The following is a 55,557-nucleotide window of genomic DNA, read 5'->3' as shown; positions in this document are numbered from 1 at the left end:
AGACCGTCGACGTCGCCCTCGAGCGACTCGACGAGGCCTTCCTCGTGGTGCGACGCGGCACCTCCGTCGCGACGCTCGACGCCGTCGGCGATCGCCTCGACGACGATCCCGCCCTGGCCCTCGACGTGCTGACCGCCGAGCGACCGCCGGTCGTGCTCGAGACCGTCCTCGACCAGGCCCGTGACGAAGCCGACGCGCGCTCGGCCGAACGCCTGTACGCGGTGGTAATCGAGGTGGCCGAGATCCTGCGCGCCCTCGAGCAGTCGCCGGCGCGCGAGCTCGCCAAGGGCGGGTTGGCCCTGCCCGAGACGAGGCGCCTGGCCGAGGCGGCCCGCATCGACGTCGACGACGTGGCGACCGTGCTCGCCATCGCCGTGCGGGCCGGGCTCGCGGCCCCGAGCCCGGACGGCTGGGTGGTGGCCGCGGACGCGACCGACTGGCTCCGCGCCTCCTGGCCCGACCGGTGGCAGACGCTGACGCGGGCATGGCTCGGCTCGTTGCCGAGCGAGATCCTCACGGTGCTCGAGCAGCGCGTCGACACGTCGTGGGGCCTGCCGTTGCGCGAGTTCTCCGACTGGTCGTACCCGGCCGGCGGCAGCTGGATCACCGAGCGCATCGCCGCCTTCTCACGCAGCGCCGAGGTGCTCGGCCTGACCTCGGACGACACCCCGACGTCGGCTGCCGTCGCCCTGTTCCGCGAGGGGCCCGCCGCCGCCCGCGCCCGCGTGGCCGCCCTGCTGCCCGACGCGGTCGAGCAGGTGTACCTGCAGCACGACCTCAGCGTCGTCTCGCCCGGCCCGCTCTCGCCCGCGATCGACGCCCGGCTGCGGGTCATCGCGGTCGTCGAGAGCGCGGGCCTCGCGGCCACCTACCGCATCACCGAGGGCGGACTGCAGCGCGCGCTGAGCGAGGGCGAGACGGCCGAGACCCTGCGGGACTTCCTCGGCGGCATCTCGTCGACGGGCATCCCCCAGCCGCTCGACTACCTGATCCAGCAGAGCGCCGAACGGCACGGCCGGTACCGGGTCCGCGCCGTCGTCCCCGGCCGCGCCCCGGCGGGGGCACCGGGTGACGCCTTGTCGCTCGTCGTCGCCGACGACCGTGCGAGCCTCGACACCCTCGAGGTCGACCAGTCGCTGTCGCCCCTCGGCCTCACCCGCGTCGACGCCACGACCGTCGCGAGCCGGTTCGAACGCGACACCGTCTTCTGGTCGCTGAGCGACGAGCGCTACCCGGTCGTCGTGGTCGACGACGGCGGCGACGAGGTCGCACCCCCGTCGCGCCGCCGGCCGCGTCGCCCGACCCCGGTCGAGACGCGCGACCCGCTGCGCGAGCTGGTCACCCGATTGCACACCGACGACGCCGCCGGCGACGAGTCGACCGACCGCGCCTGGATCGCCCGCCAGCTCGACGCCGCCGTGAAGGGCCGCCTGACCGTCACGGTGACGGTCGCGATGCCCGACGGCAGCACGACCACGCTCGACATGGAGCCCACGGGCATCGGCGGCGGACGCGTCCGGGGCCGCGACAAGAAGTCCGACGTCGAGCGCACGCTGCCGCTCAAGAACGTGGTGGCGGTCGCGAGTCGCGACTGACGCGGGCGGCCCCGTCGGCCGACCCGCGCCTCCTCGTCCCGGCGGGGCGGTGCCCCGCTGTGAGCGACGGCAGGAGGCGCGCCTAGACTCGTCCCTCATGACCGGACCCCTGATCGTGCAGAGCGATCGCACCGTCCTGCTCGAGGTCGCGCACGAGCAGGCGGAGGACGCGCGGCACGACCTGAGCGTCTTCGCCGAGCTCGAACGCGCGCCCGAACACGTGCACACCTACCGCATCACCCGACTCGGTCTCTGGAACGCCCGGGCCGCCGGGCACACCGCAGACGACATGCTCGGCACGCTCGAGAAGTACAGCAAGTTCCCCGTGCCGCAGAGCGTCAGCGTCGACATCGCCGAGACGGTGGCGCGCTACGGTCGCATCGTCATCGAGCGCGACGGCGACCAGTTGCTGCTGCGCGGCACCGACAGCTCGGTGCTGAGCGAGGTGACCCGTGCCAAGAAGGTCGGCGAGCTGCTCGGCGTCAAGCGGGCCGACGACCTGTGGGAGCTCCTGCCCTGGGCGCGAGGCGAGGTCAAGCAGCAGCTCGTCAAGCTCGGCTGGCCCGCCGAGGACCACGCCGGCTACACGCCCGGCACCCCGCACGCCATCGACCTCGACGAGAGCGACTGGCACCTGCGCGACTACCAGCAGAAGGCCATCGACAACTTCTTCGAGGGCGGCTCGGGCGTCGTCGTGCTGCCCTGCGGGGCGGGCAAGACCCTGGTCGGCGCCGGGGCCATGGCCGCCGCCGGCACCACGACGCTGATCCTCGTCACCAACACGGTCTCGGCGCGGCAGTGGCGCGACGAGCTGCTGAAGCGCACCTCGCTGACCGAGGACGAGATCGGCGAGTACTCGGGCTCGGTGAAAGAGGTCAAGCCCGTCACCATCGCGACCTACCAGATCCTCACCGCCCGTCGCGGTGGCAAGTACACGCACCTCTCGCTGCTCGACGCGCTCGACTGGGGGCTCGTGGTCTACGACGAGGTGCACCTGCTGCCCGCGCCCGTCTTCAAGCTCACGGCCGAGCTGCAGGCCCGCCGCCGGCTCGGCCTCACCGCGACCCTCGTGCGTGAGGACGGCCGCGAGAGCGACGTCTTCAGCCTGATCGGGCCCAAGCGCTTCGACGCCCCGTGGAAGGAGATCGAGGCCCAGGGCTTCATCTCGCCCGCCTCGTGCTACGAGGTGCGGGTCGACCTGCCGCAGGAGGCGCGGCTCGAGTACGCCGCGTCACCCGACGACGAGCGCTACCGGCTGGCCGCGACGGCCCCGGCGAAGCTCGACGTGGTCAAGCACCTCGTGGCGCGGCACGACGGCGAGCAGATCCTCGTGATCGGCCAGTACCTCGACCAGCTCGACGAGCTCGCCGCGGTGCTCGACGCCCCGACGCTCACCGGCAGCACCCCCGTCGACGAGCGCGAGCGCCTCTACCAGCGGTTCCGCGAGGGCGACCTCAAGGTGCTCGTCGTCTCGAAGGTCGCGAACTTCTCGGTCGACCTGCCCGAGGCGACCGTCGCGATCCAGGTCAGCGGCTCGTACGGTTCGCGGCAAGAAGAGGCTCAGCGCCTCGGCCGTCTGCTGCGGCCCAAGAAGTCCGGGCTGCCGGCGTCGTTCTACACGCTCGTCAGCCGCGACACGGTCGACCAGGACTTCGCCCAGAACCGCCAGCGCTTTCTGGCCGAACAGGGCTACAGCTACACGATCCTCGACTCGCCGGTGGTCGCCGCGTGAGCGACGAACAGGGCGCCGACCTGCCCCTGGGCGACGACGAGCTGTGGCGCGACTCCCTGCGTCGGGTCTTCGCCGCCGACCAGGCGCCGTTCGCCACCTTCGGCCCCCTCGTGGCCTCGCTCGACCACGACGCCATGGAGTTCCGCGGCCAGGTCGCCCGCTTCGCCGAGTGGGACCCGTCGGTGGTCGTCTCGGTCGCGCGCACGTACGAGGTGCAGGGCGGGCTGCACGCGGGCGCGACCCTCAGCGTCGTGACCTGGAGCCCCGACCCCGAGGTCATCGAGCGCAGCGACCTGCTCGCCGGCTCACCCGTGAAGGACCACCTCTTCGCCGGCCTGACCGCGATCGGCGCCACCGACGACGCCTCCGAGGCGCAGGTCGTCGCGGCCTCGGTCGAGGAGTTCCCCGGCTGGCAGATCACCCGCGCCTCGGGCTACACCGCCGTGCTCGAACGGCGCGAGGGCGTCGACTTCACGCTGGCCGTGCCCGACGAGTTGCTCGAGCTCACGACGCGCGTCGCGCTGGTGCCCAACGTCGAGTGGGCCGGCCCCGACGCCTGAGCCGCTCGGCCGCCGATCGTCTCGGCCACCTGAGGGCTGCCGTTCCGACGGCTCGCGGCGGACGTGCCTCGTGCTCACAGGAAACACCGAGGAGGCGCGCAGATACTTGGGCGCATGAGTGACGGCCCCAAGATCCTGATCGTCGACGACGAGCCCAACATCCGCGACCTGTTGACCACGAGCCTGCGTTTCGCGGGCTTCGCCGTCCGAGCGGTCGGCAACGGTGCCCAGGCCATCTCGGCCGTCCTCGAAGAAGAACCCGACCTGATCATCCTCGACGTGATGCTGCCCGACATGAACGGGTTCGGCGTCACCAAGCGACTGCGGTCGTCGGGCTACACCTCGCCGATCCTCTTCCTCACGGCGAAGGACGACACCGAAGACAAGATCACCGGCCTCACGGTCGGCGGCGACGACTACGTCACCAAGCCGTTCAGCCTCGACGAGATCGTCGCCCGCATCAAGGCGATCCTGCGCCGCACGATGAACGAGGACGAAGACGCGATCATCCGCGCCGGCGAGCTCACCATGGACCAAGACACGCACGAGGTCACCATCGGCGAGACGGCCATCGAGCTCAGCCCCACCGAGTTCAAGCTGCTGCGCTACCTCATGCTGAACCCGAACCGGGTGCTGTCGAAAGCCCAGATCCTCGACCACGTGTGGGAGTACGACTTCAACGGCGACGCCGGCATCGTCGAGAGCTACATCTCGTACCTGCGGCGCAAGCTCGACCAGTTCTCGACCGAACCGATCATCCAGACGAAGCGCGGCTTCGGCTACATGCTCAAGGCCTCCAAGGCCTGAGCGGCCGCTCGTCCGACGGGCGCCGACACGACGATGCCCGACCGCCCCGTGCGGTCGGGCATCGTCGTGTCGACCCCCAGCCGGCTCCGCTAACGTCTGACCCCATGCACGCACGCCTCTCGCAGTGGTGGAACGAGATCTCCATCCGCACCAAGATCACCGGCATCACGGTGACCCTGGTCACCCTCGGCCTCGTCGTCGCCGGCCTCGGCACGATGACCGTGCTCAGCACGTACCTGATGGGTCAGGTCGACACGTCGCTCGAGAACTCGGCCCGCAACCTGAACGGCGCGCTGATCGACTCGTCCGACTCCCGGTCGTGCACGGTCAACTTCGGCGGGTTGACGAGCAGCTACGTGGCGATCCTCGACGACGAGGGCGACCTCATCTGCGACACCCGCAGCCAGCTGTCGAGCTCGACGGACGCCCCCGTGCTGACCGGTCTCGGCATCTCGGGCGCCCCGATGGACGAGGCGTTCATCCGGTACAGCACGAGCCGCGACAACGAGTGGCGCCTCTACGCCCACCCCACCCAGCTGCAGTCGACCGACGCCCAGGGCACCGTGTCGCTCGTCCCGGCGACGATCGTCGCCGGCACCAACCTGGCCAGCACCAACGCCACCATCGGCCGCTTCGGCGGCATCTTCCTGGGCTTCGGGCTCTCGGTGGTCGTCCTGGGGGCCGCGCTCACGCGCCTCCTCGTCACGTCGACCTTCGCCCCGCTGCGCGACGTCGAGGCCACGGCCGCCCGCTTCGCCGACGGCGACTTCACCCAGCGCCTCGACTCGACCACGCCGAACACCGAGGTGGGTCGCCTCAACCGGTCGCTCAACACGATGCTCAGTCGCATCGACAGCGCCTTCGACGACCGGGCCAAGACGATCGACCAGATGCGACGCTTCGTCGGCGACGCGAGCCACGAGCTGCGCACGCCGCTCGTGTCGTTGCGCGGGTACGCCGAGCTCTACCGCATGGGTGCGCTCACCAAGCCGGAAGACGTCGCCCAGGCGATGGACCGCATCGAGAAGGAGGCGATCCGCATGGGGGTGCTCGTGCAAGACCTCCTCGCCCTGGCCCGCCTCGACGAGTCGAAGCCGCTCGAGCTCGGCCCGGTCGACCTCGTGCAGCTCGCCCGCGACTCCGCCCTCGACACGATGGCGTCGAACCCCGACCGCGACATCGACGTGATCGTGCTCGAGCCGGTCGCCCCGCCGCTCGAGGCACCGGTCGACGGGGACGACGCGACCGTCGACGGGCGCCTCCCCCAGGCCGCTCCCCCGGCCGCGACCACGCCGTCCGCGCCGGGCGCGACGCTCGGAGCAGCCGCACCCGGGGCGACGGGGCCGATCTCGTTCGCGGGCGCGACCCTCGCGCGCCTCCGGAGCCTGCGGGCCCGGGCGGTGCGCAACGGCGACACGGTCACGGCCGCCGAGCTGCAGGACGAGGTGCAGCGGTTCGAGGCACCCGCGATCGTGCACGGCGAAGAGAACAAGATCCGCCAGGTGATCACCAACCTGATGGGCAACGCGATGCGTTTCACCGAGCACGACAGCCCGATCGAGCTGGTCGTGCAGTCCGACCCGTCGCGCGGCGTCGCCACCGTCGCCATCGTCGACCACGGCGAGGGCATCCCGCCGCAGATCCGCGAGAAGATCTTCCAGCGGTTCTGGCGCGCCGACTCGTCGCGTACCCGCGACACCGGCGGCAGCGGCCTCGGGCTCGCCATCGTGTCGGGCATCGTGGCCGCCCACGGCGGCTCGGTCGACGTCGGCGACACCCCCGGCGGCGGAGCGACCTTCCGCGTCGCCCTGCCCCTCATGCCCGCCGACGTCGCCACGCCCGCCGAGCCGGTCGCCGCCGGCACCACCGCCTGACCGCGAGCCGGCTCGCCACACGGCGGCCGTGGCTCGCCGCACGGCGGCCGTGGCTCGCCGCACGGCGGCCGTGGCTCGCTGCACGGCACCTCGCGGCTCGGCCGGCCCCGCCCCATCGCCCCACCCCCTCGAGCGGCGCACAACCTCTGCCTAGGCAAATCGCTCACCGCCGAACGCGAGGGTGCACCGGGCGGACAGAGCGCCACACCCGAGCCACCCCCTCCAGCGGCGCACAACCCCTGCCTAGGCAAATCGCCCACCGCCGAACGCGAGGGTGGCCCGAGCGGACAGAGCGCCACACCCGAGCCACCCCCTCAAGCGGCGCACAACCCCTGCCTAGGCAAATCGCCCACCGCCGAACGCGAGGGTGCACCGGGCGGACAGAGCGCCACACCCGAGCCACCCCGCGACACCGCACACCCGGGCCACCCCGCGCACCCGGGCCACCCCGCGACACCGCGCACCGGGAACGCCGAAGGGCGGCTCCCCCCGAGGGGGAACCGCCCTTGTGCGTGTGCCCGGCGCCAGCCGGACGGTGCGGACTAGAAGTCCATGCCACCCGAGGGGTCGCCGGCCGGGGCCGGGTTGCGCTCGGGCTTGTCGGCGACGACGGCCTCGGTCGTGAGGAACAGACCGGCGATCGACGCGGCGTTCTGCAGAGCCGAACGCGTGACCTTGGCGGGGTCGATGATGCCGGCGGCCAGCATGTCGACGTACTCGCCGGTCGCGGCGTTGAGGCCCCAACCGATGTCGAGCCCGCGGACCTTGTCGGCCACGACGCCGGGCTCCATGCCCGCGTTGAAGGCGATCTGCTTCAGCGGAGCGTCGATCGCGACGCGGACGATGTTCGCGCCCGTCGCCTCGTCGCCCTCGAGCTGCAGGTTCGCCAGGGCGGTCTTGCCGGCCTGGATGAGGGCGACGCCACCACCGGCGACGATGCCCTCTTCGACGGCAGCCTTCGCGTTGCGGACGGCGTCCTCGATGCGGTGCTTGCGCTCTTTCAGCTCGACCTCGGTCGCGGCACCCGCCTTGATGACGGCGACGCCACCGGCGAGCTTCGCGAGGCGCTCCTGGAGCTTCTCGCGGTCGTAGTCGCTGTCGGTCGCCTCGATCTCGCTGCGGATCTGACGGACGCGTCCGGCGATCTGCTCGTCGTCGCCGGCACCCTCGACGATGGTCGTCTCGTCCTTGGTGATGATGACCTTGCGGGCACGGCCGAGCAGGTCGAGCGTGGCGTTCTCGAGCTTGAGACCGACCTCTTCGGCGATGACCTGACCACCGGTGAGGATCGCGATGTCTTGCAGCTGCGCCTTGCGACGGTCGCCGAAGCCGGGGGCCTTGACGGCGACCGACTTGAAGATGCCGCGGATCTTGTTGACGACCAGCGTGGCCAGGGCCTCGCCGTCGACGTCTTCGGCGATGATCAGCAGCTGCTTGCCCGACTGGATGACCTTGTCGACGATCGGCAGCAGGTCTTTGATGTTCGAGATCTTCGAGTTGACGATGAGCACGTAGGCGTCTTCGAAGACGGCCTCCTGGCGCTCGGGGTCGGTGACGAAGTACTGCGACAGGTAGCCCTTGTCGAAGCGCATGCCCTCGGTGAGCTCGAGCTCGGTGCCGAAGGTGTTGCTCTCTTCGACGGTGACGACGCCCTCTTTGCCGACCTTGTCGATGGCCTCGGCGATGAGCGCGCCGATGGTGGGGTCGGCGGCCGAGATCGACGCCGTGGCGGCGATCTGCTCTTTGGTCTCGATGTCTTTCGCGTCGGCGAGCAGCTGGTCGGAGACGGCCTGGGCGGCCTTCTCGATGCCGCGCTTCAGCGAGATGGGGTCGGCGCCGGCCGCGACGTTGCGCAGGCCTTCGCGGACGAGGGCCTGGGCCAGCACCGTTGCGGTGGTCGTGCCGTCACCGGCGACGTCGTCGGTCTTCTTCGCGACCTCTTTGACGAGCTCGGCACCGATCTTCTCGAACGGGTCGTCGAGCTCGATCTCTTTGGCGATGGAGACGCCGTCGTTCGTGATGGTGGGAGCGCCCCACTTCTTCTCGAGCACGACGTTGCGACCACGCGGGCCGAGCGTGACCTTCACCGCGTCGGCCAGGATGTTCAGGCCACGCTCGAGGCCACGACGGGCCTCTTCGTCAAAAGCAATGATCTTAGCCATGTGTGTTTTTCGTCCCTCCCGGACGTCATGAAGCAGAAGCATTGGCACTCACGTGTCGCGAGTGCCAGCAACGATTCTGGCACTCGCCCGATGAGAGTGCAAGTGACGTCCCCGCGCCCGTGGACGCGAGCACGCCGCCACGGCGGACCGTGACGGCGTGCTCGGCGGGCGTCGACGCGTCGGGGCGCGTCGACCGGGTTCAGGCGAGTCGGACGGACTCCGCCTGAGGCCCCTTGTCGCCCGTGCCGACCTCGAAGACGACGGCCTGGCCCTCTTCGAGGACCTTGTACCCGCTCATGTCGATGGCCGAGTAGTGCACGAAGACGTCCTGGCCGCCCTCCTCGACGGTGATGAAGCCGTAGCCCTTCTCCGCGTTGAACCACTTGACGGTCCCGTGTGCCATGGTGTCGCTCCCCTTGCTGTGTACGTACGGCGCGTGCGGTGCCGCCGAGCCGGGTCGTCGACGCAGTGACCTGCGCACCCGGACGGGGCAGCGTCACTCGTGCAGAACACCAGGTCGGCGAGCCGTGAGGGTCGACCAGTTCCCGATGCTAGCGGCGAGAAAAGCCTGAGAACACGGGTGATCCGAGAAACACCCGCCGAAAGCGAGGATTTAACCGGTGATTAAACACGGGCGTAACACGGGAGGCGCGGTGAGGGCCCGACGGGACCCGCGCCTCCTCGGTGGGGACGCCTCGGCGGCCCCTCGTCAGGCGCTGTAGTCGGCGCCGAGGACGATAGTGACCGAGGCCCCGGGGAAGGCGTCGGTCAGCTCGACGTCCGAGATGCCGAGCTGCTGGGCGAGCCCGAGCGCCACGGCCTCGTCGGCGGCCGACGAGTAGTAGACGGTCGAGGTCGAGACGCGCTCGCTGGCGTTGCCCTGCGTGCCGACGACCCAGCCCTCGGTCTCGAGGCGGTCCGACGCGGCACCGGCGAGGCCCGCCGTGGCCGTGCCGTTCAGCACCGTGACGGTGGTGACCTCGGGGTCGACCTGCGACGGGTCGGTGAGCGGGGCGACCGACTCGCTGGCCGACGGCGTGGGCGTCGACGTGGCCGTGTCGGTCTCGGCGGCCCCGGCCTCGGCCGTACTCGACGACGACGGGTTGACGAACTGGAAGCTGTCGTTCGCGACGCCGAGGTAGATGACGCCGGCCCCCACCAGCACGCCGGTCGCCAGGGCGGCCCAGGCGAAGGCGACCCAGCCGCTGCCCGGGCGCTTCTCGGCACGGTGCGCGCCGACGCGATCGAGGTCGGCGGGGACGTCGTCGAACCGGTCTCGGTCGAAAGCAGGCATGCGTGGTTCTCTCGTGGATCAGTGGGTCGGACCGAACGAACGGGTCGCTCGGGCGTCGTGGCGGGCGGCTCGCAGTCGCTGCAGGCGGCCGACGAGCATGGGTGCGTAGGCCAGTGCATCTGGTCGGTCTATGAGCGAGTTGAGCAACTGCTGGTAGCGGATGACCCCGAGGCCGAGGTCGCGACGGATCGCGGCCTCTCGCGCACCGGGTGCCGCCGGGGCACGCTGCTCGAAGTCGAGCACGGCGCGGTCGCGCTCGGACAGCGCACTCGCGCGCACGTCGTCACCCGTCGCGTTCTCGTCCATCGGCACGGCCCTCCCCTCGGTTCCGGGTCATCCTACGGGCGGGCCCGCGGCCGATCGCGGAGGCCGGGCGCGTGGTCCGGCATCCGGTGGCACGCCCCGGCGGCGGGGGTCACGACACGAGGTGCAGGCGCGTCCCGTGTGCGTCGCCGACGCCGATCGCCCGTCTGTCCAGGGCCAGCGCGGCGAAGGCGTCCTCGGCCGGCACGCCCGGCGGCACGTCGGCGACGACGTCGGTGAGCAGGTCGCGCCGTTCGTACGAGATCCACCGCGCGCCCAGGCGGCCGACCTCGTCGACGAAGGCCTGGCGTCGCCGACCCGGCAGGTAGACGAGCGTGCCCGTCGACACGACGACGAGCGTCGCCCCGTCCGGTGCCTCGGCGGCGAGGTCGGCGAGACCGTCGACGGCGTCCGCCGCGACGAGCCGAGGAGGCGCGGTGCGGGCGAGCGCGACCGCCCGCGTCAGCAGCTCGTGCCGGTCGCCGCGCTCGGGCGGCAACAGGGTCTCGAGCCACGCCACCTGGTCGCGGTCGCGCACGTCGACGGGGTCGAGGTCGAGCCCCGCGCGCCAGACGACCTCGGGCAGCGGCCCGTCGGGCAGCGGGGCCGCGTCGACCCCTCCGTCGATCCCCGCGTCGACGTCGACGTCGAGCTGCACCGGGCTCGACGGGTCACCCCAGACGTGGTCGCCGGCGCGGTAGCCGTACCGGTCGACGCCGAGGCAGAGGCCGGCCGAGGCGCCGACCTCGAGCAACGCGACGGGCCCGGGCACCCGGGCCAGCGCGATCGACAGCGGGGCGCAGCGCCGCACGTCGTTGGTCTGGGTGAGCCGGCGGCCGAGTTCGGCCACGACCTCGTCGGAGTGGGCGAGCAGCCAGGGGCGCAGCGCCGACCAGGGCCCGGTCGGCGCACCCAGCCATCGGCAGACCGCGAGGACGAGCACGGGCTGGCGCCGCGCCTCCTCGGCCCGGTCGACGACGGCGAGCGCCGCCGGGTCGCCGGCGATGCCGCGGGCCAGGGCGGCCTGCGAGGGCGAGCCGTCACGGTCGAAGGCGAGGGCCGCGGCCACGAACCGCTCGGAGGTGCTCACGCCACGAGTCTGCACGCCGCGAGCCTGGCAGCCCGGTGGACGCCGGGAATCGAGCGGCGGCGGATCGTGTTGGATGAGGAGTCCCGACAAGCGAGGAGATCATCGTGGCGTACAAGATCGAGAAGACCGACGAGCAGTGGCGCGAGGAGCTCGACGCCGACCAGTACTCCGTCCTGCGTGAGGCCGCCACCGAGCGCCCGTGGACGGGCGAGCTGCTCGACGAGAGCCGCGCCGGCACCTACGCCTGTGCCGCCTGCGGCGCCGAGCTGTTCAAGAGCGGCACCAAGTTCGACAGCGGCTGCGGCTGGCCCAGCTTCTACGAGTCGGTGAACCCCGACGCCGTGCAGCTGATCGACGACAACAGCCTCGGCATGACCCGCACCGAGGTGCGTTGCGCGAACTGCGGCTCGCACCTGGGCCACGTGTTCCCCGACGGTTTCGGCACGCCCACCGGCGACCGCTACTGCATGAACAGCATCTCGCTCGACTTCAAGGCCGCCGAGTAGTGAGCACGGTCGCCGACGCCGCCCGGCGTCGTCGGTCGCGGTCGAAGGTCACCGACGTCGCGCCGACGCACGAGCAGCTGCTCGACGCCGTGCGGTCGGCGGCGACGGTGGCCGACCACTCCGAGCTCCGCCCCTGGCGCCTGCTCGAGTTCCGGGGTGACGACCGGTCGATCGTCGGCCGGTCGCTCGCCGACGCGAGCGGGGCCGAGGGCCACGCCCGCGACAAGCTGACGCAGAAGGCGTTCCGGGCGCCGCTGATCATCGCGGTCGTGGTCTCGCCCCGCGAGAGCCGCAAGGTGCCGTACTGGGAGCAAGAGTCCGTCGCGTCGGGCGTCGCACATCTGCTGTCGCTCGTGCTCGACGACGCGGGGTGGGGCGTGTTCTGGCGCACCGGCGTGTGGACCCGCACGCCCGAGGTGGCCGCGGCGCACGGCCTGCGTGACGGCGAGCAGCTGCTGGGCTGGCTCTACGTGGGCGGTCGCGACGACGACGAGGGCAAGCCGCGCAAGCTGCTCGACCCCGAACGGTTCGTCAGCACGCCGTAGTCGACGGGTGACCCCGGGTCGACGCGCGCCGGTTCGTCGGCGCCCCGGGCCGGGGCGCCGACGCGGTCACCAGGTCTTGTGGCTGTTGCCGATCACCGTGATGGGCAGCCAGAACGACCCGGTCATCAGCACGATGCCCGCGAAGAAGACGAACGCGTTGGGCTCGCCGGTGCCGAACGAGTAGGCGAACAGGGCGAAGCTGACGAAGAGCAGGGCGAGCGAACCGATCGCGGTCAAGATCGTGGACAAGGGGGCTCCTCAGGTCGGTGCGTCGGACGGGCGCGGTGCGCTCGGTCCACTTCACCACTTCTCGCCCCCGAAGCGCCAATCCTGCACCGGCCGCACCCTTCCCACCAGGGCAGGAGGCGCGGGCTGGGTAAGATGGGCGAGCCTCGCCGGCCTGGCGCAATTGGTAGCGCATCCGACTTGTAATCGGAAGGTTACGGGTTCAAGTCCCGTGGCCGGCTCTCTTTCCTTCTCGTCCTCGCAGCCCTGGTCAAGTCTCGTCCCGCCGAGCCGGTCGGCGTCAGCCCTCGAGGGCGACGAGCAGGTGACGCAGGCCGTCCGCGACGGCCGCGCGCGCCTCCTCGGGCAGGGCGGCCAGCATCGCCCGTTCGTCGGCGAGCTGGACCTCGAGCACGCGGTCGATCAGCCGTCGGCCGGTGGCGGTCGGCGCGACGAAGTAGCCCCGGTGGTCGTCGGGGTTCGGTGAACGGTCGACGAGGCCGGCCGCGAGCAGGCCCTTCACACGTTTCGTGACGGCCGGCGGCGACAGCAGCGTCTCGTCGGCGAGCTGCGTCGGGGTGGTCGGGGCGTCCCGCCGGGTGAGGGCCGCGAGCAGGTCGAAGTCGGCGCGCCCGAGCCCGTACTCGGCGAGCAGGTCGTCGCTGCGCCGCTGCACGATGCGGGCGAGCCGGTTGACCCGGCCGATGACGGGGATGGCCGAGACGTCGAGGTCGGGTCGCAGCTCGCGCCACCGGTCGTGGACGTCGTCCATCGCGTCGCGCGGGTCGTGGTCGCTCATGCCCTTGAGGCTAGCGATGGTTCACGGGTAAAGTGAAGAGAGATCATTCACCCGTGAAGCAGTTCGACGACGAGCGCCCACGCCGCGTCGACCGGAGGAACACCCCATCACGACCACCACCCCCACCCACCGCCTGCTGCCGCACCCACGCGACCTGGTGCGCCTCGGTCCGCACGACGGCGCCCACCGCCCGGCGGCGCGCGTCGCCGTCTCGGTGCTCGTGCCGATGGTCGTGCTCGCGCTGATCGGCCACGTCGAGTGGACGCCCTACGCGGTGTTCGGGGCCTTCGCCTCAGCGTTCGGCCGCGGTCTGCCGCGCTTCCAGCGCCTCGAGATGCAGCTCGAGGCAGGGCTCGGCCTGGTCGCCTGCGTCGTGCTGGGCACGGCCCTCGCGGCGTCGGGCGCCTCGGTGTGGGTGGCCGTCGTCGCGATCGGCCTCGTGGCCGGCCTCGCGTCGGCCGTGTCGGACCTGCGTCGGTGGAGTCCGCCCGGCCCGCTCTTCTTCGTCTTCGGCCTGGGCGTCACGGCGTTCGTCCCGGCGACCGCCTCGACCGTCGCCGTGGCCGGGGTCGTCGCCCCGGCGAGCCTCGCGGTCGCACTGCTCGCCTCGCTCGCGGGCGTCCTGCTGCCCGCCGGCCGTCGGGCGGTCGCCACCGCCGACGGACGCCGCTGGAGGCGCGGGCCGAGACCCCTGGACGGCCGGCGGACGCTCGTCCACGCGGCCGTCTGCCTCGTCGCCTCGATCGCGGCCGGGCTGCTCAGCGTCGCGCTCGGCGTGCAGAGCCCGTATTGGGCGATGGTCTCGGCCGTGGTGCCCGTGGTGGGGACCGCGACCGCGGGCCAGCTCGTGCGGGCCGGCCACCGCCTCCTCGGCACCCTCGTCGGGGTGGGCCTCGCCGCCCTGCTGCTCGCCTGGCAGCCCGGCGTCGCGGCCCTGATCGTCGCCTTCGGGGTGCTGCAGTTCGCGACCGAGCTGCTGATCGTGCGCAACTACGGGCTCGCACTCGTGTTCATCACGCCGATGGCACTCGGCATGCGCGCCCTCGGCGGCACGCCGGTCGACGTGGGCGCCCTCGTGGCGGCCCGGACAGCCGACACCGCCATCGGGGTGGGCGTGGTCGTCGTCGTGCTGCTCGCGACGCACCGGCTGCGGCGACCCCGGCCGGAGGCGACGGCCTGACCGCTGCCGGCGGTGCGGATCGGCCGCGGGTCAGACCTGGCGGGCCCTCGCGCGTCGGCCGTCCTTGCTCCACCAGACCAGGTCGGCGACGCCCTGCCCGATCAGCAGCAGGGCCACGACCAGGATGATCACGGTGAGCGCCTGGACCGGCACCCCCGAGGCGATGTTGAGCACCTGCACGACGAGGCCGAACACGCCGATCAGCACCTCGAACACGGCGGGCACCACGGCGCCCGTCTTCGTCAGGGTGAACCAGGGTCGCCGCAGGTCGCTCATGCACCCGAGGGTACAAGGTGCGCGGGCTACGATCGCCGGGACCCGACCTGCCGAGGAGGCACCGTGCGACGACGCGACGTGCACGTCGACCCCGACGTGCCGAACTGGCTGCTGACCAAGCGCGGCGGCATCGTGCTGCCCGCCGTCACGGTGTTCTGCGCGCTCGTCGTGATCGCGAGCATCGTCGCCGCCCTGACGGTCGGCGGCGGCAGCGTCACCGTCGTCACGGTGGTCGTCGTGCTGGCCGGGCTGGGGGCCGTCACCTGGGCCGTCGCCGACCTCGTCTGGTGGTCCCGAGACGACCGGCGTCGCATCATCGCGCTGCCCCGCGACCCCGAGGCCTGACGCCGCACCCGCCCGCCGCATGCCGTTCGCGGCATGGACGTGCCCCGTCAACCTGGCAACCACCCAGCGTCCGTCGCCGTAAACTGACGGGTGCACCAGACCGGTGCCCACGACGTTCGGCTCCGCTCGCGACCCCGCGCGCGCGTGCAGCCCCACCCCGCCACAACTCGACAGGGAGTTCCGTTGAACGGAAACGCTACGACCCGGCACAGCAACGTCGCGTTGCTGTCGGTCACCAGCACGATGGCCGACCGGGTCACGACCTCCGAGAGCATCGACGAGAAGCTCCTGCCCGTGCTCAAGCGCCTCAAGCTGCCGACCGGCCTGCTGCAGCGCGTCGCCGGCGTGTACGAGCGCCGCAACTGGAGCACCGAGCAGAGCTTCGACTCGGCGGCCATCGACGCCGGCAAGCGCGCCATGGCCGAGGCCGGCATCCGCCCCGACCAGGTCGGCCTGCTGATCAACACCTCGGTCACGCGTCCGCACCTCGAGCCCTCGGTCGCGGTCCGCCTGCACCACGGCCTCGGCCTGCCCTCGTCGGCCACGAACTTCGACATCGCCAACGCCTGCCTCGGCTTCGTCAACGGCATGACGCTCGCGGCACAGCTGATCGACGCCGGCCAGGTCGACTACGCCGTCATCATCGACGGCGAGGACGCCGACGACGTCCAGGTCAACACGATCGACCGCCTGCTCACCAAGGGCTACGGCCGCGACGACTTCATGAGCGAGTTCGCCAGCCTGACCCTCGGCTCGGGTGCCGCCGCCGCCGTCATCGGCCGGGCGGACCTGCACCCCGAGGGCCACCGCATCGTCGGCGGGGTGACGCGCGCCGCCACGGAGAACTACGACCTGTGCGTCGGCAGCGTCGACGGCATGTTCACCGATGCCAAGGCCCTGCTCAAGCGCGGCATGGAGCTCGTCGTCTCGGCCTGGAAAGAAGCGAAGCGCGACTGGAACTGGCAGCGCATGGACCGCTACATCATGCACCAGGTCAGCGACGTGCACACCGGCGCCTTCGTCAAGGCCGCGGGCATCGACAAGAAGCTCGTCCCGCTGACCTACCCCACGCTCGGCAACGTCGGCCCGGCGTCGATCCCGATCACGCTGGTCGAAGAGAGCAAGACCCTCAGCAAGGGCGACCGCGTGCTGCTGATGGGCGTCGGCTCGGGCATCAACACCGCGATGATGGAGCTCGCCTGGTGAGTCGGCTCCCGCGGTCCGCCTCCGCCACGGCGCCGGCGTCACGTCCCCCCGCGGGTCTCGACGGGCTCGACCCGTCGTGGTCGCGCCTCGTCGACGTGCCGTACGGGCTCGGCTCGCACCGCGCCTCCCGCACCTGGCACGTCCTCGACAACGGCGACGCGCTGGCGGCCCTGGGTGCCGAACCCGTCGGCACGATCCTCTGCGTGCACGGCAACCCCACCTGGTCGTACCTGTGGCGCCGACTCGTCGCCCGCACGGTCGAGGCCGCCGCCGCCGGCGGGCCCGCCTGGCGGGTCGTCGCCGTCGACCAGCTCGACATGGGGTTCTCGGAGCGCACCGGCTCACCGCAGACCCTGGCCCGTCGCGTGGCCGACCTGGGCGACCTGACGGACGCCCTCGGGGTCACCGGGCCCGTCGTGACCCTCGGCCACGACTGGGGCGGCGTCGTCTCGTCGGGCTGGGCGGTCGACCACCCCGGGCAGCTCGCCGGGCTGATGCTGCTGAACACCGCGATCCACCAGCCCGAGGGCGAGAAGATCCCTGCGCCCCTGCGCCTCACCCTCGCACGCGGCGTACTGGGCCGGGCGACCGTCGGCACGACCGGATTCCTCGACGTCACCCTCGGCCTCGCCCACCCGCCGCTCTCGGCCGAGGTGAGGGCGGGCTTCCGGGCGCCGTACCGCCAGGCCGACCGGCGCGGGGGCATCGGCGGCTTCGTGGCCGACATCCCCGTCGACGACGAGCACGTCAGCAGCCCCGAGCTGGACCGCATCGCCGAGGGCCTGCGCAAACTCACCGTGCCGGCCCTGATGCTCTGGGGCCCGCGCGACCCGATCTTCTCCGACCGGTACCTCGACGACCTCGTCGACCGGCTGCCGCACGCCGACGTCCACCGCTTCGAGGGCGCGGGTCACCTCGTCGCCGAGGACGTCGACTACGCCGGTGCCGTGCTCACCTGGCTCGGCGACCGCCTGCCCGACGGCACGGCCGGCACCGGCGCCGGCGACGCCGACACCGCCGACACCCCCCGAGCCCAGGAGGCGCGGGTCGCCTCCCCGCAGGACCGCCCGCTCTGGTCGCACCTCGACTCCCTTGCCGACAGCCCGGCCACCGCGCTCGTCGAGATGGCCCCCGCGGGTGCCGAGGGCCCCCGCTCGGTCAGCTGGAGCCTGCTGGCCCGCCGCGTCCGCGAGATCGCCCTCGGCCTGCGCAAGCACGGCGTGCGGCCGGGTGACCGGGTCTCGCTGCTCGTGCAGCCCGGTGCCGATCTGACCGCCGTGCTCTACGCCTGCGTCCGCGTCGGCGCCGTCGTGGTCGTGGCCGACGCCGGCCTGGGCGTCCGCGGCCTGACCCGTGCGGTCCGCGGCGCCTGGCCCGACCACGTCATCGGGCAGGTGCCCGGCTTGACCGCGGCGACCGCCCTCGGCTGGCCCGGCCGAAAGATCTCGACCACGACGTTGTCACCGGTCGCCGCGAAGGCCCTCGGCGTCGAGGCCTCGCTGCCCGAGATCGCCGCCCTGGGCCGACGGGCCCACGACGCCCTCGCCGACCTGCCCGAGGCGCCGACGTCGGACGCCGAGGCCGCGATCCTGTTCACCTCGGGCTCGACCGGCCCCGCCAAGGGCGTCGTCTACCGTCACGGCCAGCTGACCGCCCTGCGCGACGCCCTGGCCGAGCAGTACGGCGTGGGGCCGGGCACCGGACTCGTCGCCGGCTTCGCGCCGTTCGCCCTGCTCGGGCCCGCCCTCGGAGCGACGAGCGTCACGCCCGACATGGACGTCACGAAGCCCCGCACCCTGACGGCCCGGGCGGTGGCCGCCGCGACCGCGGCCGTCGACGCCACCGTCGTCTTCCTCTCCCCCGCCGCGCTCGCCAACGTCGTCGCGACCGCCGACGGCCTCGACGCCACCGACCGCCGTGCCCTGGCCGGCGTCGAGACGTTCCTGTCGGCCGGCGCGCCCGTCTCCGAGACGCTGCTGGCGGCTGCCGGCGACCTCATGCCGAACGCGACGCCCCACACGCCGTACGGCATGACCGAGGGCCTGCTGCTGACCGACGTCACGCTCGAGGGCGTGCGTGCGGCGACCGCCGACCGCGAAGCCGCCGTCGCCGCGGGTGCGCCCGACGCGGGCGGCGTCTGCGTCGGGCTGCCCGGGGCGACCACGACGGTCCGCATCGCTCCTCTCGACGAGGCGGGCCGCGCCTCCTCGGCCTTCGTCGACGACGTCGGCGTGACCGGCGAGATCGTCGTCTCGGCCCCGCACGTCGAGGACCACTACGACCGGCTCTGGCTGACGCACCGCGCGAGCCGCCTCGGCTCGACCGCCGAGACCCGCTGGCACCGCACCGGCGACGTCGGGCACCTCGACGCGCAGGGACGCCTCTGGGTCGAGGGCCGTCTGCCCCACGTGATCACGACGCCCACGGGCGTCCTGACGCCGGTGGCGTCCGAACAGGCCGTGGAGGCGCTGGCCGGCATCGCCCGCGCCGCCGTCGTCGGCGTCGGCCCGGCCGGCACGCAGCAGGTCGTCGTCGTCGCCGAGGCCGTCCCCCCGGCTCGTCTCCCGGGGCTGGTCTCCGCAGCCCTGGCGGCCTCGGTCCGTTCGGCCGTCGCCGGCGCGTCGGGACGACCCGTGGCCGCCGTGCTCGTCGTGCCGCAGCTGCCGACGGACGTCCGGCACAACAGCAAGATCGACCGCACCGGCCTCGCCGGCTGGGCCACGTCCGTGCTGTCGGGCGGACGGATGCGCCGCCCGTGACCCGCGGCGTCGCCCCCACCCGGGCGGGTTCGGCGGACGCGGGCCGCCGGGGGCGACCGACGACGACGAACGCGCCCGCCCCCGAGCGCGGGGAGCAGCCGTGAGGGTGCTGGTCACCGGGGCGAGCGGCCTGCTCGGCGGCGCCGTGGCCCGGGCCGTCGCCGCCGCAGGGCACGAGGTCACGACCCTCCAGCGGCGCCCGTCGGGTGTGCCCGGGGCCCGCGACGTCCTCGGCTCGATGACGAACGCGAAGGCGGTCGCTGCCGGCGTCCGCGACCAGGACGCCGTCGTCCACCTCGCGGCCAAGGTGTCGCTCACCGGTGACGCGGCCGAGTTCGAGGCCGTCAACGTGGGGGGCACGCGCTCCCTCGTCGAGGCGATGCGCGCCTCCTCGGCGTCACGCCTGGTGTTCGTGTCGTCGCCCTCGGTGGCACACGCCGGCTCGTCGATCGTCGGCGACGACGCCCTGCCCGCCTCGCCCGGTCACGCCCGCGGCGACTACGCCCGCACCAAGGCCGCGGCCGAGCGCGTCGCCCTCGCGGCGGCCGACGCCGACCTGCACGTCGTCGCCGTGCGCCCGCACCTCGTCTGGGGCCCGGGCGACACGCAGCTCGTCGAGCGCATCGTCGACCGGGCCCGCTCGGGCCGCCTGCCCCTGCTCGGCCACGGCGCCGCCCTGATCGACTCGACCTACGTCGACAACGCGGCGTCCGGAATCGCCGCCGCCCTCGAGCGCATCGACGAGGTCAGCGGTCGGGCGTACGTGATCAGCAACGGCGAGCCCCGCACCGTCGCCGACCTGATGGCCGGCATCTGCGCGGCGGCCGGGGTGCCCGCCCCGCGCCTCCGGGTGCCCGCCGCGGCCGCCCGTGCCGCGGGGTCACTCGTCGAACGGGTCTGGGCCGTGCGCCCGGGCGCCGACGAGCCGCCGATGACGAGGTTCCTCGCCGAGCAGCTGTCGACCGCCCACTGGTTCGACCAGCGGCGCACGCAGCGCGACCTGCACTGGGCGCCGGCCGTGAGCGTCGACGAGGGCCTGCGGCGCCTCGCCGCCTGGTACGCCGCGGGGCAGCCCTCGGTCTGAGGCCCGTACACCGCGGATGCGCTCGGGTCGGCGGGCGGAGGCAGCGTCCCCCGTTCTCTGTGCCAGGGCACACCTCCCGCCGCGCGAAGGCGGCCTACCGTCACCCGGGTAACGGCAGCGGACCGGCACGATCCGGTCGGCCGCCGTCGCGAATCGACTCGACGGAAGGACCACCCCCATGAAGGCAGTCGTCTGGCACGGCATCGGCGACATCCGACTCGACGAGGTCGCCGACCCCACGATCGTCGACCCCACCGACGCGGTCGTCCGCATCACCCGCAGTGCGATCTGCGGCACCGACCTGCACTTCGTGCGCGGCACCATGGCCCCGATGGCCGAGGGCACGATCCTCGGTCACGAGGCCGTCGGCGTCGTCACGGCGGTCGGCGACGACGTGCGCGGCTTCAGCGCCGGCGACCGCGTCGTCATCAACTCGACCGTCTCGTGCGGCACCTGCCGGTACTGCCGTCAGGGGCAGACGGCCCAGTGCGACGTCGCGAACCCCAACGGCCCCGACGCCGGCACCTGCTTCTTCGGCGGCCCGGCCTCGACAGGCCCGGTGAACGGCCTGCAGGCCGAGGCGGTGCGCGTGCCCTTCGCCCAGAACACGATGCACCGCCTGCCCGACACGGTGAGCGACGAGCAGGCGATCCTGCTGAGCGACATCTTTCCCACCGGCTGGTTCGGCGCCCAGCTGGCCGGGGTCACCCGCGGTGACGTGGTCGCCGTCTTCGGTGCCGGCGTGGTCGGCCAGTTCGCGATCGCCTCGGCCTTCAAGCAGGGTGCGAGCCGGGTCATCGTCGTCGACCGCGAGGAGACGCGCCTCGCGCAGGCCCTCGCCCAGAACGCCGAGATCGTCGACTTCGACGAGGAGGATCCGGTCGAGACCATCAAGCGCCTCACCGCCGGAGCCGGAGTCGACGCCGTCATCGACGCGGTCGGCGTCGACGCGCAGCACGCGAGCCACGGCCCGGCAGCACCCGATGCCGACACGGCCGCCGAGTTCGCCGCCGAGGTCGAGCAGGTCGCCCCCGACGCGAACCCGCAGGGCGACCAGTGGGTGCCCGGCAACGCCCCGACGCAGGCCCTGCGCTGGGCCGTCGAGGTCGTCGCGAAGTACGGCCGCATCGGCGTCATCGGCGTCTACTCGCCGACCGTCACGTCGTTCCCGTTCGGCGAGGCGATGCTGAAGAACCTCACCGTCCGCATGGGCAACTGCGACCACCACTCGGTGACGCCGCCCCTGATCGACCTGGTCGCGTCGGGCCAGTTCGACCCGACGGCCTTCATCACCGAACACGAGGGCATCGGCTCGGCGATCGAGGCCTACGAGGCGTTCGACCGCCGCGAACCCGGCTGGACCAAGGTCGAGGTCGTCGCCGGCTGAGTCGCCCCGGAACACACCTCGTCGCACCGCACCGGGTGTCGTGCACCGCACCTCGTCTCGACGCGGTGTGGTGCACGACACGCGGTGCGGTGTCGCAGGGGCGGGTCAGATGACGTCGGCGCTCCACGGGTCGGGGTTGCCGAACCGGTGCGCCGTGATGGCGACGGCCTGCTCGCGCAGGAACGGCAGCAGCTCGAGGCGGCCGGTCGGCGTCACGGGGGCCGCGAACACGGCGACCGCCGGGTCGCCGCCGAGGGCGTCGGCGAGGGCCGAGGAGGCGCGGGTCGCGTCGCCCGCGCCCGTCACCAACCGCACGCGCTCGGTCGACAGCCGGCCCGCGCGCACCCGGGCGTGCCAGGCCGCGTCGTCCTCGTGCACCACGTCGGAGGCCGCGAGGCCGAGCGCCCGGACGAGCGCGACGGGCAGCTCGATCGACGACGACACCGTGAGCGGGGCGCCCGAGCGGAGGCCGGCGAGCAGCACACGGACCAGGTCGGCCGGTGCGGCGCCGTCGGCGGCGCGGACCGTCACCGGCAGCGCGCGGTAGCGCAGCAGGTCGCGCTCGAGGCCGAGGTCGCTCACGTCGCGGGCGACGCCGAACTCGGTCGCCCAGAAGTGTTCGTCGCCGGCGGCAGCGGCACGCAGGTCGTCGGAGGCCGACGCACCCGACGCCCCGAGCAGCGGCGACGCGGCCTCGAGGGCGGCCAGGGCCTCGCGACCCGGGCGCGCCTCCTGCGGCTCGGTCAGCGCGGTGGGTCGCCACGACCCGAGGTGCACGAGGTAGTTCGGGCCACCGGCCTTGGCGCCCGCGCCGACCGACGACTTCTTCCAGCCGCCGAACGGCTGGCGCCGCACGATCGCGCCGGTGATGCCCCGGTTGACGTAGAGGTTGCCCGCCTCGACGCGGTCGAGCCAGGTGGACAGCTCGGCGGGGTCGAGGGTGTGCAGTCCGGCCGTCAGCCCGTAGTCGGTCGCGTTCTGCAACTCGATCGCCTCGTCGAGGGTCGTCGCGGTCATGATGCCGAGGACGGGGCCGAAGTACTCGGTCAGGTGGAACTCGCTGCCCGCGGCGACGCCGGCGCGGACGCCGGGCGACCAGAGACGGCCCGTGTCGTCGAGCTGCTTCGGTTCGACCAGCCAGGTCTCACCCGCTCCGAGGGAGGTCAACGCCCGCTCGAGCTTGCCGTGGGCCGGTTCGACGATGGGGCCCATCTGCGTCGTCGGGTCGGAGGGCAGGCCGACGCGCAGGGTGGAGGCGGCGTCGACGAGCTGACGGCGGAAGCGCTCCGACGTCGCGACCGAGCCGACGAGGATCACCAGGCTCGCCGCCGAGCACTTCTGCCCCGCGTGGCCGAACGCCGACTTGATGACGTCGGAGGCGGCCAGGTCGAGGTCGGCACTCGGGGTGACGACGATCGCGTTCTTGCCACTGGTCTCGGCGAGCAGGGGCAGGTCGGTGCGCCAGCTGGTGAAGAGCGCGGCGGTCTCGAAGGCACCGGTGAGGATCACGCGGTCGACCGAGGGGTGCGAGACCAGGTGGCGCCCGAGGTCGCCCTCGTCGACGTCGACCAGCTTGAGCACCTCACGGGGCACGCCGGCGTCCCAGAGGGCCTGCACCATGACGGCGCCGCTCCGCTTCGCCTGGCCGGCCGGCTTGATCACGACGCTGCTGCCCGCGGCGAGCGCCGCGAGGGTCGAGCCGGCCGGGATCGCGAGGGGGAAGTTCCAGGGCGGGGTGATCAGGGTGAGTCGCTCGGGCACGAACGTCGCGCCGTCGACCCGGTCGAGCTCTTCGGCGAGGTGCGCGTACCAGTTGGCGAAGTCGATCGCCTCGCTGACCTCGACGTCGCCCTCGGCGACCGTCTTGCCGGTCTCGCTCGCCGCGACCTCCATCAGGTCGGCGCGTCGGGCCGACAGCGTGGCCGCGGCCTCGCGCAGGACGACCGCCCGGCCCGCGCCTCCCCGGGCCGCCCAGTCGGTGGACGCCGCCACGGCGTCCGCGACGATGGCGTCGAGGGCGGCGACGTCGGTGATGCGGGCGGACTCGATCAGCTCGACGCCGAGGCGCGAGTCGGCCGAGCGCGCGGCGATCTCGCGGCCCCAGGCCCGGTTGTCGGCGAGGGCGGGGTCGGTGTCGGGCTCGTTGTCGAAGCCGCTGCCGGCCGGGCGCGGCTGCAGCGCCTGGGCCGCGTCGAGGCGGCTCTGCACGCGGTGCGGCGCCGGGGCGTCGCCGTCGACGTCGGCGAGCGACGCGAGGAACCGCCCCTTCTCGCGCTCGAACATGGCCTCGTTCGAGGCGAGCTCGAACACGGCCGACATGAAGTTCTCGCTCGAGGCGTTCTCTTCGAGGCGACGGATCAGGTAGCTGATGGCGACGTCGAACTCGCGGGGGTGCACGACGGGCGTGTAGAGCAGCAGCCCGCCGACGTCGGCCTTGACGAGCTCGGCCTGCCCCTCGGCCATGCCCAGCAGCATCTCGAACTCGACCCGGTCGCCCACGCCGCGGGCCTCGGCCAGCAGGTGCGCGAAGGCGATGTCGAACAGGTTGTGGCCGGCGACCCCGACGCGCACGGCCCGGGTGCGCTCGGGCGTGAACGCCCAGGCCAGCACCCGCTTGTAGTTCGTGTCGCTGCCCTGCTTGGTGTCGTAGGTCGCGAGGGGCCACTCGTGCACCGTGGCGTCGACGGTCTCCATCGCGAGGTTCGCCCCCTTGACGATGCGCACCTTGATCGGGGCGCCGCCGGCGTCGACGCGCTCGGTCGCCCAGGTGGTGAGGTGCTGCAGCGCGCCGAGGGCGTCGGGCAGGTAGGTCTGCAGCACGATGCCGGCCTCGAGGCCCTTCAGCTGCGGCTGGTCGAGGAGGCGCGTGAAGACCGCGATCGTGAGGTCGAGGTCGCGGTACTCCTCCATGTCGAGGTTGATGAACTTGGGCTTCGGCGACTCGGCGGCGAGCTCGTAGAGCGGGGTGAGCTTCTCGACCACGCGCTCGACGGTCTCGTCGAAGGCCCACATCGAGAGCTGGCTGACGATGGACGACACCTTGATCGACACGTAGTCGACGTCGTCTCGGGCGAGCAGGGCCCGGGTGCCGGCGAGACGGTGCTCGGCCTCGGCGTCGCCCAGCACGGCCTCGCCGAGCAGGTTGAGGTTCAGCCGCGTCTCGGCCTTCTTGATCTTCGCGATGGCGGCACCGAGCTTGGCCGGCCGGGCGTCGGCGACGAGGTGGCCGACCATGCCGCGCAGCACGCGACGGGCGATCGGCACGACGACGCCGGGCAGCACGGGGGCCATGACGCCGCCGAGGCGCACGGCGCTGCGCATGTGCCACGGCAGGAAGGCCGGGGCCTGCTTCGCCAGCACCGACAGGTTGCGGGCGGCGACGCCGAGGTCTTCGGGGCGGACGACCCGGTCGACGAACCCGATCGTGAAGGCGAGCCCGGACTCGTCCTTCAGCACCTGGGCGAGCAGGTGGGCCGAGCCGGTGCTCGGGGCGCTCGACGCCTCGTGCGCCCAGCGGCGGGCCAGGGCGACGGCGTCGTCGCCGATGCCGACGGGCAGGAGCTGTTCAGCGGTGGACGGCCCCGCCGTCTCGTCGATGGTGGTCATGGGATGAATGTAGGACGGAACTTGCCACCCGGCAAGGTTTGACGCGAGAACGTGACGTGCGCCGCGCCTCCTCGTCGCCTTCCCGTCGTCACGGGCTCGACAGGCACTGGCGGCGGCGGCTGCGGAGCGCTACCTTGGGCGCGTTCAGGTGACGCACAGCGCTCACCAAGACCGACCCGTCTGCCGACGGGCGGGCGACCCTCACCACCGGGAGCACGCATGGCGATGATCGAAGCACGCGGCCTGACGAAGACCTACCGGTCGAAGTCCGGGCCGGTCCGGGCGTTGACCGGCCTCGACCTGACCGTGCCCGAGGGCACCGTCAAGGCGCTGCTCGGGCCGAACGGCGCCGGCAAGACGACCGGGGTGAAGATGCTCACCACCCTCGAGCGACCCGACTCGGGCACGGCCACGATCGCCGGGCTCGACGTCGTCGACGACGCCCAGGCGGTCCGCCGGTCCATCGGCGTCTCGGGGCAGTACGCCGCGGTCGACGAGAACCTCACCGGCTTCGAGAACCTCGACATGATCGGTCGCCTCTACCACCTGGGCAGCCGGGTCAGCCGCGACCGGGCCCGCGAGCTCATCGACCTCTTCGACCTGACCGCCGCGGGCGACCGCCCGGTGAAGGGCTTCTCGGGTGGCATGCGGCGACGCATCGACCTCGCCGGCGCGCTCGTCACGAACCCGCGCGTGCTGTTCCTCGACGAGCCGACCACGGGACTCGACCCGCGCAGCCGGCTCGCCCTCTGGGACATCATCACGGGGCTCGTCGACGGCGGCACGACGGTGCTGCTGACCACGCAGTACCTCGAGGAGGCCGACCGGCTGGCCGACGACATCTCGGTCATCGACGGCGGGGCCGTGATCGCCGAGGGGACGGCCGACCAGCTCAAGGCGCAGGTCGGCGGCCACCGCCTGGTCGTCGCCCTCGTCGACGAGGCCCGCGCCGACCAGGCCGTCGAGGTGCTGCGACGACACGGCGACTCCGACCCGAGCGTCGGCGCCGACGGCCGTCAGCTCGAGGTCGCGGTCACCGACGGCCCGACCGCCCTGCAGCGCACGTTGGCCGACCTCGGTGCGGCCGGCATCGAACTGCACGACGCCGGCATGCGGCGCCCCACACTCGACGACGTCTTCCTGCAGCTCACCGGTCACCGTGCGGCCGACGACGACGCGGGCGACGACGCCGACTCCCCCGGCGACGACGCGGGCGGCGGCCGAGGCCGCGGACGACGTGGCACGAAGAAGAACGAGGCACGCGCATGACCACCACCGGCACCACCGCCGCCCTCACCCAGACCCTGCGCCCGTCGACCGACACCGGCGTCGGCACCTGGGCGTCGGACGGCTGGACCGTCACCAAGCGCAACCTGATCAAGGTCAAGCGCTCGCCCGACATGCTGATCTTCGCCGTGCTGCAGCCGATCATGTTCGTGCTGCTGTTCAGCCAGGTCTACGGCGGCGCCATCGCCGTCGAGGGCACCGACTACACGCAGTTCTTGATGGCCGGCATCTTCGCGCAGACCGTGGTCTTCGGCTCGACCTTCTCGGGAGCGGCCATGGCGCAAGACCTGAAAGAGGGCATCATCGACCGGTTCCGCACCCTGCCGATGAGCCCGTCGGCCGTGCTGATCGGTCGCACGAACAGCGACCTGGTGCTCAACACGATCTCGATGGTGATCATGATGCTGACCGGCCTCGCGGTCGGCTGGCGGGTGAACGCGTCACCGGCGTCGTTCGTCGGTGGCGTCGCCCTGCTGCTGCTGTTCAGCTACTCGTTCAGCTGGGTGATGGCGCTGCTCGGCATGAGCGTCAAGACGCCCGAGACCATCAACAACGCGTCGTTCATGATCCTGTTCCCGTTGACGTTCGTCTCGAACGCCTTCGTGCCGAGCGACACCCTGCCGACCGTGCTGCGGGTCTTCGCCGAGTGGAACCCGGTGTCGTCGCTCGTGCAGGCCGCCCGCACCTCGTTCGGCAACCTGGGCGACACCCCGGTGCCCGACATCTGGACGATGCAGCACCCCTACGCGACCGTCCTGCTCGGCATCGCGGTCATGCTCGTCGTCTTCGTGCCGCTCTGCATCCGGAAGTTCCAGCGCATCAGCGCGAAGTGACCGGCCGCGGCCGGTCGAGCACCCGGGAGGCGCGGGTCAGCCCGCGCGCCCGGCCGCGTCCCGCACGGCGGCGTCGAGTTCGCTCGTCGGCACCGTGAGGACGCTGCCGATCACGAGCCGCATCAGTGCGGGCACGTCCACGGCGTCGCGCTCGTACAACCACTGCAGTTGCAGGCCGTCCTGCACGGCCAGCACGACGCGGGCCGCGGACTCGGCGGTGAAGCCGTCGCGCAACCAGCCCCGGGCCTGGGCGAGCCCGAGGTAGGCCGAGGTCGACGAGACGATGCGCTCGTAGTAGTCGGCGTAGTAGTGGTGCGCCGGGTGGTCGGGCGACGTGGCCTCGGCCGACGCCGTGATGAAGAGCGAGATCACCACGGGCACGTCGACGTTGTACTCGGCGAGCGCCACGAGCTCGTCGACGCGCATGCCCCCGTCGTCCTCGAAGTGCCGACGCAGGCGTTCGTCGCGTCGCCGCAGCACGGCCATCAGCAGTTCGTCCTTGGTCGGGAAGTAGTGCATCAGCGACTGGTGCGAGACGCCGCAGCGTCGGGCGATCTCGCGGAGCGTCGCCCCGTGGAACCCGACCTTGCCGAAGACGGGCAGGGCCGCGTCGAGGATCGCCTCACGCTTGGCGATGCCCTTGCGATACCGGCCGGGCTCGCGCACGACGCCGACCGGGTCGGCGTCGCTCACGTCGGCGCGGGTCGCGTCGGGCTCGGAGGCGTCCATCGGGGTCAGCCTAGGTCGTCCGGTCCGCCCGTGACGACGCCTCGGGACGCGGCGTCGACGCACGGGGCGTCGGCATAGAGTTCAGCGGTGCCGTGGTCGCTGCTGAGAACGCCTGCCTTCCGGGCCCTCTGGGTCGGGCGGCTGTTCTCGTGGCTGGGCAGCGGGCTCGCCCCCCTCGCGATCGTCTTCGCGGCGGTCGACCTCGGCGCCGACGCCGTCGACCTCGGCCTGGTGGTCGTCGCCCGCTCGGTGCCGAACATCGTGCTCGTGCTGGTCGGCGGCGCCCTCGCCGACCGGTTCTCGAAGCGCCTCGTGGCGATCGTGTCGTCGTGGGTGTCGGCCGGGTCGCTCGTCGCGGCGGCCGCGCTCATGCTCACGCAGTCCGAGACGCTCGTCAGCCTCGCCGCCGTCGGGGCGGTCAACGGGGCAGCGGCGGCGTTCTTCGGTCCGGCCACCAGTGTCCTGCTCCGTGAGACGGTGCCCGACGACCGGCTGCGCGACGCGACCGTCCTCAGCCGCATCGGCATGAACGTCGGCCTCGTCGTCGGCACGGCGGTGGGCGGCGCCGTGGTGGGCACCGCGGGCTCGGGCGTCGCCCTGGCCGTCGGGGCCGGGGTCTTCGCGGTCGCGGCCGTCGTGTTCGTGGGGCTGCCCCGGGGCGGTGCCCGCGCCTCCGGAGGCACCACGGTGCTGAGCGACCTCGGCAGCGGGCTCGGCTTCGTATGGCGCACCCGCTGGTTGGCCTCGACGGCGGCGCTCGCGTTCACGTTCCAGTTCGCGTTCGCTGGCGGGGTGCAGGTCGTCGGGCCACTGGTCGCCGACCAATCGTTCGGGCGCCTGCTCTGGGGCTTCGCCGGGGCGGTGCAGACGCTCGGCCTGATCGCGGGTGCGTTCTGGGCCGGTGCCCTGCGCGGTCGCCTGCGGCTCTGGGCCGCCTGCCTCGGTGCGGCGGCGCTGGCCCTGCCGCTCGTGCTGCTGTCGTTCGCCTACGGCACCGACCCGGTGGTCTTCGACCCGCTGCACTGGTTCTTCTGGATCGCCCTCGGGCTCTTCGCCGCGAGCGTCGGCCTCGAGATCTTCACCGTGCCGCTCGACGTGGTCGTGCAGCGGCAGGTGCCGGGCGCCTACCTCGGCCGGGTGTTCTCGTGCCTGACGCTGGCGTCGCTCGCCGGCGTGCCGGTCGGTGAGGTGACGGTGGGCCCGCTCACCGAGCTGATCGGCACGCCGGCGACGCTCGCCGCCCTGGCCGGACTCGTCGTCGCCGTCGCGGTCGCCGTGGCGCTCAGCTCACGGGTGCGTCGGGTCGACACCGGCCAGGAGGCGCGGGTCAGCTGAACTCGCCGCGCTCGATCGCCTCGGCGTACTTGCGCACGTCCGGGCCCGGCTCGTAGTCGATGAAGCGGTCCTTGACGGCCTCGTTGATCGCCTTGAAGGACTCCTCCCACGACTCGCCCGAGTGGGCGGCCGCGGCGTCGCGGACGGCATCGCGCAACACGTTGTCGGCGTCGGTCAGGATCTTGTCGCGCGCCTCGTCGTTCCAGCGCACGTCGTTCAGGTCGGCCATGGTGTTCTCCTCGTCGGGGTGTGGCGGGGTGGGGCTGGGCAGGTGGAACCGGGGATGGTGGGTGCTGCTACTTCTTCGAGCTGAGCTACTTCTTCGGGCTCAGCGACGAGCCCTTGTGCGCCGCCTTCGCGCCGCTCTTGTCGCTCTCGACGACGAAGTACGGCTCGTCGTCCGACGCCTTGAACTTCTGCCCGTCGAGCTGGAACTCCTTCACGCGCTTCTCCACGACCGTGCCGTGGGTCTCGCCCTGAGGGGTGTTCCAGGTGACGTGGTCTCCCTTGCTGAACGACATCGCGCCTCCTTGGTGTGTCGGTCCTCCCCGCGGCGTCCGATGCCCCGCGGTGGTGGCGTGGACGGTACGCCGCCGCGGCCGACGACCCACCCAGCGACGCGGGGTACAGCGCCGGGGCGGGCTCAGCCGGCCAGGGCGGCGAGTGCGGCGGCGAGCCGACGCGCTCGGGTCTCGGCGGTCTTCGCCGCACCGATCGGTTCGACGAGGGCGCGCTGACGGCTGTACGACAGGGACGCGTAGGAGGCGCGGGCCGCGTCGTCCGCGTCGAGCGCCTCGCGCAGGTCGGCCGGCACCTCGACCACCCGCGGCTCGGTGTCGAGGGTCAGCGTGACCTCGACCTCCTGCCCGCCGACGACGCCGGACGCCGCCCGGTGCTCGGCACTGACCGGGATCAAGAACCGCCCGCCCATGCTCGCGACCGTGCTGCGGTAGGTGTGGCCCCCGACCGTGACGACGACCGCGGGCTTCTTCCCCGACGCCAACGACTCGACGACCTCGGGCGGCACGACGATGCCCGTCGCGTTCGTGCGGGCCTCGGCGATGGTCGTGCGGAACGTCACGGGTTCGGTCATGCCCGGATGCTAGCGAGCCGCCGCGCACGGCACCACCGCTCCGCGTTTCGTGCACCGCACCGCAACTAGTCGCGGTGCGGTGCACGAAACGCGGTGCGGTGCGGTGCGGTGCGGCAGCGCGGTGCGGCGGTGCGGTGCGGCAGCGTCGCGGGTCAGACCGAGAAACCGCCGTCGGCCTTGATCAGTTGGCCCGAGATCCAGCGGCCGGGGGGCGACAGCAAGAACCGCACGACCTGGCCGATGTCGGCGGGCGTCCCGAGTCGCCCGGTCGGCTGCTGCTCGGTGCCGCTGGCGCGGATCTCGTCGTCCATCCACCCGGTGTCGATCGGGCCGGGGTTCAGCGCGTTCGACGAGACGCCCAGGTGACCGAGCTCGCGGGCCGCCGCGATCACGAGCCTGTCGAGGGCCCCCTTGCTCGAGCCGTACGGCAGGTTGTGCACGACGTGGTCGCTGGTCAGGGCGACCACCCGGGCGCCGTCGTCGAGCCGGTCGACCGGCGGCAGCTGCTCGGCGAACGCCTTGATCGCCAGCCAGGCCGCCCGCACGTTGACGGCGTAGTGCGCGTCCCAGCTCTCGAGGCTCGTGTCGAGGATCGACGAGTCGACGCTGTGCGAGTGCGACAGCACGAGTGCCGTGACCGGCCCCAGGTCGGCGTTCACCGCCCCGAGGAGGCGCGCGGGGGTCTCCGGGTCCGCCAGGTCGGCCGGGTACACGGCCACGCGCGCACCCGCCCCTTCGAGCTCGGTGACGAGCGACCCGACGTCCATCGCCGCCAGACCCCAGGGCATCGAGGCGTCGTAACCGTCCCAGGTGGTCAGGGCGAGGTCCCAGCCGTCGGCGGCGAGCTCGTGCGCGATGCCGTTCGCGATCGAGGACGTGCGGCCGGCGCCGGTCAGCAGGCAGATCTTCTTCGACATGCCCTCAGCTTGTCAGACCGACCGGTTCGGAGCGGGTCAGCGGCCGCGGCGCGGCCGGCTGCGACCCGTGCCGCGCTGCGGCCCGCGGCCCTTCGGCGGCGTGCGCTTCGGCTTCGCCCCGCGCGGGTCGGGAGCCGCCCCCTTGCGGGCCGAGGCCTCGCGCTCGGGTTCGTCGCGCCTCCTCGACCTCGAGCTGCGGGCCGTGCGGCCCCGCACGACGCCGATGAAGTCGTCGAGGTCGTCGGTCAGGTCACCCTCGGGCCAGACCAGCGCGATCGTCGTCGGCGGCAGGTCGGCGACGTAGCGGTAGGTGACCTCTTTCCGGGCGTGGAGGCGCGCGAGCGACTGCGGCATCACGGCGACGCCCGCCCCCGTGGCGACGACCGCGACGGCGTCGGCGGCCGAGAGCGCCGGGTCGAGGTCGTGCCGGTGCTCGCCCCCGAACGCGGCCGCCTCGACCTCGTCCTCGGCGCCTGCCGCGGCGACGACGTGGTCCTTGGGCACCACGACCACGGCGCGCTCGTCGTAGAGGCGGATCACCGAGAGCCCCTCGGCGTCGACCGGCAGCCGTGCCAACACCATGTCGACGCGGTCGTCGCCGCGGGCCACGGCGAGCGCCGGGACCGCGTCGACGTCGACCAGCGGCACGAAGGCCAGCGGGGTCTCGGGCCGGCGCTCGGCCCAGAGCCTCGACCACTTCGACAGGGTCACCCCGGGCACGACCCCGATGCGGAACGGGGCACGGGTCGGCTCGGTCGTCATGGGTCGAGGGTATCGGCCCGGTACCCTGGGCAGATGACCTCCGACGCGCCGTCCGGCAAGCAGCCGCAGACCCTCAAGCCCTTCACGGCCGCCAAGAAGCTCGGGGTGTACCTGCCGGCCACGCCCGACGAGTTCCAGGCCTCCCCCGTCACGCGCGAGGCGTTCGCCGAGCTCAGCACGAACCCGCCCGAGTGGCTCTCCGAGCTGCGCCGCACCGGCCCGCACCCGCGCCCGGTCGTCGCGCAGAAGCTCGGCATCTCGACCTCGGGCCTCGCCCGCGCCGGCGTCGACGACGTCATGACCACCGAGCAGATCCACGCCCTGCTCGACGAGATGCCCGACTGGTTGCGCACCGAGCGCGGCATCCACGCCGACGTGCGCGAAGAAGAACTGCGCGTCAAAGAGCGCAACGCCGGCCGCGAGGTGCTGCGCAAGGAGCGCGAGGCGCAAGAAGCCGCCGAAGGGCGCTGACGCTCGACGAGCGCACTGACGCCCGCGAAAGTCGCCGACGCCGCTGGGGGCCAGTGAGGGGCACCGACGCCCCCGCTGCGCTACCGTCGGCGACATGTCATTCAACGACGACGCGCGCCTCGACGGCAGCAAGGTCAGGCGACGTGGTCGCGGTCGCACGGCGGGGATCGCCGGCGGCGGCCTCGGCATCGTCGGCGTGATCGCGGTGTTCCTCATCAGCCAGGCCACCGGCGTCGACGTCTCGGGCCTGCTCGGTGGTGGCACCGGCTCGGGCGCCGCGCAACCGCTGGACTCCGGCGACCTCTCGTCCGAGTGCACCACCGGCGCCCAGGCCAACGACAGCATCGACTGCCGGATGGTGGGTGCCGCGACCTCGCTCAACACGTACTGGGGCGATGAGGCACCGGCCCTGGGCGTCAGCGACTACCGCACGCCCGACTTCTTCCTGTTCAGCGGGTCGACCGACACCGGCTGCGGTGGCGCGACGAGCGCCACCGGCCCGTTCTACTGCCCGCCCGACGAGGCGCTCTTCGTCGACACCGACTTCTTCGAGCAGCTGCGCTCGCAGTTCGGCGCGAGCGGCGGCCCCCTCGCCCAGATGTACGTCGTGGGTCACGAGTGGGGCCACCACATCCAGCAGCTGACCGGCGCCTTCGACCGCGCCGACCGCAGCGACACCGGGCCGGGCTCCGACACCATCCGGCTCGAGGTCCAGGCCGACTGCTACGCCGGCGCCTGGGTCGGTGCGGCGTCGACCGTCCAGGACGCGAACGGCGTGACGTTCCTCGAGCCCGTCACCGACCAGCAGGTCGCCGACGCACTCGACGCCGCGGCGGCCGTGGGCGACGACCGCATCCAGTCCGCGGGCGGCGGGCAGGTCGACCCCGACACCTGGACGCACGGCTCGGCCGAGCAGCGCCAGAAGTGGTTCGAGACCGGGCGCAGCCAGGGCGCGACGGCGTGCGACACGTTCTCGGTGCCGACCGACCAGCTCTGACGACGAGGCCGACCCGCGCCTCCTGACCGCGATGGCGGGCACCGGGCCCGGGCACCGGGCGCCGAGCAACAGGCACCGGGCGCCGGGCGCCGAGCAACAGGCACCGGGCAGCGGGCAGCGGGCAGCGGGCAGCGGGCACCCGACACCCCCGCACCCGCCAGGCGTCCCAGGCAACTCGAAGCGTGCCCTGCGGTCGGCCCGGGCACGGAGGGCGCACACTTCACTCACCCTCGCGACGGCACAGGAGCCGCCGCGACGACCGCAGTGGAGGCACGTCATGGCACGTTCAGGCAAGGCCATCGAGTTCGACGCGTACGGCGACGTCGCCCAGCTGCACTTCGTCGAGCAGCCGCTGCCGACGCCCGCCGACGACGAGGTCGTCGTCGAGGTCATCTGTGCGGGCCTCAACCACATCGAGAACTTCATCCGGCAGGGCGACTTCGTCGACCGGCTGCCCCTCGAGTTCCCCGCCCGCGAGGGGTCGTGCTTCGCCGGCATCGTCAAGAAGCGCGGGGCGGCCGTGCGCAACTTCTCGGTCGGGGCCGAGGTGATCGGCCACGCGGTCGGCGGAGGCGCGCACGCGACCTACATCGCCGTGCCGGCGAGCGCCGTGGTGCCGAAGCCGCAGCACGTCCCGTGGGAGGTCGCGGGCGGCCTCTACCTGGCGGGAGCGACGGCGTACGACACCGTCCGCAGCCTGCACCTCGGCCCGGACGACGTCGTGGTCATCACGGCCGCGGCGGGCGGCGTCGGCCACATCGAGTGCCAGCTCGCGATGCAGCTGGGCGCCAAGGTGATCGGCACGTGCAGCCCCGGCAACCACGACTACCTCCGCTCGATCGGCGTCGTGCCGGTCGACTACGGCGAGGGCCTGCGCGAGCGCATCGACAAGGCGGCAGGCACCGACCGCTCGGTGACGGCCTTCATCGACAACTTCGGCGGCGACAACCCGGCCCTCAGCACCGACCTCGGCGTCCTGCCGTCGCGGTTCAGCTCGAGCGAGGACCGCCTCGAGCGCGAGATCCGCTTCATCGGCGCCGAGCGCGACGACACCGAGCCGGCCATGATCCTCTCGGCCCTCGCGAAGCTGATCGCCGAGAACAAGCTGCGCGTGCTCGTCTCGGGCTTCTACCCGTTCGACTACATCGCCCAGGCCTTCGAAGACCTCGCCGAGCAGCACTCGCGCGGCAAGGTCGTGGTCGGCATGCAGCCGGTCGAGACCGGGGCCCGCTCGCACTGGTACCTGTCGGGCAAGGCCCGGGCGGTCGCCGAGTCGCTCGGCTGAGCCGCGCCGTCGACCGTCCGACACACCGCCGGGTGGACGAGACGCCGCCGCATGCCGCGGCGTCGTGTCCACACGGCGGCGTCCGCGCGGCGGCGTCCGCGCGACGGCAGAGCGCAGGAGGTGCGGGTCGGCTGAGCCGCGTCGGCGTCAGCGGGGCAGCCGCAGCAGCGCCCCCGGAGCCCTGACCGTCGCCGCCGCGACGTCCATGGCCCCCTCGAGCGCCCCCGACCAGTCGACCGAACCGGGCTGACGCCGCTCGGCGAGCAACGAGGCGACGATCGAGGCGAAGGTCGCGTCCCCGGCGCCCATCGTGTCGACGACCTCGCCGTCGGCCGACGAGATGCCGCGGGTCAGGGCCGTGCCCGAGGCCGCGTCCGCCGACCCGGCGAGCACCAGGCTCGCCCCGGCCGAGCCGCGTGTCGCGAGGACTCCCCCGGTGCCCGAGGCGAGCAGCGCCTCCTGCCAGTCGGCGAGCGAGCACCCGGCGACGAGCTCGGCGTCGTCGTCGCCGACCTTGACGAGCAGGGCCGACGCCGCGACCCGCGCGAAGCCGGCCGCGAAGTCGGCGATCTGTGCGGCCCCGCCGGGCAAGAACCCGGGGCGCGGGTTCGGGTCGACGACCAGCCGCACGGGGTCGGTGCCGACGACGCGCAACAGACGGTCGGTGAGGGCGGCGTCGTCGAACGGGTACGAGCTGACCGCGACGACCGGAGCCGCCTCGAGCACCCTGAGCTGCTCGGGCGAGAAGTCGAGGCCGCGCGCGACGGCGGCGTCGGTGAAGACGTAGGTCGGCTCGCCGTCGACCCGCAGCGACACCGCCCGACCGGTGCCGAGGGGGTTGGTCGTCGCGACCAGCTCGACGCCGTGCTCGGCCAGGAACGCTCGGATCGCCTCGCCGTCGGCGTCGTCGCCGATCGAGGCGAGCAACGTCGTCGGTACGCCGAGGCGGCTGAGCCCGACGGCGACGTTGAGGCCGGCGCCGCCGACGTGGTCGGTCGACCCCTCGTCGGTGCGGATCTCGTCGATGAGGGCGTCGCCGAGAACGGCGACCCGACCGTCGGTGGTGTGCATGGGGTGCCTTTCGTCAGCGTGCCGGCAGCCACCCTAGTGCGGCGGCCGACCCGGTCGCACGCCCCCGCTACGCTGGCCGACGTGACCGATTACGCACTGGCCGTCGACGTGGGCGGAACGAAGGTCGAGGCGGCGCTGGTCGCCTCCGACGGAGCCCTGCTCGACGGAAGCCGCGACCGCCGCCCCACCGGCGCCGGGTCGACCTCCGACGAACTCGCCGAGGCGGTGCGCGCGGTCGTCGCGCACGCCCTCGCCGCCCTGCCCGACGGCGACGCGCTCGTCGGCGCGGGCATCGGCAGCGCCGGCCCGGTCGACCTCGTGCACGGCACGGTCTCGCCGATCAACCTGCACGCCTGGCGGGGCTACCCGCTGCGCGAGCAGGTCGCGGCCCTCGCCGCCTCGACCCTGCCCGACGCCGCCCCCGTCACGCTGCGCCTCGACGGCGTCAGCCTCGCCCTGGCCGAGCACTGGGTGGGCGCGACGCAGGGCGCCGACAACGCGCTGGCGATCACCGTCTCGACCGGCGTCGGCGGCGGGCTCATCGTGAACGGCCGCCTGCTCTCGGGCGGCACCGGCAACGCCGGCCACATCGGTCAGATCCAGATCGCCGACCGCCCCGCCGGCGAGAACGCCTGGGCCGCCACCCTCGAGGTCATCGCCTCGGGCCCGAACGTCGTCGCCTGGGCGCGGGCGCAGGGCTGGCAGGGCGAACGGGGTGAAGACCTCGCGGCCGGCTACGTGGCGGGCGACGAGATCGCCGTGGCCGCCGTCCGACGGTCGGCGAACGCCGTGGGCGAGGCCGTGTCGTCGGTCACCACGCTGCTCGACCTCGACGTCGTCGCGATCGGCGGCGGGTTCTCGCGCGTCAGCGAGGACTACCTCGACCTGGTCCGGGCCACCGTCCAGGAGGCGCCGGTCAACGAGTACGCCCGTCGCGTCCGCGTCGTCCGCTCCGGGTTGAGCGACGAGAGCCCGCTGGTCGGGGCCGCCGCGCTCGTCTGGCGAGCCGAGCTGCTCGGCTGAGCCGCGCCTCCTCGGGGCCCGACCCGCGCCTCCCTCGGTCGGACGGCCGGGCGGACGGGTGGCTGGGAGCCGATGTCGGCGGACCGGCCTAGTGTGGGTTGCATCCCACAACGTCGTCGGACTTCGGCGCGCCCACGAGGCGTGCACCGCCCACCAACGGAGGTCTTCCCGTGCCCACCACCGTCCCCGTCCTGCTCACGCCGTCCGCCGGCGCACCCTTCGAGCACTCCACCGTCGAGCTGCGCGACGTCGGCCCGAACGACGTCCAGATCGACATCGCCTTCGCCGGCATCTGCCACAGCGACATCCACCAGGCCCGCGAAGAGTGGGGCAAGGCCATCTTCCCGATGGTGCCCGGCCACGAGATCGCCGGCATCGTCACCGAGGTCGGCTCCGACGTCACCAAGCACAAGGTCGGCGACCGCGTCGGCATCGGCTGCTTCGTCGACAGCTGCCGCGAGTGCGAGAACTGCCTCGCGGGCGAGCAGCAGTTCTGCGTCAAGGGCAACGTCGCGACCTACAACGGCCGTCAGTACTCGGGCGAGCCCACCTACGGCGGCTACGCCAAGCAGATCGTCGCCGACGAGAACTACGTGCTGTCGATCCCCGAGGGCATCGCGCTCGACGAGGCCGCGCCGCTGCTCTGCGCCGGCATCACGACCTACTCGCCGCTGAAGCACTGGGGTGCCGGCCCCGGCAAGAAGGTCGCCGTCGTCGGCATGGGTGGGCTCGGCCACATGGCCGTCAAGATCGCGCACGCCCTGGGTGCCGAGGTCACCGTCATCAGCCAGACGCTCTCGAAGCAGGAGGACGGCCTGAAGCTCGGCGCCGACCACTACTACGCCTCGAGCGACCCCGACACCTTCAAGGCCCTGCGCAGCTCGTTCGACCTGATCATCAACACGATCTCGGCCGACATGGACATCGACGCCTACGCCCGCACCCTGCGCCTCAACGGCACCATGGTGTTCGTCGGCCTGCCCGAGAACCCGCAGTCGTTCAGCGCCGGTTCGCTCATCGGCGGTCGTCGCAGCCTCGCCGGGTCGAACATCGGCGGCATCCCCGAGACGCAAGAGATGCTGGACTTCTGCGCCGAGCACCACATCGGCGCCGAGATCGAGACGATCGGCGCCGACGAGGTCGACGAGGCCTACGAGCGCGTCGTCGCCAGCAAGGTCCGCTACCGCTTCGTGATCGACACCGCGACGATCTAGCACCTCTCCGTTGCACGACGAAGGCCCCCTCCCGTCGCGGGAGGGGGCCTTCGTCGTCGGCCCGCCGCGACACCCCGGCATGCGGCGCTCGACGATTTGGCTAGGCAGGTGTTCAGCGCCGATCGAAGGGGTGCGGGCGCGCACCCCCGCCGCGAGACCCCGGCTTCCGGCGCTCGACGCTTTGCCCAGGCAGGTGTTCAGCGCCGATCCAGGGGGTGCGGCGCGCACGGGGGCCGGACGCGGCCGACCGGCCGACCTACCCGGCCGGGGTGTTGAAGCGGCGGAGCCAGCCGGCGAACTCGTCGAGCTCGGCGTCGGTCCAGCCCTCGACGTGGGTGCGGAACACGGCGCGGTTCTCGTGCCGCACCTCGAGCATGCGGTCGTCCGCGCGCGAGGTGCTGCGCAGCAGCATCACCCGCCCGTCGGCCGTGTCGGGCACCACGTCGACGAACCCGGCCTCGCGCAGCAGGGTGACCTGACGGCTGACCGCGCTCTTGTCCATGGCCATCGCCTTGACGATGTCGACGGCGCTGCACGGCTGGTGTTTCATCACGTAGCGCAGCACGTAGAACGCGGTGGGCGGCACGTCGGGGTCGAACCGCGACGCCGCCGCGGCGATCGTCCGCTTGGCCTCGACCATCATCGAGCCGATCTCGTCGACCACGCCGGCCATGAGGCCCTCGCGGCCGTCGTCACCGGGGCTCGGGAGGCGCGGTGTCGACTGCTCCGCCGCCTCGGCCCCGAGGATGCGCGGCGCCGACTGCTCCGCCGCGTCGGCCCCGAGGAGGCGCGGTGCCGCCTGGTCACGAGCGTCCGCCCCCGCAGGGCGCGGCGCGTCGAGCACCGCGCCCTCGGGCTGGCCGTCAACGATCGGCTGCGACATCTTTCTCCTCGACCAGGGACGAGAACACCGGGCTCTCGGCCAGTTCGGCGGCGGGCACCGGGTGACCCGCCACCTCGGCGGCACCCGTCGCGATGATCGTGTCGATGGTACCGGTGGAGGTGGCCGTGTGGCTGTGGTGGCGACGCTCGACCGCGTCACCGCCCTCGTCGATCGGCGAGACCGGAGCCGGCGAGCCCGCGAGGCCCGAGGTCGGGGCGGGCGTGGACGCCGTCGCCGGCGCACTCGACACCGCGGGTGCCAGGCCGGCCGTGGCCGCGACGCCCTTGGCGGCCGGGGACGCGTCGTTCCCGTCGACCGGAGCCGCGCCTCCTTCACTGTCGACCGAAGCCGACGCCGAAGCCGAAGCCGAGGAGCCGGCCGTCGGGCCTCCGGTCGACGCCGCGGCGCGCTGGATTCCGGTCTTGGTGCCCAGCTCGACGTTCGGCAGCAGGCAGACGAACACGATGGTGACGAGCGCCAGGGGCGCGGCGATCAGGAACACGTCGGCGACACCCTGACCGTAGGCCGACTCGATGATGGTGCGGATCGGGCCGGGCACGGTGCTCAGGTCGGGGATGCTCGTGGCGCCGCCGCCACCGAGGGCGCTGGGGTCGACGCCGGCGTCGGTGAGGCCGTCGGTGATGTAGCCCGACACCTTGGTGCCGAGCACGGCACCCATGACCGAGACGCCGATGGTGCCGCCGAGGCTGCGGAAGAACGCGACGCTCGACGAGGCCGCCCCGACGACGCTGACGTCGACCGAGTTCTGCACGACCAGCACGAGGTTCTGCATCACCATGCCGATGCCGAGACCCATCATCGCCATGAAGACCGAGACGACGAAGAAGTTCGTGTCGTACTCGATGGTCGACATGAGGAAGAGTCCGGCGGCGAGCAGGATCGAGCCGACGATCATGTAGGGCTTCCACTTGCCGTACTTCGAGATGAGCGCACCGGCGACCATCGACGAGATCAGCAGGCCGAGCACCATCGGCAGGGTCAGGATGCCGGCCATGGTCGGCGACTGGCCGCGGGCGAGCTGCATGTACTGGCCGAGGAAGACGCTGGTGCCGAACATGGCGACGCCGACGCTGAGCGAGGCGACCACCGCGAAGGTGAAGGTGCGGTTCGTGAAGAGCGTCAGCGGGATGATCGGCTCCTTCGAGCGGAACTCCACGACCACGGCGAGCACGAGCAGGGCGGCGGCGCCGAGGCCCATGACCCAGCTGGTGACGGAGTTCCACTCGAACTGCTTGCCGCCGAGCGACACCCAGATGAGCAGCAGCGAGACGCCACCGGCGATCAGGCCGGCGCCCCAGTAGTCGATGACGACCTTCTTCTTGGGCTTGGCGGGCAGGTGCAGCGTCTTCTGGATGACGACGAGGGCCGCGATGCCCACGGGCACGCCGACGAAGAAGTTCCAGCGCCAGCCGATGCTGTCGGTCAGCACGCCGCCGAGCAGCGGGCCACCGATGGTGCCGACGCTCATCACGGCACCGAGGTAGCCCATGTACCGGCCACGCTCGCGCGGGCTGATGATGTCGCTCATGACGACCTGCACCAGGGCGGTGAGGCCGCCGGCGCCGAGGCCCTGGAAGACGCGGAAGGTGATCAACGTCGCGGTGTTCTGCGAGAAGCCGGCCGCGACCGACGCGAGCACGAAGAGCACGAGCGCGACCTGCAGCAGCACCTTGCGGTTCGTGAGGTCGCTGAACTTGCCCCACAGCGGGGTGCTGACCGTGGTGGCCAGCAGGGTGGCCGTGATGACCCAGGTGTACGAGGTCTGGCTGCCGTCGAGGTCGCTGACGATGCGCGGAAGCGAGGTCGACACGACGGTCGACGAGAGGATAGCCACGAGCATGCCCATCAGCAGGCCCGACAGGGCCGTGAGGACTTCGCGGTGGCTCATGCCGGGCGCTTCGCCCGGTTCGTGCGGAGCCGCGGGCTTGGTGCCCGCGGCGGTCGTGGTCTGCGACAAGGTGCGCTCCGGTGGTTCGAGGTGGTGAGGGACCGATCGCCGTTGGCCGTGTCCGTTGGTTGCAGAATGTCAACCATACGCTTTCGTTGACGATCCGCAACCATTTCGCTGCAGTTGCTGCAGACTTTTTCCCTCACCACGTGCGACCTCCCGGTCGCGGGAACGCAGGAGGCGCGGTGCGAGCCCTGCTCACACCGCGCCTCCTCGGGGCCTCCGGGGTCAGCGGACCTCTTCGGGCCTCTTCTGTCGGAACATCTCGGCGGGCTCGTGCTCGCCGTTCCAGACCTGGGTGATGCCCCAGACGACGGCCATGAGCGGCACGGCGATGACGGCGCCCACGACGCCGCCGAGGATCGTGCCGGCGGTCAGCGCGACCAGGATGACCAGGCCGTGCAGCTGCAGCGTGCGGCCCATGAGCACCGGCTGCAGCAGGTTGCCCTCGAGCTGGTTCACGACGACCACGACGGCCACGACGGCCAGGGCCGTGCCCGGCCCGTTGGCGACGAGTGCCACGAGGGCGGCGAGGATGCCTGCGGCGGTGGCACCGACCAGCGGGATGAACGCGGTCAGGAACACGACGACGGCCAGCGGCAGCGCCAGGGGCACGCCGAGGGCGAAGAGGCCGATGCCGATGCCGATGGCGTCGACCGCGGCGACCGTCGCCGTCCCGCGCACGTAACCACCGAGGGTGGCGACCGTCTTGTCGCCGATGCGACGGGCACGGGCGTAGTGCTCACCCCGGAACGGGCGCAGCAGGAACTCCCAGATCGCGGGGCCGTCCTTGAGGAAGAAGAAAAGGACGACGATCATCAGCACGAGACCGGTCGCGAAGCTGCCGACCGCCGAGGCGCCGGCCAGGGCGCCCGAGCCGAACTGCGAGCTCGTGACGAAGTCGACGGCCGCGTTGCGGGCGTCCTCGATCTGCTGGTCGCTGATCGAGAAGGGCAGGGTCGTGATCCAGTCCTGCAGCTTGTTGAAGCCCGAGGTGGCCGAGTCGACCAGCGAGCTCGCCTGGTTCTCGACCGCCCAGACGATCAGCCAGGCGACGAGGCCGAGGATGATCAGCACGGCGAACAGGGCGATCAGCGTCGCCAGCACCGAGGGCACCTTGTGTCGCCGCAGGAACGCCACGACCGGCAGCATGGCCGAGGCGAAGATGAGCGCGAGCAGCACCGGCAGGGTGACGAGGCTGAGGCTCAAGAACACGTAGATGACGCCGATCGCGACGATCAGCACGGCGATGATCTGCACGGAGCGGGTCGCGAGGGTGCCGAAGGCGTCGGCCCAGAGGGAGTGCCGGACGGCGGCGTCCTCTCGGGCGGTCTCGGATTCTTGGCTGCGGAAGAGTCCCACGGTGTCGTCCTCGTTTCTGGTGGTGCGGGGGTCGAGATGGTGCCGGGCGAGGCGCGGTCGAGTGCGGCCGGGTGCTGGTGGGCTGGCAGAAAGGTCGGGGGTGATCGCGCCGACTAGGACAGCAAACCCCGTCATGACAATATCGGGCCGGATCGACGCCCCGACGGTTCGACTCGCGCCTAGCGTGGGGGGCATGCCGACCTCCGTCCTCGTCGTGTCCGACACCCACGTCCCGCAGAAGGCGAAGGCCGTGCCGGGGGTCGTGTGGGCCGCGGTCGAGCGCGCCGACGTCGTCGTGCACGCCGGCGACTGGACCGGCGAACCGACGCTCGACGAGTTCGAGGCCCGCGCGCGCCTCCTGATCGGGGTGTGGGGCAACAACGACGGCGACGGGTTGCGCGCCCGCCTGCCCGAGGTGGCGCGCCACACGGTCGACGGCGTGCGCCTGGCCGTGGTCCACGAGACCGGAGCCAAGGAGGCGCGCGAGGCCCGCATGGACCGCGCCTTCCCCGAGACGGACCTGCTGCTCTTCGGGCACAGCCACATCCCGTGGGACACCACGACCCCGGCGGGCCTGCGCCTGCTCAATCCGGGATCGCCCACGGACCGGCGACGACAACCGCACGCCACCTACCTGACGCTGACGCTCGAGGCCGGTGAGGTGCGCGACGTGGTGCTGCACGAGCTGCCGGTCGCGACGCGCGACCGCACCGGGGTGCTGCCGCACCCCCGCATGACGACCTAGCCCGCGGGCGTCTCTGCGGGTGCCTCGGCCGGCGCCTCGGCCGGCGCGGACTCGGTGGGGGTCGGCGACGGGCTGGCCGTGCCCGACTCGGTGTAGCTGTTGCCGGCCGCCGTGACGACGAAACTGCGGAACTCCTGCACGGTGAAGGGACGGCTGCCGTCGTACTTCTGACCGTTGACGAGCACCGTCGGGGTGCCGGTCAGGGCGTCCAGGTCGCTGTTGGGGATGGGCCCGTCGATGGCGCGCTGGGTTGCCGCCGTCACCCACGACCCGAACTCGTCGTCGTCGATGCACGACGTGATGTCGCTCGCGTTCGTCACCCCGTCGACGCCCGTCGCGATGTCGGCGAGCTGCGAGTCGTCGAGGCCCCTGGTGCCCTCTTCTGGTTGCTGCTCGAACATCGCCGTGTTGAAGTCGAAGAACGAGTTCGGCGAGTAGTTCGCCACACAGGCCGCGGCGTTGGCGGCCCGGTTGCTGTACTTCGTGCCGAGGGACTGGTTCGTCAGGATGGCGACCGGGTGGTACTCGACCGTCGCGGCGCCCGACTCGACGAGCCCGCTGATGTAGTCGTTGTTGGCCTGCTCGAACTCGCCGCAGATCGGGCAGAGGTAGTCGAGGTAGACCACGATGTCGACGGTGTCGCTCGACGCCGTGGTCGCCGAGGCGGTGGGCTCGTCGTCCGGCCCGAGGGCACCGGTCTGCACGGCCTCGAAGCCCTGCCCGATCTTGATGCCGTCGCTCGCCATGTTCGCGGGGCCGGGGCCGGCCGGACGGATGCTGTTCGTGATCACCAGGACGACGCCGACGACGATGGCGATCACCACGAGGGCGAGACCGCCCTGCAGCGCCCACTTGCCCGCTCGCTGGCGACGCTTCTGCTTCTGTCGCGCGAGCTGTGCCTTCTGGCGGGCCGCCGCGCGCCGCTGGTTCTTGGTCAACGACGGGTCGTCGGGGTTCAGGTCAGTCATGGGGCTCCGGTGCGCGACGGCCTCGCATGGTCGCGTCGAGCGGGTGGTGGGGACGGTCGCCACGAGTCGTGGCCACGAAACATGGTACGAGGAGAGCCTGGCAGAAGACCGGAGGCGCGGGCGATGACGGGGTGGAGAAGGGGTGCGTGCGTGGCGGGCCGAGACGTTTTCGTGGCATGCTGGCCGGTGGTGGTCACCGCAGATCTCTGAGGGTGATCACCGTCCATTCACAACGGATCGTCCGGCACGTACCTGCCGGTGAAGGAGAAGATCATGGCTTCGGTCACGTTCAGCAAGGCAACCCGCCTCTACCCCGGCTCCACGCGCGCCGCGGTCGACGGCATCGACCTCGAGGTCGCCGACGGCGAGTTCCTCGTGCTCGTCGGCCCCTCCGGCTGCGGCAAGTCGACCACCCTGCGCATGCTCGCCGGCCTCGAAGAGGTCAACTCGGGCGACATCTACATCGGTGACCGCAACGTCACCGACGTGCCCCCGAAGGACCGCGACATCGCGATGGTGTTCCAGAACTACGCGCTGTACCCGCACATGACCGTCGCCGAGAACATGGGCTTCGCCCTGAAGATCGCCGGCGTCGGCAAAGAAGAGCGCGCCACCCGCGTCCTCGAGGCGGCCAAGTTGCTCGACCTCGAGCCCTACCTCTCGCGCAAGCCGAAGGCCCTCTCGGGTGGCCAGCGTCAGCGCGTCGCCATGGGTCGCGCCATCGTGCGTCAGCCCCAGGTGTTCCTCATGGACGAGCCCCTGTCGAACCTCGACGCCAAGCTGCGCGTCCAGACCCGCACCCAGATCGCGTCGCTCCAGCGTCGCCTGGGCGTCACCACGGTCTACGTCACGCACGACCAGACCGAGGCCCTGACGATGGGCGACCGCATCGCGGTGCTCAAGGACGGCGTCCTGCAGCAGGTCGGCACCCCCCGCGACCTGTACGAGAAGCCGCAGAACGTCTTCGTCGCCGGCTTCATCGGCTCGCCCGCCATGAACCTGCTGCCCGCCGACGTCGTCGACGGCGGCATCCAGTTCGGCACCGCCGTCACCGCGGTCGACCGCGACACGGTCGGCCAGGCCAACGGCAAGAGCGTCACCGTGGGCGTCCGCCCCGAAGACGTGGTGGTCAACACCACCGGCGAGGGCCTCGCGGTCACCGTCGACGTCGTCGAAGAGCTCGGCGCCGACGGCTACCTCTACGGCCACACCGAGGTCGACGGCAACCGCGTCGACGTCGTCGTCCGCGTCGACGGCCGCAACCACCCCAAGCTGGGCGAGACGATCTACGTCACCCCGCAGGCGCACCACGTGCACGTCTTCGACACCGAGAGCGGCGAGCGCCTCGGCGACAAGGCCGTCGTCAGCGCGTAGCAGCACGTCGGGTCGGCCCGTCGAGTCCGCCCGGAGCATCCCTCCGGACGACACGGCGGGCCGTCCCGCGTCCAGGCACCGCGCCTCCTGACCTCCCCCTCCGCCTCGCCCCCGGGCGGCGCTCCACGCACGAGAGGCCCCCATGCCCGACTCCCTGAACATCACCTCGGCCACCGCCGACCCGGCGTTGCTCGACCTGCCCTGGGACCTGCCGCTCGACGAGTGGCCCGACGAGGCCATCGCGACCCTGCCCAAGGGCATCTCGCGGCACCTCGTGCGCTTCGCACACCTCAGCGGCTTCGTCATCGCCATCAAGGAGACCTCGGGCGAGATGGCCCGGGGCGAGTACGAGATGCTGCGCACGCTGCAGCGCATGGACATCCCCTGCGTCGACCCGCTGGCCGTCATCACGAACCGCCACGACGCCGACGGCTCGCCGCTCAACCCCGTGCTCGTCACGCGCCACCTCAAGTTCTCGCTGCCCTACCGGGCGCTCTACTCGCAGACCCTGCGCCCCGACACGGCCCGCCGCCTCGTCGACGCGTTGGCCCTGCTGCTCGTTCGGCTGCACATCATCGGGTTCTACTGGGGTGACGTGTCGCTGTCGAACACGCTGTTCCGTCGCGACGCGGGCGCCTTCGCCGCCTACCTGGTCGACGCCGAGACCGGCAAGCTCTACCCCGGCGGCCTCTCGAACGGCCAGCGCGAGAACGACCTCGAGGTCGCCCGCGTCAACATCGCCGGCGAGCTGCTCGACCTCGAGGCGGGCGGGCGCCTCGACGACAACCTCGACCCCGTCGACGTCAGCAACGGCATCGTCGCGGCGTACCGCAGCCTGTGGACCGAGCTGACCGGCGCCGAGACCTTCGACAGCTCGGAGCGGTGGCGCATCAACGACCGCGTCGAGCGCCTCAACGACCTCGGCTTCGACATCGAAGAGCTCGCGATCAAGACGGCCGAGGGCGGCAGCCAGGTCAAGATCCAGCCCAAGGTGGTCGACGCGGGTCACCACTCGCGACGCCTGCTGCGCCTCACCGGGCTCGACGTCGAGGAGAACCAGGCGCGCCGCCTGCTCAACGACCTCGACGCCTACCGCATGCGCACCGACCAGTCGGACTCCGACGAAGAGATGATCGCCCACGAGTGGGCCTCGCGGGTCTTCGAGCCCGTGGTCCGGTCGATCCCCCGCGACCTGCGCGGTCGTCTCGAACCGGCCGAGGTGTTCCACCAGCTGCTCGAGCACCGCTGGTACCAGTCGCAGGCCGAGAACCGCGACGTGCCGATCGCCGAGGCGCTCACCTCGTACATCAACGACGTGTTGCGTCACCGCCGCGACGAGCAGATGGTCATCGAGCCCGCGACCGAGTCGATCTCGCTGCCCGAGGCCGCCCTGCTCGAGGCGGACGAGGCCGGCGTCGACGAGGCCGGAGCCGAAGAGGACTGGCGCACGAAGGTCTGACGACGCAGGAGGCGCGGGTCGGCACCCGGCCGGCCCGCGCCTCCTCGAGGCCCCGCCTCGCGGGGGTGTGCGCTACTTCTTCTTGCGCTCGGCGCGCAGCTTCGAGATCTCGTAGAGCGTGACGGACGCGGCGATGCCGGCGTTCAACGACTCGACGGCGCCGCTGATCGGCACCGACACGATCGCGTCGCAGGTCTCGGCGACGATGCGCGACAGGCCCTTGCCCTCGCTGCCGACGACGACGACGATCGGGCGGTCGGCGAGTTCGAGGCCGGGAAGCATGACGTCGCCGTCGCCGTCGAGGCCCACGACGAACACGCCCTGCTCTTTGTACGACTTGAGGGTCTGCGTCAGGTTCGACGCCATGGCGACCGGGATGCGCGCGGCCGCACCGGCCGAGGTCTTCCAGGCCGAGGCGGTGAGGCCGACCGACCGGCGCTGCGGGACGATGACGCCCTGCCCGCCGAACGCGGCCACCGAGCGGATGATCGCCCCGAGGTTGCGCGGGTCGGTGATGCCGTCGAGCGCCACGAAGAGCGGCTTCTGCTGACGCTTGACCGCCGCCTCGAGCATGTCGACGGGGTGGGCGTACTCGTACGGCGGCACCTTGAGCGCGACGCCCTGGTGCACGGAGTCGTGCCCGGTGATGCGGTCGAGCTCGGGGCGCATGACCTCGAGGATCGGCAGGCCGCGACGGGTCGCGAGCTGCAGGATCTCTTTGGTGCGCTCGTCCATCTCGATGCGGGCGGCGATGTAGAGCGTCGTCGCCGGGATGCGCGTCCGCAGGGCCTCGACGACCGAGTTGCGACCGGTGACCATCTCGTGGTCGTCGGCCGACTTCGGACGACGACGGGGTGCGTCGGGCCCACCGCGACCGGCGATCGGCGACCCGGCACGAGGGCCGGCCCCGCCTCGACCGCGAGCCGCCTCGAGGCGTTCGCGCGCCGCCTTCGCCTTGCCCGCGGGGTGGTACGGGCGGTCCTCGGCGGCCGGGGTGGGCTTCTTGCCCTCGAGGGCCTGGCGCCCCTGCCCGCCGCTGCCGACCTGCTTGCCCTTGCTGCCCTGACGCACGGCACTGCTGCCGGGACGGCCCTTGCGTGCTCCGCTGGTGTTCTTCACTGTTCGAGGCTCCAATGCGACCCGCTGGGGGTGTCTTCGATGGTGATGCCGGCGCCCGTCAGGACGCCTCTGATCTCGTCGGCCCGCGAGAAGTCGCGATCGGCCCGGGCTTGCTGGCGTTCGGCCAAGAGTACGTCGACCAGCGTGCCGAGCGCGCGGTGCGCGTCGACCTCGTCGCTCGCCCGCCACTCGGGCGCCGTCGGGTCGATGCCGAGCACGGCCACCATGGCGGCCACGTGCTGGCAGGCCCGCGCCGCGGTGTCGAGGTCGCCGTCGTCGAGGGCCACGTTGCCGGCACGCACGGTGTCGTGCAGCACGGCGACGGCCTGGGGCACGTTGAGGTCGTCGTCCATCGCCTCGCCGAACTCGTCGGGCACGACGCGGGCGCCGACGCCGGCGAAGCGGGTGTCGGCCAGGCGCCGCTGGGCCCGTTCGAGGAAGGTCTCGACCCGGTCGAGCGCGGCCTCGGCCTCGAGCAGCGCGCCCTCGTGGTAGTCGATGGTCGACCGGTAGTGCGCGGCGCTGAAGAAGTAGCGCACGACCACGGGCCGGGCCTGCGCCAAGAAGTCGGCGGCGAAGATCGAGTTGCCGAGCGACTTCGACATCTTCTGGCCCTCGACGGCGACGAGGCCGTTGTGCAGCCAGTACGACGTGAAGTCCATGCCCGCCGCGGTCGACTGGGCGAGCTCGTTCTCGTGGTGCGGGAACCTCAGGTCGAGGCCGCCACCGTGGATGTCGAAGGCTCGTCCGAGGTACCGGGCCGACATCGCCGAGCACTCGATGTGCCACCCGGGGCGCCCCTCGCCCCAGGGCGACGCCCACGACGCGGACTCGGGCTCGCCGGCCTTGTGGCCCTTCCAGAGCGCGAAGTCGCGCGGGTCGCGCTTGCCGCGGGGGTCGGCGTCGGTGGCCGGGGCCATGTCGTCGACCGACTGGTTCGTCAGCGCGCCGTAGGTGGGCCAGCTCGTCGTGTCGAAGTAGACGTCGCCCGAGGCGTCGGGGGCGACGTAGGCGTGCCCCTTCTCGAGCAGGGTCGTGACGATCTGCTGCATCTCGCTGACGCTGGCGGTCGCCCGGGGTTCGTAGGTCGGCGCCTGGATGCCGAGCGCCTGGTAGCCCGCGGTGAACTCGAGCTCGTACCGGTAGGCACGGGCCCACCACTCTTCGGTGGTGTCGGCCGCCAGGGCGAGGATCTTGTCGTCGATGTCGGTGACGTTGCGCACCAGCGTGACGTCGAGGCCGCGGTAGGTGAACCAGCGACGCCAGAGGTCGTAGACGAGCGCCGAGCGCAGGTGCCCGATGTGGGGCGACGACTGCACGGTCGGGCCGCAGACGTACAGCCCGACCTGGCCGGGGACGAGCGGGACGAAGTCGACGAGCGCCTGCTGACGGGAGTCGTAGAGCCTGATGGTCACGTGATCAGCCTATTTGACGCGGAGCCCGTGGCCTCGCTCGTGACGAGGGCGGTCGCGATGACGGCCACGCCCTCGCCCCGGCCGGTGAAGCCGAGCCCGTCGGTCGTGGTCGCCGAGACGCTGACCGGGGCACCGACCACGCGGGTCAGCGCGTCTTGCATCTCGACCCGTCGCGACGAGAGCCGGGGACGGTTGCCGACGACCTGGACGGCGACGTTCACCGGCGCCGCGCCTGCGGCCGCGAGCAGCTCGAGGGTCGCGGTCAGGAACACGTCGCCCGACGCCCCGGCGAAGCGGGGGTCGTCGGTGCCGAAGCTCGACCCGATGTCGCCGAGCCCGGCGGCCGACAGCAGCGCGTCGACGATCGCGTGGGCGACCGCGTCGCCGTCGCTGTGGCCCGCGAGGCCCGCCTCGCCGGCGAAGTGCAGCAGCCCGAGGTGCATCGGCTGGGTCGCGTCGTACGCGTGGACGTCGGTGCCGACCCCGGTCAGGAGGCGCGGGCCCGGTCGATCGGACGCCTCGCGCCCCGGCGCACCCGCCTCGCCCTCGGCGACGATCGTCTCGGCCCGACGCAAGTCCCACGGGGTGGTGATCTTGAAGGCCACCGGGTCGCCCGCCACGACGCGGACGCGGTGGCCCGCGGCGGCGAAGAGCGCGGCGTCGTCGGTGTGCTCGACCGAGGCCTCGGCGTAGGCGCGGTCGAGGGCCCCTCGGGGGAACCCCTGCGGCGTCTGCATGGCGACGAGCTCGCTGCGGTCGACGGTGTCGACCACGAAGGCGGCGTCGGCGTCGACGCGCTTGATCGTGTCGGTCACTGCGAGGCCCGGCACGACGCCGTCACCCGTCGACTCGACGATGCCTGCCACGAGGTCGAACTGCGCCGTGGGGGTGAACGGTCGGGCGCAGTCGTGCACCAGCACGGTCTCGACGTCGGGGCCGAGGGCCGTCAGGCCCGCCGCGACGGACTGCTGGCGCGTGTCGCCGCCCACGACGACCGACGCGTAGCCCCGGGCGGGGCCGGCGACGGCGTGCACGAGCGCGCGGGACTCGTCGACGAGCGCCTCGGGGACCACGACGACGACCTGCGTCGGGACGACCGAGGCGAAGACGGCGTCGAGGGACCGTTCGAGGATGCTGCGACCCGCGACCTCGACGAACGCCTTGGGGCGGCCGAGCGCGAGGCGCGTGCCACTGCCCGCCGCAACGACTACGACCGCCCGACCGACGCAGGACGGGGTGTGGACCCCACCGTCGTCGACCGAGCGGTCGTCGGGAGTGCTAGGACGCAAGGACCTCGTCGAGAACGCTCGACGCCTTCTCTTCGTCGGTCTTCTCGGCGAGCGCGAGCTCGCTGATCAGGATCTGACGGGCCTTGGCGAGCATGCGCTTCTCGCCGGCCGAGAGGCCGCGGTCTTGATCGCGACGCCAGAGGTCGCGGACGACCTCGGACACCTTGATGACGTCACCGCTGGCGAGCTTCTCGAGGTTCGCTTTGTAGCGGCGCGACCAGTTGGTCGGCTCTTCGGTGAAGGGGGCCCGGAGCACGTCGAAGACGCGGTCCAACCCCTCTTTGCCGATGACGTCTCGCACGCCGACCAGGTCGACGTTGTCTGCGGGTACTTCGATGGTCAGATCACCCTGGGTGACGCGAAGCTTGAGGTACAGCTTCTCTTCGCCCTTGATGATCCGCTTCTTGACTTCTGAGATTGTCGCTGCCCCGTGGTGCGGGTATACAACGGTCTCGCCGACCTCGAACTGCATGAATCAGGCTCCATTCTGCGACACCCAGGATAACATAAGGACTCGTTGGTAAGGCTGCCCTAACGAACCGACCCCCGTGGGCGCGGATAAGCTGGGCTCCGGACGTTTGTCGTGACGCTGATCCTGGAGGACACCTGTGCGAGCCCCATCCCTGAAGTCTCGCGGACTGACGACGCGCGTCGTCTCGGCCGCCGCCGTCGGCGCCGTGGTCGTCCTGACCGCCGCAGGGTGCAACTTCATCAGCCCGCAGGCCACGACCAAGCAGTACGACGCGAGCGACGGCTACAGCCTGAACGTCGGCGACATCCAGGTGCGCAACGCCATCCTCCTCACGGCCCGCGAGGGCGACGGCGCCACCGCCAGCCTGAGCATGGTCGTCCTCAACACGAGCGACGAGGCCGCGCGGGTCTCCTTCGAGTACCCGACCACTTCGGGCAAAGAGACGCAGACGATCGAGGTCGACGGCTCGTCCAAGGTCGAGCTGGGCACCGAGCCCGGCCAGGACCAGTTCATCATCGACTCGCTCGACTCCGACCCGGGTGCCCTGGTGCCGGTGTTCGTCCAGTACGGCACCGAGACCGGCAAGTCGTTCAACGTCCCCGTCCTGACGGGCGCCCTGTCCGAGTACGCCACGCTGCTGCCCTCGCCCACGCCGTCCTCCGACCCCACGGTCGAGTCGACCCCGCTGGTCGAGGCGACCGAGCAGGCACCGTCGTCGTCGCCGACGCCGTAGCGACCCCCCACCGACAGCCGAGAGGCCCGGCCCGCCGTGTGCGGTGCCGGGCCTCTCGCGCGTGAGGCGACCCGCGCCTCCCGGGGTCGCACCGGGGAGGCGCGGGCGCCGACCGGTCAGGCCTCGATGCGGTAGCCGAGGCCTCGCACGGTGACCAGGGCCTTCGGCTCGGATGGGAAGGCCTCGATCTTCGACCGGATGCGCTTGATGTGCACGTCGAGGGTCTTGGTGTCGCCGAAGTAGTCGGAGCCCCAGACCCGGTCGATGAGCTGCCCGCGGGTGAGCACCCGGCCGGCGTTGCGCATGAGCAGTTCGAGCAGCTCGAACTCCTTCAGGGGCATGGCGACGTCGGTGCCGCGGACCGACACGACGTGCCGCTCGACGTCCATGCGGATCTCGCCCGCCTCGAGCATCGAGTCGGAGAGGTCGTCGGGGTCGACCCGACGACGCAGCACGGCCCGGATGCGCGCGAGCAGCTCGCGGGTCGAGTACGGCTTGGTGACGTAGTCGTCGGCGCCGAGCTCGAGGCCGACCACGATGTCGACCTCGCTGTCCTTCGCCGTCAGCATGACGATCGGCACCTGCGACTTCGTGCGGATGATGCGGCAGACCTCGGTGCCCGGGATGCCCGGCAGCATGAGGTCGAGCAGCACGAGGTCGGCTCCGGTCTTGTCGAAGGCGGCGACGGCGCCCGGGCCGTCCTCGGCCACCGTCACCTGGTAGCCCTCGCGCTGCAGGATGAAGGCGAGCGGCTCGCTGAGGGACTCTTCGTCCTCGACGATCAAGATGTGGGTCATCGGGTCTCCATGGTCATCGTGTCTCTTGGTGCTCGGGCCGCGGGGCGGCCGTGGTCGGGATCGATCGGGTGACGGGTTCGACCTCGGCGGACGGCAGGCGCAGCGTGAAGGTCGACCCCTTGCCGACCTGCGACCAGACGCGGACGTCGCCACCGTGGTTCTGCACCACGTGCTTGACGATGGCGAGGCCGAGGCCGGTGCCGCCGGTGCGACGGGACCGGGCCGGGTCGACGCGGTAGAAGCGCTCGAAGACGCGGTCCAGTTCGTCGTCGGGGATGCCGTAGCCCTGGTCGGTGACGGCGATCTCGACGACGCCGCCCTGGTCCACCGTGGCACCGATGCCGACCCGCGACCCGTCGGGCGAGTAGTTGATGGCGTTCGCCACGAGGTTGTCGACGGCCGTGACGAGCATCGCCTGGTCGCCGACGACGTGCGCGTGCTTGCCACCCCGCACGACGAGGTCGATGCCCCGCGCCTCGGCGCCCACCCGGTTGCGGTCCACGGCCGTGTCGACCACGTCGCGCACGTCGATCGGCTCGGCGGTCTCGAGCGCGTCGGTCGCCTGCAGGCGCGAGAGCTCGATGATGTCTTGCGTGAGGCGGCCGAGCCGCCCGGCCTCACGGGTCAGGCGCGCGGCGAAGTGCCGCACCTGCTCGGGGTCGGCCGAGGCGGACTCGAGGGCCTCGGCGAGCAGGCCGACGGCGCCGATCGGCGTCTTGAGCTCGTGGCTGATGTTGGCGACGAAGTCGCGGCGCATGTCGTCGAGGCGGCGCCCCTCGGTGCGGTCCTCGGCGAGCAGCAGCACGAAGCGACCCCCGAGCGCGGCCGCCCGCACGTGGACGGCGATGGTGGCCTCGCTGCCGGGCAACCGCGGCAGCGTCAGTTCTTCGACGACAGGGTCGCCGTGCCGGCGGACGTCGTTGACGATGGTCTCTAGCTCGGGGTGCACGAGGTGTTGCTGCGCCGAGACGAGGCCGAGCTGCCGGGCCGCGGCCGAGGCCTTGAGCACGTTGCCCGACGGGTCGACCACGAGCCCGGCCGACTCGAGCGCGTCGAGCACCGCGTCGATGCCGTCGGGCAGGGCGACGTCGACGAGAGCCGCGGCTCGCACGGCGCGTCGGTGGGCCGAGACGACGACCAGCACGATGGCGGCGCCGACGACGACCCCGAAGGCCAGCGACAACGGCACCAGCCAGGCGGATTCCATGTCGTTCACAGTAGTGACCCCCCGGCCCGTCGATGAACGGGAGGTCGTCCCATCCGCTGTACTTTGGTCAGAGTTCAGGCGGCGATCACCGGTCGTTAACCTTCACCGGAGAGCATCGTCGGGACTGTGCGGGCGACTCACGCCCTCACGTCACGAGCCGAGGGCGCGCCCCGCACCCCGCTCGCAGCCACCGTGCTCCCAGGGCCACCGAGCCCCCACGACGAGAGGGTCGAACACGACATGCGCGAGGTATTCCAGCAGGAACTCCTGGAGGTGCAGGAGCGTCTCGTCGAGATCGCCGGCCTCGTCGCCGTCTCGATCGCGAACGCGACCACGGCCTTCAACGAGTCGAACGTCTCGTTGGCCGAGCAGGTCATCGCCGACGACGACAAGATCGACGAGCGCGCCATCGCCCTCGACGAGCTGGCCATCGACATCCTGGCCCGTCAGAACCCGGTCGCCCGCGACCTGCGCATCGTCGTCAGCGCGCTGCGCATCAGCGCCTCGCTCGAGCGCATGGGCGACATGGCCGAGCACATCGCCCAGCTGGCCCGCTACCGGTTCCCCGAGAAGGTCGTGCCGAAGTCGCTGCGCCCGACCTTCAAAGAGCTGGGCGAGCTCGACGTCGCCATCGCGAACAAGCTCACCGAGCTGCTCACCACCGAAGACGTGCGCCTGGCCGAAGAGATCCGCAACGACGACGACCGCATCGACGAGCTGCACCTGAGCGTCTTCGACAAGGTGCTCGGCGAGACCTGGAAGGGCGCGGCCGTCGACACCGTCGACTCCACCCTCGCGTCGCGCTACCACGAGCGCTTCGCCGACCACGCCGTGTCGATCGCCAAGAAGGTCCAGTACCTCGCCACCGGCGACTGGGTCGCCCCCGAGGTCTGATCACGCGCCGACCTGCAGGAGGCGCGGTGCCCGGTCGTCGGGCACCGCGCCTCCTGCGTTCGGTCGGGGCCCTCGCGGTCCGCGAGGATGGGGGCATGGCTTCAGTCGCGATCCTCGTCAACGGTCTGCCCGGATCGGGCAAGACCACCCTCTCGGCCACGCTCGCCGGCGTGCTCGGCTGCCCACTGCTCGCGAAGGACCCGGTCAAGGAGGCGCTGGTCGACCTGGCCGGGCCGATGATCGATCCGCACGCCCTCGGTGGCATCGCCATGGACGCCGTCTGGGCGATGGCGGGCGAGGTCGAGGCCGGCGTGGTCGTCGACTCGTTCTGGCACCGGGAGCGCGACCTCGAGCACGCCCGCGCGGGCGTCGAGCGCGCCGGGTCGCCCCGCACGGTCGAGGTGTGGTGCGACGTCGACCCCGAGGTGGCCCTGCAGCGCGTGGTCGACCGGCTCGCGGCCGGCGGTCGGCACCCGGCGCACGGCACGGTCGAGTCGGCCCGGGCCGCCTGGCCGACGT

The 55,557-nt window shown here is 72.2% G+C and carries 53 protein-coding genes and 1 tRNA gene (1 of these 54 only partly in view); 28 read left to right on the top strand and 26 right to left on the bottom strand.

Features of this window, described 5'->3' with window-relative positions; all coding sequences use genetic code 11:
- The 5 genes from ITJ55_RS09430 to ITJ55_RS09410 all read left to right on the top strand — a co-directional run.
- Positions 1-1,595, top strand: partial view of a helicase-associated domain-containing protein gene (locus tag ITJ55_RS09430; RefSeq protein WP_194595130.1) — the 3' portion only. The gene continues 265 nt to the left of window position 1, outside the view; 1,595 of the gene's 1,860 nt are visible here — the last part of the coding sequence; its start codon lies beyond the left edge, outside the window; it ends in the stop codon at positions 1,593-1,595.
- A gap of 97 nt (positions 1,596-1,692) precedes the next feature.
- Entirely contained in the window at positions 1,693-3,327 is a 1,635-nt protein-coding gene (locus ITJ55_RS09425; protein WP_194595129.1) for a DNA repair helicase XPB, read from the top strand.
- On the top strand, positions 3,324-3,887 hold the full coding sequence (locus ITJ55_RS09420; protein ID WP_056259371.1) for a hypothetical protein: 564 nt from the start codon (positions 3,324-3,326) through the stop codon (positions 3,885-3,887). The genes ITJ55_RS09425 and ITJ55_RS09420 overlap by 4 nt, the downstream gene beginning before the upstream one ends.
- A gap of 114 nt (positions 3,888-4,001) precedes the next feature.
- Positions 4,002-4,694: a response regulator transcription factor gene (locus tag ITJ55_RS09415; RefSeq protein ID WP_054146826.1), complete on the top strand. Its 693-nt coding sequence runs from the start codon at positions 4,002-4,004 to the stop codon at positions 4,692-4,694.
- Between the two features lie 104 nt (positions 4,695-4,798).
- The gene (locus ITJ55_RS09410; RefSeq protein ID WP_194595128.1) at positions 4,799-6,568 is read left to right on the top strand and encodes a cell wall metabolism sensor histidine kinase WalK; all 1,770 of its coding nucleotides are present in this window, start codon (positions 4,799-4,801) and stop codon (positions 6,566-6,568) included.
- A 542-nt stretch (positions 6,569-7,110) separates the two neighbouring features.
- Here ITJ55_RS09410 and groL read toward each other — a convergent pair.
- The 5 genes from groL to ITJ55_RS09385 all read right to left on the bottom strand — a co-directional run bounded on the left by groL (position 7,111) and on the right by ITJ55_RS09385 (position 11,417).
- Positions 7,111-8,730: a chaperonin GroEL gene (gene groL, locus ITJ55_RS09405; RefSeq protein ID WP_194595127.1), complete on the bottom strand. Its 1,620-nt coding sequence runs from the start codon at positions 8,728-8,730 to the stop codon at positions 7,111-7,113.
- Positions 8,731-8,929: 199 nt separating this feature from the next.
- Positions 8,930-9,133 (bottom strand): cold-shock protein, encoded by a 204-nt coding sequence (locus ITJ55_RS09400; protein WP_056259378.1) that lies wholly within the window; start codon positions 9,131-9,133, stop codon positions 8,930-8,932.
- Between the two features lie 306 nt (positions 9,134-9,439).
- Positions 9,440-10,024: a LytR C-terminal domain-containing protein gene (locus ITJ55_RS09395; RefSeq protein ID WP_194595126.1), complete on the bottom strand. Its 585-nt coding sequence runs from the start codon at positions 10,022-10,024 to the stop codon at positions 9,440-9,442.
- 18 nt (positions 10,025-10,042) lie between these two features.
- Entirely contained in the window at positions 10,043-10,330 is a 288-nt protein-coding gene (locus ITJ55_RS09390; RefSeq protein ID WP_194595125.1) for a DUF3263 domain-containing protein, read from the bottom strand.
- A 109-nt stretch (positions 10,331-10,439) separates the two neighbouring features.
- Positions 10,440-11,417, bottom strand: coding sequence for a DUF2332 domain-containing protein (locus ITJ55_RS09385; RefSeq protein WP_194595124.1), 978 nt, complete (start codon positions 11,415-11,417; stop codon positions 10,440-10,442).
- A gap of 104 nt (positions 11,418-11,521) precedes the next feature.
- Here ITJ55_RS09385 and msrB point away from each other — a divergent pair, with 104 nt between their 5' ends.
- The gene (gene msrB, locus ITJ55_RS09380) at positions 11,522-11,923 is read left to right on the top strand and encodes a peptide-methionine (R)-S-oxide reductase MsrB (protein WP_056259386.1); all 402 of its coding nucleotides are present in this window, start codon (positions 11,522-11,524) and stop codon (positions 11,921-11,923) included.
- Positions 11,923-12,468 carry a nitroreductase family protein gene (locus tag ITJ55_RS09375; RefSeq protein ID WP_194595123.1) on the top strand — a complete coding sequence of 182 codons (546 nt, stop codon included), beginning with the start codon at positions 11,923-11,925 and terminating at the stop codon, positions 12,466-12,468. Before msrB ends, ITJ55_RS09375 begins: the two co-directional genes overlap by 1 nt.
- 66 nt (positions 12,469-12,534) lie before the next feature.
- Here the strand turns inward: ITJ55_RS09375 and ITJ55_RS09370 are convergent, their stop codons facing one another.
- The gene (locus ITJ55_RS09370; protein ID WP_056259390.1) at positions 12,535-12,717 is read right to left on the bottom strand and encodes a hypothetical protein; all 183 of its coding nucleotides are present in this window, start codon (positions 12,715-12,717) and stop codon (positions 12,535-12,537) included.
- A gap of 145 nt (positions 12,718-12,862) precedes the next feature.
- On the opposite strand from ITJ55_RS09370, the gene ITJ55_RS09365 reads away from it, so the two are divergent.
- A tRNA-Thr gene (locus ITJ55_RS09365) sits at positions 12,863-12,935 on the top strand.
- Positions 12,936-12,994: 59 nt separating this feature from the next.
- On the opposite strand, the gene ITJ55_RS09360 is transcribed toward ITJ55_RS09365, so the two are convergent.
- Positions 12,995-13,492: a MarR family winged helix-turn-helix transcriptional regulator gene (locus ITJ55_RS09360; RefSeq protein ID WP_194595122.1), complete on the bottom strand. Its 498-nt coding sequence runs from the start codon at positions 13,490-13,492 to the stop codon at positions 12,995-12,997.
- A 157-nt stretch (positions 13,493-13,649) separates the two neighbouring features.
- On the opposite strand from ITJ55_RS09360, the gene ITJ55_RS09355 reads away from it, so the two are divergent.
- Positions 13,650-14,672 carry an FUSC family protein gene (locus ITJ55_RS09355; protein ID WP_194595121.1) on the top strand — a complete coding sequence of 341 codons (1,023 nt, stop codon included), beginning with the start codon at positions 13,650-13,652 and terminating at the stop codon, positions 14,670-14,672.
- Between the two features lie 30 nt (positions 14,673-14,702).
- Here the strand turns inward: ITJ55_RS09355 and ITJ55_RS09350 are convergent, their stop codons facing one another.
- Positions 14,703-14,948 (bottom strand): hypothetical protein, encoded by a 246-nt coding sequence (locus ITJ55_RS09350; RefSeq protein ID WP_194595120.1) that lies wholly within the window; start codon positions 14,946-14,948, stop codon positions 14,703-14,705.
- A gap of 63 nt (positions 14,949-15,011) precedes the next feature.
- Here ITJ55_RS09350 and ITJ55_RS09345 point away from each other — a divergent pair, with 63 nt between their 5' ends.
- From ITJ55_RS09345 to ITJ55_RS09325, 5 genes are all read left to right on the top strand, one after another.
- A complete protein-coding gene (locus tag ITJ55_RS09345) occupies positions 15,012-15,293 on the top strand; it encodes a hypothetical protein (RefSeq protein ID WP_157490123.1) in 282 nt (93 codons plus the stop codon).
- 183 nt (positions 15,294-15,476) lie between these two features.
- Positions 15,477-16,499 carry a 3-oxoacyl-ACP synthase III gene (locus ITJ55_RS09340; protein ID WP_056259399.1) on the top strand — a complete coding sequence of 341 codons (1,023 nt, stop codon included), beginning with the start codon at positions 15,477-15,479 and terminating at the stop codon, positions 16,497-16,499.
- The gene (locus ITJ55_RS09335; protein ID WP_370544099.1) at positions 16,496-19,258 is read left to right on the top strand and encodes an alpha/beta fold hydrolase; all 2,763 of its coding nucleotides are present in this window, start codon (positions 16,496-16,498) and stop codon (positions 19,256-19,258) included. The genes ITJ55_RS09340 and ITJ55_RS09335 overlap by 4 nt, the downstream gene beginning before the upstream one ends.
- 100 nt (positions 19,259-19,358) lie before the next feature.
- Positions 19,359-20,342 (top strand): NAD-dependent epimerase/dehydratase family protein, encoded by a 984-nt coding sequence (locus ITJ55_RS09330; protein WP_194595119.1) that lies wholly within the window; start codon positions 19,359-19,361, stop codon positions 20,340-20,342.
- A 178-nt stretch (positions 20,343-20,520) separates the two neighbouring features.
- The gene (locus ITJ55_RS09325; RefSeq protein ID WP_194595118.1) at positions 20,521-21,729 is read left to right on the top strand and encodes an alcohol dehydrogenase catalytic domain-containing protein; all 1,209 of its coding nucleotides are present in this window, start codon (positions 20,521-20,523) and stop codon (positions 21,727-21,729) included.
- Between the two features lie 105 nt (positions 21,730-21,834).
- On the opposite strand, the gene ITJ55_RS09320 is transcribed toward ITJ55_RS09325, so the two are convergent.
- Positions 21,835-25,335: a bifunctional proline dehydrogenase/L-glutamate gamma-semialdehyde dehydrogenase gene (locus ITJ55_RS09320; protein WP_194595117.1), complete on the bottom strand. Its 3,501-nt coding sequence runs from the start codon at positions 25,333-25,335 to the stop codon at positions 21,835-21,837.
- A gap of 219 nt (positions 25,336-25,554) precedes the next feature.
- On the opposite strand from ITJ55_RS09320, the gene ITJ55_RS09315 reads away from it, so the two are divergent.
- Together ITJ55_RS09315 and ITJ55_RS09310 are read left to right on the top strand one after the other, a co-directional pair.
- The gene (locus ITJ55_RS09315) at positions 25,555-26,604 is read left to right on the top strand and encodes an ATP-binding cassette domain-containing protein (protein ID WP_194595116.1); all 1,050 of its coding nucleotides are present in this window, start codon (positions 25,555-25,557) and stop codon (positions 26,602-26,604) included.
- A complete protein-coding gene (locus ITJ55_RS09310) occupies positions 26,601-27,455 on the top strand; it encodes an ABC transporter permease (RefSeq protein ID WP_194595115.1) in 855 nt (284 codons plus the stop codon). The genes ITJ55_RS09315 and ITJ55_RS09310 overlap by 4 nt, the downstream gene beginning before the upstream one ends.
- A gap of 36 nt (positions 27,456-27,491) precedes the next feature.
- On the opposite strand, the gene ITJ55_RS09305 is transcribed toward ITJ55_RS09310, so the two are convergent.
- Complete coding sequence (locus tag ITJ55_RS09305; protein ID WP_194595114.1) at positions 27,492-28,184, bottom strand: TetR/AcrR family transcriptional regulator; 693 nt, start codon at positions 28,182-28,184, stop codon at positions 27,492-27,494.
- An 87-nt stretch (positions 28,185-28,271) separates the two neighbouring features.
- Between ITJ55_RS09305 and ITJ55_RS09300 the strand changes: the two genes are divergently transcribed.
- On the top strand, positions 28,272-29,519 hold the full coding sequence (locus ITJ55_RS09300) for an MFS transporter (RefSeq protein WP_194595113.1): 1,248 nt from the start codon (positions 28,272-28,274) through the stop codon (positions 29,517-29,519).
- Here the strand turns inward: ITJ55_RS09300 and ITJ55_RS09295 are convergent.
- The 5 genes from ITJ55_RS09295 to ITJ55_RS09275 form a co-directional block, all read right to left on the bottom strand.
- The gene (locus ITJ55_RS09295; RefSeq protein WP_056259415.1) at positions 29,512-29,748 is read right to left on the bottom strand and encodes a hypothetical protein; all 237 of its coding nucleotides are present in this window, start codon (positions 29,746-29,748) and stop codon (positions 29,512-29,514) included. The genes ITJ55_RS09300 and ITJ55_RS09295 overlap by 8 nt on opposite strands.
- Positions 29,749-29,833: 85 nt before the next feature.
- A complete protein-coding gene (locus ITJ55_RS09290) occupies positions 29,834-30,040 on the bottom strand; it encodes a DUF2945 domain-containing protein (protein ID WP_194595112.1) in 207 nt (68 codons plus the stop codon).
- 122 nt (positions 30,041-30,162) lie between these two features.
- Positions 30,163-30,612: a YdeI/OmpD-associated family protein gene (locus tag ITJ55_RS09285; RefSeq protein WP_194595111.1), complete on the bottom strand. Its 450-nt coding sequence runs from the start codon at positions 30,610-30,612 to the stop codon at positions 30,163-30,165.
- 152 nt (positions 30,613-30,764) lie between these two features.
- Complete coding sequence (locus ITJ55_RS09280) at positions 30,765-31,529, bottom strand: SDR family oxidoreductase (protein ID WP_194595110.1); 765 nt, start codon at positions 31,527-31,529, stop codon at positions 30,765-30,767.
- A 36-nt stretch (positions 31,530-31,565) separates the two neighbouring features.
- Complete coding sequence (locus tag ITJ55_RS09275; RefSeq protein WP_194595109.1) at positions 31,566-32,291, bottom strand: LysR substrate-binding domain-containing protein; 726 nt, start codon at positions 32,289-32,291, stop codon at positions 31,566-31,568.
- 33 nt (positions 32,292-32,324) lie between these two features.
- Here ITJ55_RS09275 and ITJ55_RS09270 point away from each other — a divergent pair, with 33 nt between their 5' ends.
- The 3 genes from ITJ55_RS09270 (at position 32,325) to ITJ55_RS09260 (ending at position 35,044) form a co-directional block, all read left to right on the top strand.
- Positions 32,325-32,762: a DUF5997 family protein gene (locus tag ITJ55_RS09270; RefSeq protein ID WP_194595108.1), complete on the top strand. Its 438-nt coding sequence runs from the start codon at positions 32,325-32,327 to the stop codon at positions 32,760-32,762.
- A gap of 94 nt (positions 32,763-32,856) precedes the next feature.
- Positions 32,857-33,759, top strand: a complete 903-nt coding sequence (locus ITJ55_RS09265) for a neutral zinc metallopeptidase (protein ID WP_194595107.1) — start codon at positions 32,857-32,859, stop codon at positions 33,757-33,759.
- A gap of 277 nt (positions 33,760-34,036) precedes the next feature.
- A complete protein-coding gene (locus ITJ55_RS09260; protein ID WP_194595106.1) occupies positions 34,037-35,044 on the top strand; it encodes an NADP-dependent oxidoreductase in 1,008 nt (335 codons plus the stop codon).
- Positions 35,045-35,191: 147 nt separating this feature from the next.
- Here the strand turns inward: ITJ55_RS09260 and ITJ55_RS09255 are convergent, their stop codons facing one another.
- Positions 35,192-36,115 carry a carbohydrate kinase family protein gene (locus tag ITJ55_RS09255; protein WP_194595105.1) on the bottom strand — a complete coding sequence of 308 codons (924 nt, stop codon included), beginning with the start codon at positions 36,113-36,115 and terminating at the stop codon, positions 35,192-35,194.
- Positions 36,116-36,196: 81 nt separating this feature from the next.
- Between ITJ55_RS09255 and ITJ55_RS09250 the strand changes: the two genes are divergently transcribed.
- Together ITJ55_RS09250 and ITJ55_RS09245 are read left to right on the top strand one after the other, a co-directional pair.
- Positions 36,197-37,138, top strand: coding sequence for an ROK family protein (locus ITJ55_RS09250; RefSeq protein ID WP_194595104.1), 942 nt, complete (start codon positions 36,197-36,199; stop codon positions 37,136-37,138).
- A gap of 170 nt (positions 37,139-37,308) precedes the next feature.
- Entirely contained in the window at positions 37,309-38,352 is a 1,044-nt protein-coding gene (locus tag ITJ55_RS09245; RefSeq protein WP_194595103.1) for an NAD(P)-dependent alcohol dehydrogenase, read from the top strand.
- Between the two features lie 256 nt (positions 38,353-38,608).
- Here the strand turns inward: ITJ55_RS09245 and ITJ55_RS09240 are convergent, their stop codons facing one another.
- The 3 genes from ITJ55_RS09240 to ITJ55_RS09230 all read right to left on the bottom strand — a co-directional run bounded on the left by ITJ55_RS09240 (position 38,609) and on the right by ITJ55_RS09230 (position 42,566).
- Complete coding sequence (locus ITJ55_RS09240; RefSeq protein ID WP_194595102.1) at positions 38,609-39,235, bottom strand: MarR family winged helix-turn-helix transcriptional regulator; 627 nt, start codon at positions 39,233-39,235, stop codon at positions 38,609-38,611.
- Positions 39,216-41,144, bottom strand: a complete 1,929-nt coding sequence (locus ITJ55_RS09235) for an MDR family MFS transporter (RefSeq protein ID WP_194595101.1) — start codon at positions 41,142-41,144, stop codon at positions 39,216-39,218. The genes ITJ55_RS09240 and ITJ55_RS09235 overlap by 20 nt, the downstream gene beginning before the upstream one ends.
- Positions 41,145-41,432: 288 nt before the next feature.
- Entirely contained in the window at positions 41,433-42,566 is a 1,134-nt protein-coding gene (locus tag ITJ55_RS09230; RefSeq protein ID WP_370544098.1) for an AI-2E family transporter, read from the bottom strand.
- Positions 42,567-42,759: 193 nt separating this feature from the next.
- Here ITJ55_RS09230 and ITJ55_RS09225 point away from each other — a divergent pair, with 193 nt between their 5' ends.
- A complete protein-coding gene (locus ITJ55_RS09225) occupies positions 42,760-43,311 on the top strand; it encodes a metallophosphoesterase (RefSeq protein WP_194595099.1) in 552 nt (183 codons plus the stop codon).
- Here the strand turns inward: ITJ55_RS09225 and ITJ55_RS09220 are convergent.
- Positions 43,308-44,279 carry a thioredoxin domain-containing protein gene (locus ITJ55_RS09220; protein WP_194595098.1) on the bottom strand — a complete coding sequence of 324 codons (972 nt, stop codon included), beginning with the start codon at positions 44,277-44,279 and terminating at the stop codon, positions 43,308-43,310. The two genes, ITJ55_RS09225 and ITJ55_RS09220, sit on opposite strands and share 4 nt — an antisense overlap.
- A gap of 273 nt (positions 44,280-44,552) precedes the next feature.
- Here ITJ55_RS09220 and ITJ55_RS09215 point away from each other — a divergent pair, with 273 nt between their 5' ends.
- Together ITJ55_RS09215 and ITJ55_RS09210 are read left to right on the top strand one after the other, a co-directional pair.
- A complete protein-coding gene (locus ITJ55_RS09215) occupies positions 44,553-45,653 on the top strand; it encodes an ABC transporter ATP-binding protein (protein ID WP_043597318.1) in 1,101 nt (366 codons plus the stop codon).
- A gap of 142 nt (positions 45,654-45,795) precedes the next feature.
- Positions 45,796-47,112, top strand: coding sequence for a DUF4032 domain-containing protein (locus ITJ55_RS09210; RefSeq protein ID WP_194595097.1), 1,317 nt, complete (start codon positions 45,796-45,798; stop codon positions 47,110-47,112).
- A 72-nt stretch (positions 47,113-47,184) separates the two neighbouring features.
- Here ITJ55_RS09210 and rlmB read toward each other — a convergent pair whose 3' ends face one another.
- The 4 genes from rlmB to ITJ55_RS09190 are packed head-to-tail and all read right to left on the bottom strand — an operon-like array spanning position 47,185 to position 51,407.
- Positions 47,185-48,231, bottom strand: a complete 1,047-nt coding sequence (gene rlmB, locus ITJ55_RS09205) for a 23S rRNA (guanosine(2251)-2'-O)-methyltransferase RlmB (protein WP_056259444.1) — start codon at positions 48,229-48,231, stop codon at positions 47,185-47,187.
- Positions 48,228-49,646: a cysteine--tRNA ligase gene (gene cysS, locus ITJ55_RS09200; protein ID WP_194595096.1), complete on the bottom strand. Its 1,419-nt coding sequence runs from the start codon at positions 49,644-49,646 to the stop codon at positions 48,228-48,230. Before cysS ends, rlmB begins: the two co-directional genes overlap by 4 nt.
- Positions 49,643-50,935, bottom strand: a complete 1,293-nt coding sequence (ispD, locus tag ITJ55_RS09195; protein ID WP_194595095.1) for a 2-C-methyl-D-erythritol 4-phosphate cytidylyltransferase — start codon at positions 50,933-50,935, stop codon at positions 49,643-49,645. The genes cysS and ispD overlap by 4 nt, the downstream gene beginning before the upstream one ends.
- Positions 50,925-51,407 (bottom strand): CarD family transcriptional regulator, encoded by a 483-nt coding sequence (locus ITJ55_RS09190; RefSeq protein ID WP_043597211.1) that lies wholly within the window; start codon positions 51,405-51,407, stop codon positions 50,925-50,927. The genes ispD and ITJ55_RS09190 overlap by 11 nt, the downstream gene beginning before the upstream one ends.
- A 136-nt stretch (positions 51,408-51,543) precedes the next feature.
- Here ITJ55_RS09190 and ITJ55_RS09185 point away from each other — a divergent pair, with 136 nt between their 5' ends.
- Positions 51,544-52,140 carry a hypothetical protein gene (locus tag ITJ55_RS09185; protein WP_194595094.1) on the top strand — a complete coding sequence of 199 codons (597 nt, stop codon included), beginning with the start codon at positions 51,544-51,546 and terminating at the stop codon, positions 52,138-52,140.
- A gap of 116 nt (positions 52,141-52,256) precedes the next feature.
- On the opposite strand, the gene ITJ55_RS09180 is transcribed toward ITJ55_RS09185, so the two are convergent.
- Positions 52,257-52,937, bottom strand: a complete 681-nt coding sequence (locus ITJ55_RS09180; protein ID WP_194595093.1) for a response regulator transcription factor — start codon at positions 52,935-52,937, stop codon at positions 52,257-52,259.
- 13 nt (positions 52,938-52,950) lie between these two features.
- The gene (locus ITJ55_RS09175) at positions 52,951-54,144 is read right to left on the bottom strand and encodes a cell wall metabolism sensor histidine kinase WalK (protein ID WP_056259453.1); all 1,194 of its coding nucleotides are present in this window, start codon (positions 54,142-54,144) and stop codon (positions 52,951-52,953) included.
- Between the two features lie 240 nt (positions 54,145-54,384).
- Here ITJ55_RS09175 and phoU point away from each other — a divergent pair, with 240 nt between their 5' ends.
- Together phoU and ITJ55_RS09165 are read left to right on the top strand one after the other, a co-directional pair.
- Positions 54,385-55,038, top strand: a complete 654-nt coding sequence (phoU, locus tag ITJ55_RS09170; RefSeq protein ID WP_043597221.1) for a phosphate signaling complex protein PhoU — start codon at positions 54,385-54,387, stop codon at positions 55,036-55,038.
- A gap of 95 nt (positions 55,039-55,133) precedes the next feature.
- Positions 55,134-55,557, top strand: a 424-nt coding sequence (locus ITJ55_RS09165; protein ID WP_194595092.1) for an AAA family ATPase, incomplete at its 3' end; no start/stop codon positions are given.

It is taken from the genome of Frigoribacterium sp. VKM Ac-1396 (genome assembly GCF_015350895.1).
Lineage (GTDB): Bacteria > Actinomycetota > Actinomycetes > Actinomycetales > Microbacteriaceae > Frigoribacterium.
The sequence above is the reverse complement of the archived record's forward strand: the minus strand, read 5'-3'. Positions and strand labels throughout refer to the sequence as shown.

What these genes read in the sequence shown, in the direction of transcription:
- ITJ55_RS09425 (WP_194595129.1), top strand. Translation starts at nt 1,693, where the DNA reads ATGACCGGACCCCTGATCGTGCAGAGCGATCGCACCGTCCTGCTCGAG.
- ITJ55_RS09415 (WP_054146826.1), top strand. Translation starts at nt 4,002, where the DNA reads ATGAGTGACGGCCCCAAGATCCTGATCGTCGACGACGAGCCCAACATC.
- ITJ55_RS09410 (WP_194595128.1), top strand. Translation starts at nt 4,799, where the DNA reads ATGCACGCACGCCTCTCGCAGTGGTGGAACGAGATCTCCATCCGCACC.
- groL (WP_194595127.1), bottom strand. Translation starts at nt 8,730, where the DNA reads ATGGCTAAGATCATTGCTTTTGACGAAGAGGCCCGTCGTGGCCTCGAG.
- ITJ55_RS09400 (WP_056259378.1), bottom strand. Translation starts at nt 9,133, where the DNA reads ATGGCACACGGGACCGTCAAGTGGTTCAACGCGGAGAAGGGCTACGGC.
- ITJ55_RS09395 (WP_194595126.1), bottom strand. Translation starts at nt 10,024, where the DNA reads ATGCCTGCTTTCGACCGAGACCGGTTCGACGACGTCCCCGCCGACCTC.
- ITJ55_RS09390 (WP_194595125.1), bottom strand. Translation starts at nt 10,330, where the DNA reads ATGGACGAGAACGCGACGGGTGACGACGTGCGCGCGAGTGCGCTGTCC.
- ITJ55_RS09360 (WP_194595122.1), bottom strand. Translation starts at nt 13,492, where the DNA reads ATGAGCGACCACGACCCGCGCGACGCGATGGACGACGTCCACGACCGG.
- ITJ55_RS09350 (WP_194595120.1), bottom strand. Translation starts at nt 14,948, where the DNA reads ATGAGCGACCTGCGGCGACCCTGGTTCACCCTGACGAAGACGGGCGCC.
- ITJ55_RS09325 (WP_194595118.1), top strand. Translation starts at nt 20,521, where the DNA reads ATGAAGGCAGTCGTCTGGCACGGCATCGGCGACATCCGACTCGACGAG.
- ITJ55_RS09320 (WP_194595117.1), bottom strand. Translation starts at nt 25,335, where the DNA reads ATGACCACCATCGACGAGACGGCGGGGCCGTCCACCGCTGAACAGCTC.
- ITJ55_RS09315 (WP_194595116.1), top strand. Translation starts at nt 25,555, where the DNA reads ATGGCGATGATCGAAGCACGCGGCCTGACGAAGACCTACCGGTCGAAG.
- ITJ55_RS09310 (WP_194595115.1), top strand. Translation starts at nt 26,601, where the DNA reads ATGACCACCACCGGCACCACCGCCGCCCTCACCCAGACCCTGCGCCCG.
- ITJ55_RS09305 (WP_194595114.1), bottom strand. Translation starts at nt 28,184, where the DNA reads ATGGACGCCTCCGAGCCCGACGCGACCCGCGCCGACGTGAGCGACGCC.
- ITJ55_RS09295 (WP_056259415.1), bottom strand. Translation starts at nt 29,748, where the DNA reads ATGGCCGACCTGAACGACGTGCGCTGGAACGACGAGGCGCGCGACAAG.
- ITJ55_RS09290 (WP_194595112.1), bottom strand. Translation starts at nt 30,040, where the DNA reads ATGTCGTTCAGCAAGGGAGACCACGTCACCTGGAACACCCCTCAGGGC.
- ITJ55_RS09285 (WP_194595111.1), bottom strand. Translation starts at nt 30,612, where the DNA reads ATGACCGAACCCGTGACGTTCCGCACGACCATCGCCGAGGCCCGCACG.
- ITJ55_RS09280 (WP_194595110.1), bottom strand. Translation starts at nt 31,529, where the DNA reads ATGTCGAAGAAGATCTGCCTGCTGACCGGCGCCGGCCGCACGTCCTCG.
- ITJ55_RS09275 (WP_194595109.1), bottom strand. Translation starts at nt 32,291, where the DNA reads ATGACGACCGAGCCGACCCGTGCCCCGTTCCGCATCGGGGTCGTGCCC.
- ITJ55_RS09270 (WP_194595108.1), top strand. Translation starts at nt 32,325, where the DNA reads ATGACCTCCGACGCGCCGTCCGGCAAGCAGCCGCAGACCCTCAAGCCC.
- ITJ55_RS09265 (WP_194595107.1), top strand. Translation starts at nt 32,857, where the DNA reads ATGTCATTCAACGACGACGCGCGCCTCGACGGCAGCAAGGTCAGGCGA.
- ITJ55_RS09260 (WP_194595106.1), top strand. Translation starts at nt 34,037, where the DNA reads ATGGCACGTTCAGGCAAGGCCATCGAGTTCGACGCGTACGGCGACGTC.
- ITJ55_RS09255 (WP_194595105.1), bottom strand. Translation starts at nt 36,115, where the DNA reads ATGCACACCACCGACGGTCGGGTCGCCGTTCTCGGCGACGCCCTCATC.
- ITJ55_RS09240 (WP_194595102.1), bottom strand. Translation starts at nt 39,235, where the DNA reads ATGTCGCAGCCGATCGTTGACGGCCAGCCCGAGGGCGCGGTGCTCGAC.
- ITJ55_RS09235 (WP_194595101.1), bottom strand. Translation starts at nt 41,144, where the DNA reads ATGAGCCACCGCGAAGTCCTCACGGCCCTGTCGGGCCTGCTGATGGGC.
- ITJ55_RS09225 (WP_194595099.1), top strand. Translation starts at nt 42,760, where the DNA reads ATGCCGACCTCCGTCCTCGTCGTGTCCGACACCCACGTCCCGCAGAAG.
- ITJ55_RS09220 (WP_194595098.1), bottom strand. Translation starts at nt 44,279, where the DNA reads ATGACTGACCTGAACCCCGACGACCCGTCGTTGACCAAGAACCAGCGG.
- ITJ55_RS09215 (WP_043597318.1), top strand. Translation starts at nt 44,553, where the DNA reads ATGGCTTCGGTCACGTTCAGCAAGGCAACCCGCCTCTACCCCGGCTCC.
- ITJ55_RS09210 (WP_194595097.1), top strand. Translation starts at nt 45,796, where the DNA reads ATGCCCGACTCCCTGAACATCACCTCGGCCACCGCCGACCCGGCGTTG.
- ITJ55_RS09190 (WP_043597211.1), bottom strand. Translation starts at nt 51,407, where the DNA reads ATGCAGTTCGAGGTCGGCGAGACCGTTGTATACCCGCACCACGGGGCA.
- ITJ55_RS09180 (WP_194595093.1), bottom strand. Translation starts at nt 52,937, where the DNA reads ATGACCCACATCTTGATCGTCGAGGACGAAGAGTCCCTCAGCGAGCCG.
- ITJ55_RS09175 (WP_056259453.1), bottom strand. Translation starts at nt 54,144, where the DNA reads ATGGAATCCGCCTGGCTGGTGCCGTTGTCGCTGGCCTTCGGGGTCGTC.
- phoU (WP_043597221.1), top strand. Translation starts at nt 54,385, where the DNA reads ATGCGCGAGGTATTCCAGCAGGAACTCCTGGAGGTGCAGGAGCGTCTC.